General features: G+C 63.8%; 47 protein-coding genes, 1 tRNA gene and 2 pseudogenes. 30 read left to right on the top strand and 20 right to left on the bottom strand.

Annotated features, from left to right (window positions below; all coding sequences use genetic code 11):
• Nucleotides 1-143 precede the first annotated feature (143 nt).
• A tRNA-Met gene (locus tag LCM15_RS21620) sits at nucleotides 144-220 on the top strand.
• Here the strand turns inward: LCM15_RS21620 and LCM15_RS21615 are convergent.
• The 4 genes from LCM15_RS21615 to LCM15_RS21600 all read right to left on the bottom strand — a co-directional run bounded on the left by LCM15_RS21615 (nucleotide 177) and on the right by LCM15_RS21600 (nucleotide 6,530).
• On the bottom strand, nucleotides 177-1,877 hold the full coding sequence (locus LCM15_RS21615; protein WP_224859895.1) for a recombinase family protein: 1,701 nt from the start codon (nucleotides 1,875-1,877) through the stop codon (nucleotides 177-179). The two genes, LCM15_RS21620 and LCM15_RS21615, sit on opposite strands and share 44 nt — an antisense overlap.
• Before the next feature lie 766 nt (nucleotides 1,878-2,643).
• Nucleotides 2,644-4,830: an AAA family ATPase gene (locus LCM15_RS21610; protein ID WP_224859893.1), complete on the bottom strand. Its 2,187-nt coding sequence runs from the start codon at nucleotides 4,828-4,830 to the stop codon at nucleotides 2,644-2,646.
• 86 nt (nucleotides 4,831-4,916) lie between these two features.
• On the bottom strand, nucleotides 4,917-5,849 hold the full coding sequence (locus LCM15_RS21605) for a GIY-YIG nuclease family protein (protein ID WP_224859892.1): 933 nt from the start codon (nucleotides 5,847-5,849) through the stop codon (nucleotides 4,917-4,919).
• Between the two features lie 138 nt (nucleotides 5,850-5,987).
• Nucleotides 5,988-6,530 (bottom strand): hypothetical protein, encoded by a 543-nt coding sequence (locus LCM15_RS21600; RefSeq protein ID WP_224859891.1) that lies wholly within the window; start codon nucleotides 6,528-6,530, stop codon nucleotides 5,988-5,990.
• Between the two features lie 74 nt (nucleotides 6,531-6,604).
• On the opposite strand from LCM15_RS21600, the gene LCM15_RS21595 reads away from it, so the two are divergent.
• Nucleotides 6,605-6,823: a ribbon-helix-helix domain-containing protein gene (locus tag LCM15_RS21595; RefSeq protein ID WP_318246075.1), complete on the top strand. Its 219-nt coding sequence runs from the start codon at nucleotides 6,605-6,607 to the stop codon at nucleotides 6,821-6,823.
• Between the two features lie 359 nt (nucleotides 6,824-7,182).
• Nucleotides 7,183-8,817 carry a plasmid recombination protein gene (locus LCM15_RS21590; protein ID WP_224859890.1) on the top strand — a complete coding sequence of 545 codons (1,635 nt, stop codon included), beginning with the start codon at nucleotides 7,183-7,185 and terminating at the stop codon, nucleotides 8,815-8,817.
• 114 nt (nucleotides 8,818-8,931) lie between these two features.
• Here the strand turns inward: LCM15_RS21590 and LCM15_RS21585 are convergent, their stop codons facing one another.
• Complete coding sequence (locus LCM15_RS21585) at nucleotides 8,932-9,858, bottom strand: LysR substrate-binding domain-containing protein (RefSeq protein ID WP_224859889.1); 927 nt, start codon at nucleotides 9,856-9,858, stop codon at nucleotides 8,932-8,934.
• Nucleotides 9,859-9,934: 76 nt separating this feature from the next.
• On the opposite strand from LCM15_RS21585, the gene LCM15_RS21580 reads away from it, so the two are divergent.
• From LCM15_RS21580 to LCM15_RS21565, 4 genes and pseudogenes are all read left to right on the top strand, one after another.
• Nucleotides 9,935-10,393 (top strand): DMT family transporter, encoded by a 459-nt coding sequence (locus tag LCM15_RS21580; RefSeq protein ID WP_224859888.1) that lies wholly within the window; start codon nucleotides 9,935-9,937, stop codon nucleotides 10,391-10,393.
• A gap of 206 nt (nucleotides 10,394-10,599) precedes the next feature.
• Nucleotides 10,600-11,236, top strand: a pseudogene (locus LCM15_RS21575) (CatB-related O-acetyltransferase).
• A 244-nt stretch (nucleotides 11,237-11,480) separates the two neighbouring features.
• Nucleotides 11,481-11,633, top strand: a pseudogene (locus LCM15_RS22870) (transposase); the annotation flags it as partial.
• Entirely contained in the window at nucleotides 11,561-12,640 is a 1,080-nt protein-coding gene (locus LCM15_RS21565) for an IS3 family transposase (RefSeq protein ID WP_318246074.1), read from the top strand. The pseudogene LCM15_RS22870 and the gene LCM15_RS21565, both read left to right, overlap by 73 nt.
• Here the strand turns inward: LCM15_RS21565 and LCM15_RS21560 are convergent.
• Both LCM15_RS21560 and LCM15_RS21555 read right to left on the bottom strand, forming a co-directional pair.
• Nucleotides 12,635-13,216, bottom strand: coding sequence for a hypothetical protein (locus tag LCM15_RS21560; RefSeq protein ID WP_224859886.1), 582 nt, complete (start codon nucleotides 13,214-13,216; stop codon nucleotides 12,635-12,637). The genes LCM15_RS21565 and LCM15_RS21560 overlap by 6 nt on opposite strands.
• Nucleotides 13,217-13,297: 81 nt before the next feature.
• Nucleotides 13,298-14,176 carry a LysR substrate-binding domain-containing protein gene (locus LCM15_RS21555; RefSeq protein WP_224859885.1) on the bottom strand — a complete coding sequence of 293 codons (879 nt, stop codon included), beginning with the start codon at nucleotides 14,174-14,176 and terminating at the stop codon, nucleotides 13,298-13,300.
• 176 nt (nucleotides 14,177-14,352) lie between these two features.
• Between LCM15_RS21555 and LCM15_RS21550 the strand changes: the two genes are divergently transcribed.
• Both LCM15_RS21550 and LCM15_RS21545 read left to right on the top strand, forming a co-directional pair.
• Nucleotides 14,353-15,075, top strand: coding sequence for an AzlC family ABC transporter permease (locus LCM15_RS21550; protein WP_224859884.1), 723 nt, complete (start codon nucleotides 14,353-14,355; stop codon nucleotides 15,073-15,075).
• Nucleotides 15,068-15,379 carry an AzlD family protein gene (locus tag LCM15_RS21545; RefSeq protein WP_224859883.1) on the top strand — a complete coding sequence of 104 codons (312 nt, stop codon included), beginning with the start codon at nucleotides 15,068-15,070 and terminating at the stop codon, nucleotides 15,377-15,379. The genes LCM15_RS21550 and LCM15_RS21545 overlap by 8 nt, the downstream gene beginning before the upstream one ends.
• Before the next feature lie 418 nt (nucleotides 15,380-15,797).
• Here the strand turns inward: LCM15_RS21545 and LCM15_RS21540 are convergent, their stop codons facing one another.
• The 4 genes from LCM15_RS21540 to LCM15_RS21525 form a co-directional block, all read right to left on the bottom strand.
• Nucleotides 15,798-17,033, bottom strand: coding sequence for an MFS transporter (locus LCM15_RS21540; RefSeq protein WP_224859882.1), 1,236 nt, complete (start codon nucleotides 17,031-17,033; stop codon nucleotides 15,798-15,800).
• A 1-nt stretch (nucleotide 17,034) separates the two neighbouring features.
• Nucleotides 17,035-17,616, bottom strand: coding sequence for a hypothetical protein (locus tag LCM15_RS21535; protein ID WP_224859881.1), 582 nt, complete (start codon nucleotides 17,614-17,616; stop codon nucleotides 17,035-17,037).
• A 700-nt stretch (nucleotides 17,617-18,316) separates the two neighbouring features.
• Nucleotides 18,317-18,481 (bottom strand): hypothetical protein, encoded by a 165-nt coding sequence (locus tag LCM15_RS21530; RefSeq protein WP_224859880.1) that lies wholly within the window; start codon nucleotides 18,479-18,481, stop codon nucleotides 18,317-18,319.
• A gap of 75 nt (nucleotides 18,482-18,556) precedes the next feature.
• Nucleotides 18,557-18,736: a hypothetical protein gene (locus LCM15_RS21525; RefSeq protein ID WP_224859879.1), complete on the bottom strand. Its 180-nt coding sequence runs from the start codon at nucleotides 18,734-18,736 to the stop codon at nucleotides 18,557-18,559.
• Nucleotides 18,737-18,821: 85 nt separating this feature from the next.
• Here LCM15_RS21525 and LCM15_RS21520 point away from each other — a divergent pair, with 85 nt between their 5' ends.
• Both LCM15_RS21520 and LCM15_RS21515 read left to right on the top strand, forming a co-directional pair.
• Nucleotides 18,822-19,187 carry a hypothetical protein gene (locus LCM15_RS21520; RefSeq protein WP_224859878.1) on the top strand — a complete coding sequence of 122 codons (366 nt, stop codon included), beginning with the start codon at nucleotides 18,822-18,824 and terminating at the stop codon, nucleotides 19,185-19,187.
• A gap of 2 nt (nucleotides 19,188-19,189) precedes the next feature.
• On the top strand, nucleotides 19,190-19,597 hold the full coding sequence (locus LCM15_RS21515; RefSeq protein ID WP_224859877.1) for a hypothetical protein: 408 nt from the start codon (nucleotides 19,190-19,192) through the stop codon (nucleotides 19,595-19,597).
• Between the two features lie 552 nt (nucleotides 19,598-20,149).
• Here the strand turns inward: LCM15_RS21515 and LCM15_RS21510 are convergent.
• Both LCM15_RS21510 and LCM15_RS21505 read right to left on the bottom strand, forming a co-directional pair.
• The gene (locus LCM15_RS21510) at nucleotides 20,150-20,869 is read right to left on the bottom strand and encodes an HpcH/HpaI aldolase family protein (RefSeq protein ID WP_224859876.1); all 720 of its coding nucleotides are present in this window, start codon (nucleotides 20,867-20,869) and stop codon (nucleotides 20,150-20,152) included.
• A 2-nt stretch (nucleotides 20,870-20,871) separates the two neighbouring features.
• Nucleotides 20,872-21,684 carry a carbon-nitrogen hydrolase family protein gene (locus LCM15_RS21505; RefSeq protein WP_224859875.1) on the bottom strand — a complete coding sequence of 271 codons (813 nt, stop codon included), beginning with the start codon at nucleotides 21,682-21,684 and terminating at the stop codon, nucleotides 20,872-20,874.
• Between the two features lie 203 nt (nucleotides 21,685-21,887).
• Between LCM15_RS21505 and LCM15_RS21500 the strand changes: the two genes are divergently transcribed.
• Genes LCM15_RS21500 through LCM15_RS21460 form a run of 9 tightly spaced genes read left to right on the top strand, consistent with a single transcriptional unit; the run spans nucleotide 21,888 to nucleotide 31,603 of the window.
• Nucleotides 21,888-23,438, top strand: a complete 1,551-nt coding sequence (locus tag LCM15_RS21500) for an ABC transporter substrate-binding protein (RefSeq protein WP_224859874.1) — start codon at nucleotides 21,888-21,890, stop codon at nucleotides 23,436-23,438.
• Between the two features lie 33 nt (nucleotides 23,439-23,471).
• Complete coding sequence (locus LCM15_RS21495) at nucleotides 23,472-24,416, top strand: ABC transporter permease (RefSeq protein ID WP_224859873.1); 945 nt, start codon at nucleotides 23,472-23,474, stop codon at nucleotides 24,414-24,416.
• Nucleotides 24,413-25,228: an ABC transporter permease gene (locus LCM15_RS21490; RefSeq protein ID WP_224859872.1), complete on the top strand. Its 816-nt coding sequence runs from the start codon at nucleotides 24,413-24,415 to the stop codon at nucleotides 25,226-25,228. The genes LCM15_RS21495 and LCM15_RS21490 overlap by 4 nt, the downstream gene beginning before the upstream one ends.
• 17 nt (nucleotides 25,229-25,245) lie before the next feature.
• On the top strand, nucleotides 25,246-26,880 hold the full coding sequence (locus LCM15_RS21485) for a dipeptide ABC transporter ATP-binding protein (protein ID WP_224859871.1): 1,635 nt from the start codon (nucleotides 25,246-25,248) through the stop codon (nucleotides 26,878-26,880).
• Nucleotides 26,877-28,424 (top strand): serine hydrolase domain-containing protein, encoded by a 1,548-nt coding sequence (locus tag LCM15_RS21480; RefSeq protein WP_224859870.1) that lies wholly within the window; start codon nucleotides 26,877-26,879, stop codon nucleotides 28,422-28,424. Before LCM15_RS21485 ends, LCM15_RS21480 begins: the two co-directional genes overlap by 4 nt.
• Entirely contained in the window at nucleotides 28,421-29,221 is an 801-nt protein-coding gene (locus tag LCM15_RS21475; RefSeq protein WP_224859869.1) for a creatininase family protein, read from the top strand. The genes LCM15_RS21480 and LCM15_RS21475 overlap by 4 nt, the downstream gene beginning before the upstream one ends.
• Nucleotides 29,218-29,907 (top strand): RraA family protein, encoded by a 690-nt coding sequence (locus tag LCM15_RS21470; protein ID WP_224859868.1) that lies wholly within the window; start codon nucleotides 29,218-29,220, stop codon nucleotides 29,905-29,907. The genes LCM15_RS21475 and LCM15_RS21470 overlap by 4 nt, the downstream gene beginning before the upstream one ends.
• Nucleotides 29,904-30,788, top strand: a complete 885-nt coding sequence (locus LCM15_RS21465; protein WP_224859867.1) for an N-formylglutamate amidohydrolase — start codon at nucleotides 29,904-29,906, stop codon at nucleotides 30,786-30,788. The genes LCM15_RS21470 and LCM15_RS21465 overlap by 4 nt, the downstream gene beginning before the upstream one ends.
• A complete protein-coding gene (locus tag LCM15_RS21460) occupies nucleotides 30,788-31,603 on the top strand; it encodes an alpha/beta hydrolase (protein WP_224859866.1) in 816 nt (271 codons plus the stop codon). Before LCM15_RS21465 ends, LCM15_RS21460 begins: the two co-directional genes overlap by 1 nt.
• Here the strand turns inward: LCM15_RS21460 and LCM15_RS21455 are convergent.
• The 3 genes from LCM15_RS21455 to LCM15_RS21445 all read right to left on the bottom strand — a co-directional run bounded on the left by LCM15_RS21455 (nucleotide 31,600) and on the right by LCM15_RS21445 (nucleotide 35,604).
• Nucleotides 31,600-32,511, bottom strand: coding sequence for a GntR family transcriptional regulator (locus LCM15_RS21455; RefSeq protein ID WP_224859865.1), 912 nt, complete (start codon nucleotides 32,509-32,511; stop codon nucleotides 31,600-31,602). The genes LCM15_RS21460 and LCM15_RS21455 overlap by 4 nt on opposite strands.
• Before the next feature lie 540 nt (nucleotides 32,512-33,051).
• Entirely contained in the window at nucleotides 33,052-33,987 is a 936-nt protein-coding gene (locus LCM15_RS21450; protein ID WP_224859864.1) for an OmpA family protein, read from the bottom strand.
• Between the two features lie 675 nt (nucleotides 33,988-34,662).
• Nucleotides 34,663-35,604 carry a LysR family transcriptional regulator gene (locus LCM15_RS21445; protein ID WP_224859863.1) on the bottom strand — a complete coding sequence of 314 codons (942 nt, stop codon included), beginning with the start codon at nucleotides 35,602-35,604 and terminating at the stop codon, nucleotides 34,663-34,665.
• 95 nt (nucleotides 35,605-35,699) lie between these two features.
• Here LCM15_RS21445 and LCM15_RS21440 point away from each other — a divergent pair, with 95 nt between their 5' ends.
• The 3 genes from LCM15_RS21440 to LCM15_RS21430 are packed head-to-tail and all read left to right on the top strand — an operon-like array spanning nucleotide 35,700 to nucleotide 37,330.
• A complete protein-coding gene (locus LCM15_RS21440; RefSeq protein WP_224859862.1) occupies nucleotides 35,700-36,107 on the top strand; it encodes a DoxX family protein in 408 nt (135 codons plus the stop codon).
• Nucleotides 36,108-36,120: 13 nt separating this feature from the next.
• Nucleotides 36,121-36,981, top strand: coding sequence for a VOC family protein (locus LCM15_RS21435; protein WP_224859861.1), 861 nt, complete (start codon nucleotides 36,121-36,123; stop codon nucleotides 36,979-36,981).
• A gap of 28 nt (nucleotides 36,982-37,009) precedes the next feature.
• Complete coding sequence (locus tag LCM15_RS21430; protein WP_224859860.1) at nucleotides 37,010-37,330, top strand: DUF2218 domain-containing protein; 321 nt, start codon at nucleotides 37,010-37,012, stop codon at nucleotides 37,328-37,330.
• Nucleotides 37,331-38,386: 1,056 nt separating this feature from the next.
• On the opposite strand, the gene LCM15_RS21420 is transcribed toward LCM15_RS21430, so the two are convergent.
• On the bottom strand, nucleotides 38,387-38,707 hold the full coding sequence (locus LCM15_RS21420; protein WP_224859859.1) for a hypothetical protein: 321 nt from the start codon (nucleotides 38,705-38,707) through the stop codon (nucleotides 38,387-38,389).
• A 612-nt stretch (nucleotides 38,708-39,319) separates the two neighbouring features.
• Complete coding sequence (locus LCM15_RS21415; protein ID WP_224859858.1) at nucleotides 39,320-39,922, bottom strand: hypothetical protein; 603 nt, start codon at nucleotides 39,920-39,922, stop codon at nucleotides 39,320-39,322.
• Nucleotides 39,923-39,933: 11 nt separating this feature from the next.
• Between LCM15_RS21415 and LCM15_RS21410 the strand changes: the two genes are divergently transcribed.
• The 3 genes from LCM15_RS21410 (at nucleotide 39,934) to LCM15_RS21400 (ending at nucleotide 42,276) form a co-directional block, all read left to right on the top strand.
• On the top strand, nucleotides 39,934-40,563 hold the full coding sequence (locus LCM15_RS21410) for a hypothetical protein (RefSeq protein ID WP_224859857.1): 630 nt from the start codon (nucleotides 39,934-39,936) through the stop codon (nucleotides 40,561-40,563).
• Between the two features lie 363 nt (nucleotides 40,564-40,926).
• A complete protein-coding gene (locus tag LCM15_RS22930; RefSeq protein WP_224859856.1) occupies nucleotides 40,927-41,103 on the top strand; it encodes a transposase in 177 nt (58 codons plus the stop codon).
• Between the two features lie 510 nt (nucleotides 41,104-41,613).
• A complete protein-coding gene (locus LCM15_RS21400; protein WP_224859855.1) occupies nucleotides 41,614-42,276 on the top strand; it encodes a hypothetical protein in 663 nt (220 codons plus the stop codon).
• Between the two features lie 301 nt (nucleotides 42,277-42,577).
• Here LCM15_RS21400 and LCM15_RS21395 read toward each other — a convergent pair whose 3' ends face one another.
• Nucleotides 42,578-43,069, bottom strand: a complete 492-nt coding sequence (locus LCM15_RS21395; protein ID WP_224859854.1) for a hypothetical protein — start codon at nucleotides 43,067-43,069, stop codon at nucleotides 42,578-42,580.
• Between the two features lie 544 nt (nucleotides 43,070-43,613).
• On the opposite strand from LCM15_RS21395, the gene LCM15_RS21390 reads away from it, so the two are divergent.
• The 4 genes from LCM15_RS21390 (at nucleotide 43,614) to LCM15_RS21375 (ending at nucleotide 48,371) form a co-directional block, all read left to right on the top strand.
• Complete coding sequence (locus LCM15_RS21390) at nucleotides 43,614-45,722, top strand: TonB-dependent siderophore receptor (RefSeq protein ID WP_224859853.1); 2,109 nt, start codon at nucleotides 43,614-43,616, stop codon at nucleotides 45,720-45,722.
• Nucleotides 45,722-46,933, top strand: a complete 1,212-nt coding sequence (locus LCM15_RS21385; RefSeq protein WP_224859852.1) for an MFS transporter — start codon at nucleotides 45,722-45,724, stop codon at nucleotides 46,931-46,933. The genes LCM15_RS21390 and LCM15_RS21385 overlap by 1 nt, the downstream gene beginning before the upstream one ends.
• Complete coding sequence (locus LCM15_RS21380) at nucleotides 46,926-47,948, top strand: siderophore-interacting protein (protein WP_224859851.1); 1,023 nt, start codon at nucleotides 46,926-46,928, stop codon at nucleotides 47,946-47,948. The genes LCM15_RS21385 and LCM15_RS21380 overlap by 8 nt, the downstream gene beginning before the upstream one ends.
• 261 nt (nucleotides 47,949-48,209) lie before the next feature.
• Nucleotides 48,210-48,371 carry a 30S ribosomal protein S6 gene (locus LCM15_RS21375; RefSeq protein ID WP_224859850.1) on the top strand — a complete coding sequence of 54 codons (162 nt, stop codon included), beginning with the start codon at nucleotides 48,210-48,212 and terminating at the stop codon, nucleotides 48,369-48,371.
• Between the two features lie 123 nt (nucleotides 48,372-48,494).
• Here the strand turns inward: LCM15_RS21375 and LCM15_RS21370 are convergent.
• Nucleotides 48,495-48,677 (bottom strand): IS3 family transposase (locus LCM15_RS21370; RefSeq protein WP_224859849.1); only part of this gene is annotated, 183 nt, incomplete at its 5' end.

The raw sequence follows: 48,677 nt of genomic DNA, 5'->3' as shown, positions 1-48,677 counted from the left end.
CCCGGTCGTTAAGTGCCGTCGCGCCAATGGTACTGCGTCTCAAGACGTGGGAGAGTAGGTCACCGCCAAACCTAGAAAAGACCACAACCGTATCTCTCTAAACGATCCCACCCTGATCAACATAACAATCAGGGCAAAATCGCCGCGGGATGGAGCAGCCCGGTAGCTCGTCAGGCTCATAACCTGAAGGTCGTAGGTTCAAATCCTACTCCCGCAACCATCGTTTCCGACCAAGCCCTCGCCATAAGCGGGGGCTTGGTCGTATCCGCATTCCCCAACGCCAGAATACCCGCCAGATCACCGCTGAGTTCGATCCTGTGCCCATCGGGCGCGTCCGCTGCTGGCACCATCCGGATCTCGGAAATCAGACTGCGCATCGCCTCGGCAGCCTGGACCCGAACTGCTGGGTCTGAAAGGGCGTCGACCAGGTCGCCGATCTTCTGGCGATAGAGATCGCCGAGGCTCGGGTGCATCCGCAGGACGGCCGGCTCTGGGGCCGCCGCAACCAGGGTTGCGAGGCTCCGCTTTCGATCCTCGAGCCCCGCCAACTTCTCCTTCATCGAGGAGTGATACATGCCGTCCTCGACGGCCAAGAGGAGACCGTCGATCTTCTTCTCGACCTGGGCGAGTTCCCGCTTGGCCTTTGCGCGCGCTGCCTGCGTGTCGGCTTGTGCCGCGTTCCAGGCCGTGCGGTATTCCTCGATGAAGGTGTCGAGGAGGGCAGGGTGGAGCAGGCGTTCCCGAAGACCGGCCAGGACCCGCTCTTCGACGGCGTCGCGGCGGATGGTGGCTCGGTTGGTGCAGATGGCCGTTCCCTTGTTGCGTACCGCCGAGCACCCATACCGGGTCTTGTTGATGAGTGTGTAGGTTGCCCCGCAGCATCCGCATTTGATCAGTCCTGAGAGCAGGTAGGTCGGGCGGCGTGCCCGCTCGGGACGAAGTCCACCGTCTTGTACCCCTGCGGGGTTCATCTCCTCGCGGATCGCTCCCTGCCTCTCCTTCACCCGTTGCCAAAGATCGTCGTCGATGATCCGGAGATGCTCGACCTCCCGGATCACCCACTTCTCTGGCGGGTTCAGCCTCGCCTGCCGCTTGCCGGTCGCGGGATCCTTGACGAACCGCTGCCGGTTCCAGACCAGGAGACCGATATAGGCCTCGTTGTTGAGGATCCCGGTTCCGCGTTTCCAGTTGCCCGAGATAGTGGATGGGCCCCAGGTGTCGGCATTTTTGCCGTTTGCGGGGCTGCAGATGCCTTCCGCATTCAGCGCAGCGGCGAGCGCGCGGGCAGACAGGCCGGCGGCATAGCCCTCAAAGATGCGACGAACAGTGGCGGCCTCGTTCTCGACGATCTCGCGTTCTCCCGTGGTCACCGTGCCGTCGGTGCGAAGTGCTCTCACCGCGCGATAGCCATAGCTGATGCCGCCCGCCGACTTCCCATTACGGACGCGGCCTTCCAGACCGCGATGTGTCTTCTGGGCGAGTTGCTTGAGAAAGAGGGCCGACATCGTGCCGCCGAGGCCGATGTGCATCTCGTTGATCTCGCCCTCGGCCTTGGTCACGACCGACACATCGAGGAAGCTCATGCGCTTGTGCAGAGCTGCAATATGTTCTTGATCGCGCGACAGACGGTCAAGTGCCTCTGCGACGATGATGTCGAACTGGCCGTTCATCGCTGCCTGCTGCATCGTCTGGAAGCCAGGCCGCAGGTGCGAGGCGCCACTCATGGCTTCATCGGTGAAGACCTCGACCACCCGCCAGCCGCGATCGGCGCAGAGGGACCGGCACACGCGGACCTGATCCGTGATCGACGCGGCGGATTGCAGGTCACTGGAGTAGCGCGCGTAGATCGCCACGCGGGTGGGCGCATTTGGTGTCATGCATCACTCCTTCGGATCGGAAGCGGCGATCTCCTCGCGCACGGCCTGCTGTGCGAGCAGACGGACGAGATGGCGCAGCGCGGGATGGAACGGCTCTGGCGGTTGGCAAACGACGGGACGAGCCGACGCATGGTCCAGGGGCGCCGCCGCGGGCGGCGTCTCCTCTGGATTCGCGTGTCTTGTCCGCTCCCGTGCCACTGGCCGAGTTCTCCCGATCCCCCGCCCGTAAGTGCTGCGGGAGGTGCAAATTGGTGATGATCTGTCCGGGACATGCCCCGGCTGCTGCTGTCATCATCATATCGTGGCCGCACGGGCAGGGTCGCCTGCCAAGAGAAGGGGCCGAGGGGCGTTTGGTCGGGATTATGTGGAAAACTCAGGGGCGAGACATGCGGGGGCAGCGCGTTGGCGCGACGAGACGCCCCGGCAACATGCGGGCTCGGTTGGTCAAAATATTACCTGAAGGGAGTTCTCCATATTGCGGCAGGCACGGGCGGCTTTGATGCAGGATGGGGCGACCTTTGCCAGATGTTTGCGATTTGGTTTTGTGCCAACTGGACCTCGGTGCCCCTGCCATTGCGCATGTCCGTGGGCGATGATGGCCGCACGAGGCGAAGTTTGCGAATATCCTTTGTGCAAACCGAGGGCGCGCTCCGCGCCATCGCCGCAGTTTTGCAAATTCGTTTATGGCAAAACGGGGCTCCGGGCGACGTGATCGCTTCTGGAACATGGAAGCGCGTCAGGGGGACGCACTTCCATGTCCGTGCTCCTACTCGGAGGGACCTCCGTTCAGGTCTGTATCTGCGAGGTCCACCGGCTGCAGTCCCGAGAGCCAAGGACGAAGGTCGGCCTCCTGAAGTTCGCGGTGCTCGACGAGATGTGCGGCCAACGTCTCGAGCAGATCGCGATGCGGGGCGAGCAAGGCGCGGGCGCGGCGCTCGAACTGGTCGAGTTTGATGCGAAGGCGATTACAGTCCTCGGGAGAGAGCTGCTTCAGGTCAGGTGGTCCGATCCAGGCGTTGCCGTTGACGCCGAGCCCGAACTCACGGTCAAACTGCAACTGGAGGGCGGAGGCCTGGGCCAGATCGCTTTCGACACTGCCGCCGGCGCCCGCGCTGATCGCGCCGAGGCACAGGCGCTCGGCCGCGCGCGCGGCCAAGATGATAGTCAGCTCGTTCTCGACCTCGAGCGGAGTGCCCTGGTGAATTGCGGAGCCGCGGGACGTGGATCCGCCGTCTCGCGAGATCTGCATCCGGCGGACCGGTCCCGCGCCAAGCAGGGTCGCGACGATGGCATGTCCACTCTCATGGATCGCGATCCGGCGATCATAGCCTTCGGGTGCCGCCGGACGCGCTGCGATCAGCGTTGGGATGCTCAGGCGCTGGCCTGACCGCCGCGCCTGTGCCATCGCCGCGCGGAGAGTCGCATCGATTGTGGCTGGCGTCTCGCCAGAGAAAGTGCGTGTGAGCCTTGCAAGATCCGGTTCCGTCGCCTCAGGCAGGGCACGCCGCAGGATCTGCAGGATCTGGGCCTGCGTCGGACGCCCCAGACTATGGTGCAGGTCAAACCGGCCGGGCCTGAGAATGGCCGGATCCAGAGCTCCGCGGTGGTTCGTTGCACCGATCAACAACACGCCCTCGCTGCGCCGGAGCGCATCGATCTCTTGGAGAAACTGGTTGATGACCTGCCGACGATAATTAGCGGAGTGCGTGTCGTGACTGTCGCGCGATCCGGCTGCGTCTACCTCATCGATAAACAAGACGGCGGGCCGCTTCGCTGCTGCTGCAGCGAAAGTCCGGCGCATCTCGCGTAGCATGTCGCCAAGGTGGCCAGCAGCTTGCCACGATCCGAATGAGCCTTCGACGTGCGGGACGCCAGCCGAGGCGGCAATAGCGCGAGCCAGCATGGACTTACCGGTCCCGGGTTCGCCGTGGAGAAGAAGGGAAGAATTGATCTCGCTCCACTGCGCTTCGCCGCGGCGCCATGCGGTCAGGTCCGCCACGAGATCCCGCGCGGCCTGATGCGCGGGACTGTCGCCGCCGCTCTCCTCAAGCGTCATGTCGCCTGAGCCGGTGGCGTCGGGCATCTGAAACCTTGCCAGCGCTCGTGCCGCCGCCGTGGCATTGGGCTGCCGCAGGGCTGCGAACAGGCTGAGCGGGTCGAGATCTGCCAAGGCCGCGTCGCTCGGCAGGAGCGGACGGATATGCTGGCGGTCGATTTTGCCAGTGGAGGAGTGGGTCTGTGCGAAAAGACAAAGCAGCATCTCGCGGTCCAGAGAGGCGAAGCGGATCGCGGGTGGCAGGACCCGACTCAACCGCGCAGGCAGCCGGGCGCCTGCGGGAAGCAGGATCATGAGTGGATGCGGCAGGGCCAGCGCCGCCAGGATCTCGGCCTCAAGCTTGATGTAGGCTTGCTCGGGCACCATGCGGCTCGTGGGGTCGACGGGCCGGAGCAGTTGCAGGATCCCGCTGCGAGCTGCGCGCGGGGCGCGCATCTGCGCCGCCCAGCCTTCGGGTAGAAGCAGTCTACCGATCGAGGTTGCGGCACCCGCGAGCTGCTGCGGATCGATGCCATCGATCACCGTGACCTTGCGACGATGGAGGGTGTCGAGGAATGCGGGCTCCGTGCAGAAGGTGGCCGCGAGCTGCAGCGCGGTCAGGATCTTGCCCGGCTCGATGAACGGTTTGGGCGTATCGGCGCCGGTCTCGTCAAGCGTCCAGCCGTCGACGCCTGCCGCGCGCATCGCTTCAAGATCGCGGGAATCGTGCCGCTGGCTGTGCTCCAGCTCGTCGAAGAGCGCGACCGCGCTCTGGTTGGTCGGCCTCTCGGCCGGATCGATCCGGTCGCCCTCTGTTGCGAGGTCGAGATCGTAGCGGTCGTCGGCCTCCGCCGTGCGGAGGCGGCGCAGGATCGTTCGGGCAAAGGGGGCCCAATGGGCGCTTGTGGGCGTCGGCATGTCGCGGTGCTCCATGACAAGGGGAAGGGGGCCGGCTGACGCCGGTTCTTTCCGTGAGAAGGGGAAGGTGAGGGAAGAGGGCGGAATCAGGTCGCGCGCGAGGACAGGGCCAGATCGTCCAGCAACAGCAGAATCTTTGGCTCGAGGCGGGCGTGATAGATCTCGGAGCGGACGCGAAGATGATCCTGATAGATCGAATAGGGCAGGATCGCATGCGGATGCTGCTCCTCAAGGCACCGGTGGAGTCTCTTCTCGATGCGCTGCGCCTTGCGGCCTGTCGGGATCGCGACCTGGTCGAGGAGTGTGCCGTGGATGTCAGGACCACACATCAGTTGATGAAACAGTCTGCTCCTCGGATTGCGCGAGAAGCCGAGTTTGACGGCTTGGGTGCCGCACGGCAGGATGAAGCGCATGCAATAGATGAAGCTAGGCGCTGTCGCCCAGCTGACACCGCATCCGCCGCAGCAGACCCGTTCGGTTTGCATGTTGGCGCGCGCGACGTCTTGCTGGTGTCCGCAGCGGTGTCGATAGCGGCGATAGCTCGAGCCACGGTCTGGCGACGGACCGACCAGCTCCCAGCCGGCGGTGCGCGCTTCGGCTTCCTCTGTGAAGCGTTGGCAGGTCTCGCAGCGGAGCGCGCAGTTGCCTGCAACGATCCTCTTGATAAGCTCGAACTGACGCGCAACGACATGGCCGCAGCGCGCACGATACAGCCCACGCTTGCGGTGCTGCGGGTCGCGGCCAAGCCATTTGACACCAGCAGCGGTGGCATCCTCGCGCCAGCGATGCTCGACGCAATGGGGGCAGATCGGAGTGCTACCAAGAATGACGCTATGGCGCTTCTCGTGCGTGCGCTCACAGGTCTGGCACTTCAGTTCGACATAGGCGGGGTCTGCGCAGCGTTGCATGATCTCGAAACCATTTGCGTGGGCGGCGACCTGCCAGTTGTCATGGATCGGCAAGACGCTGACGGGTGGCTTGGCCCAGGAGTGTGGAAAAGATGGGGTCTGATGGGGCATGGGAGAAACCTCCGGATGCGGGGTCGCCAGCCCGCTGCCCGTGAGGGCGCGGTGGGCGCACGCGTCATCTGTGAATGGACACGGGGAATCCGTCCGGCGCGGGGCGCGCGCCGGGCTGTTAGCTACTGGAAGTGGGGATCAGATCGCGCAGGTCGCGATCAGCGCATCCGGCTCAGCATCTGTGGTCGGCTCTGCCCGGGCCGCGACCGGGTCATTGAATTCGCCAAGATCGGCAATGGCGTCGAGGTGGGAGTGGCAGGTCTCCAGCATCTGCTGCACGCGTGCCCCCACGGCGCCGGAAACGCAGCAGGCGAAGAGCGGCGCATAGCTGTCGAGCAAGCGATGGAGCGCGGTGAACTCGACCTCGTTGTCGCTCACGATCAGCGCCCGCGTGAGCAGGGCCGAACGCTTCAGAGGCCGGTCCTCAAGACGCTCGAGCGGTGACGCGGTGATTGCGTCCGTCGCGTGCAACACGTCTTTCCGCGCCATCTCGGCATCGGCGGTCCAAGCCTCGAACGCCAAGTCGAAGCAGTCAGCCGCCTCCAGATCCCGTTCGAACTCGATGTACTTCGAGAGCGCGATGTTCAACTGCGTGAACCGGCGCGAGATAGTGCTGTGCGAAAACAGGTCGCGCGATGCTTCCGTCACGTTGGGGAGCGTGGTAGAGATGAGAGTAGCCATGGATGATCTCCAGATGATCGTACAGGGTCAGGGCAGGGCGAGAGGGTAGGATCTCTTGCCTTTGCCCGTTCAATATGGGATCATGCCATTATGATGTCAACGTCAAAATGGTAAGATTAATGGCGCCTCCGAAGAAAGATACCGAAGCTCTCACGCTCCGACTGCCTCGAGAAATGATAGAAGCGATCGATGACCGGCGGCGCCGAGAGGCGGATGTACCAACTCGCCCCGAGATGATCAGAAGGGCGCTGGTGCAGTGGCTCTCCATGACCGATGATGCTGCGAAGCAGTAGTCGGTCAGGGTAGGGACACAGAGCAGGTCTACCGGATTTCCGAGCCGAGATCAGGGTTCACGGCACTAGGTCTCCTGAGCGAAAACCGAAAAGCGATATGAGATTCTAGCCCGGATAACCCGGGTCCAGCAGGCTGCTGGCCGCAGGGTGTTTGTCGAGGCGCAGGCCGAGAACAAACTGACGAGGAGGGGATCGAAGGGGGTATCCCCCTCGCGAACGGGTATGTTGAAGATGCGGGGGCGCCCCGGGGCTGCAATATACCTAGTGAGTAAGTTCGTTGAAAATCCGTATAATTTTGTGTCGGGATTTTCGCTGGGATCCCGGAGACTCGAGAGGTCAAGAGATCATCGAGGTTCAGAATGCCCGCAAATACAGAGATTGCCAAGCCCGTTCCGTCCTCCGGAGAGCAGGTCACCGCGGCTTACCCCATCGTGCTGCGCTTCAAGGGAATGGCGCCTGACCTGATGCATAGGTTCGTCTTGCATGACGGCAGGAGCGGCGGCGATCTCTCGCATGTCGATCTCGCGGCCACACGGGAAAATCACGTTCTGCATGGACGCCCGGATTGGCATGAAAAGGTGAAGCAGCGCATTCACCTTGTTCGCCATGCCAACCACCGCGAAGAGATCCGCGCACAGCTTGCGAAACACCGGATCAAGGAGGCGAAGCGAATTCGTCTGGAGGGGCCTTCCGATCCCTGGCGGCCAAGCAAGGAGGGGCCCATGCGCGAAGGCATCCTGACCGTTCACAAATCCTTCTTCGGGGGTGTCGGTCGGCTGGAGTGGGATGTGAAAAAGGTTGAGGCCTTTCGGCAGCGCGCGCTCGAGTTTCTGAAAGAGCACTTCCCGGGTGACCAACTGTTGTATGTTGTCGCACACGCAGACGAGGAGGCCTACCACCTTCATTTCGTAGTCGCGGTCTGGGACGAGAAGCACAGTGTCAACCGCGGGCGCCAGATGGTGCTGCAGCCCTCGGCCAACCCGCTGCTCGCGAACTACGAGCATGCACAGGATCTTGCGGGGATGGCCTTCACCGATCTCGGAATCTGCCGCGGTGAGCGGCGGGCCGAAGCGCGCAGGGAGGCACGGCGCAAACAGGAGGTCGTTCCGCCGCCACGCCGCCATGTGCCGCCTTCGCAGTGGCGCACCGAGCAGATCGTCAAGGGGAACGCCACGGCGAACCGGATGCTTGAAGATGCAAGGGCGGCTGCCGGGGCGGTGACAGCGGGCGCGCGCCCGGAAGCCGAGAAGATGGTTCGTAAATGTCGCAAGCGCGCGATAAAGGACGCGCGCCGTAGGAACGCCGTGATGCAGAAGGCCGAAAGGGCCGTGCAACGCCAGATCGCCGAGGCACAAAGCGCGCTGGTGGAAACGCAGAGCGCATTGGTGGAAACGCGGAGCGAAGTCTCCGCCCAGCAGGTGCAGATTGACAGGCTGGTGAAGAAACAAGGCGAGATACACATCAAGGCGCTGTCGGTAATCGCGGAGAAGAAGGCAGAGTTCGACAGCCTACGCACGCGTGTGCGCGAGATGAAGCAGGAGGTCGTCGAGCTTTCCAGCGAGGCAGAGGCGGAGCGGACACAGGTCACGGTGCTGCGCGCGCAGGTGCAGGCTGAAGGCGCTCGGGTCGAGGCGGCGAAAGCGCGGTACCAGGCGCTGGCGTTGGGCTTGCGGTTGTTCGAGAGCCATCAGATCGGCTGGGAATCACTGCGCCCTGATGAGCCGCGGCAGCTCGTCTGGGTGCAGGCCGGCCGGAAACCCACGCCCTTGCCCAAAATTGTCGACGACCGCTTGGCTCCGGCTAAGTCGCTGCTTGAACTGATCATCGAGCTCATCTGCCAGATCCTGGAGGCGCTGTTCGCTTCACGCGAACTGGCCGTGGTCCAGGATGTCGAAATCATCCAGCAGGCGCGTGTGGAGCTGGGGTTGGAGCCCAACATGACGATCGAGGACGTCCTGGTGCGCAGGGCAGGAGAGGCGAGGCCGACGCTTTGAGTGCCGAGGTGTACGGCATGGGCAGCTTCGCTCGCATGCGTGCCAGCCCTGCCGCCTTTCTGTGTCTGTCGCCGAACGCCCGGTGACCCTGAGGCTCTCTCGTTGGTGCCGCTTCTATTCCGATCGAGGCTCAGGCCGCGCCCCGCTCACCTGCCGAACCTGCCCGATCAGCCAGCGCAGCGCAGGATCGGTGCGCCGACGTCTGGCGGAGATCGCGGCGAAGGGAATCGCGGGCAACGCGATGGGCGGAGCGGCGATCATGAGGTCGGGGCCGACAGTATCCAGACACCGGCGTGCGACCGTCAGGATCAGGTCGGTGCCGCGAACGACATGCGGCGCCACGTTCCAGTGAGGCAGAACCAAGGCGACGTGCCGATGCTTGTGATGCGATCGAAGGTGGAGGTCGAGCTCCGTCGCCGCCTCGCCATGGACCGCCGTAAGGATATGGGGCGCTGCCCGGTAGCGTGCTTCGGTCAGGCCGTGATAGGGCTGCGGCTGGGCTAGGGGATCGAGAAGACAGGCATATTCGTCTTCGAACAGGGTCTCTGCCACGCAGCGTGAGGGCAGATCGGGAAAGACCCCAAAGGCCATGTCGATCTCGCCGTCGACCACCGCGCCGATCATCCCTTCGCGGCTTTTCTGCGTGACCACGAGGTCAATGCTCGGCGCCTCCGCGCGCAGGCGCTGCATGAGGTCTGGAAGCAGGAGTGCAGTGCCATAGTCAGACATGGCAAGGCGGAAGACATGGCGTTCGGTCGGGTCGAAGCCCTCGGGCGCCAGCACGGTGCGGATCTGCGACAGCGCCTCGGCCAGTGGTGTCGACAGCTCCAGTGCCCGCAATGTCGGCTCCATCTCGCGTCTGCGGCGGTGAAACAGGGGATCATCCAGCAGGATCCGCAGGCGTGCAAGCGCATGGCTGACCGCGGGCTGGCTCATGTTCAGTCGCTCGGCCGCGCGCGACAGATGTCGCTCGGCCAGAAGCGCGTCGAGCACGACGAGAAGGTTGAGGTCGATGGCACGCAGATTATTCATGCGCTGCATATTGCTGTGTCCAAGTCGAATTTCAAATGCGCTTTGCATTGGGTCACACGAGAGGGACATCGTAAGGGAGCGTGTCATGCCGTTACTTCCCCTCTTCATCATCGCTGCCCTCGCCGGAGCCGCAGTGCCTTTTCAGGGGGGTGCCAATGCGGCCCTGGGGCGCGCGCTTGGCCATCCGCTCTGGGCAACGCTTGCGTCGCTTGCGGTCAGTGCGCTGTGCATCCTGCCCGTCCTGATGATCTTGCGCGTTCCGCTGCCGACACTTGGCGGCCTGACGGGGCAACCGAAATGGATCTGGATCGGGGGGATTGCCGGGGTGATCTACGTGACCGCCGCGATCCTGCTGATGCCGAAGCTGGGGGCGGCCAGTTTCATGATCGCCGTGATCGCGGGGCAGGTGATGGGGGCGCTGCTGATCGACTGGACGGGCGGCGTCGGGCTGCCCGAACGGCCGGTGGATGCGACGCGGCTGGCCGGGACAGCGATGGTCCTCCTGGGCGCGATCATCGTCCAGTGGTCCGTGCTGTCGCGGTGAACGCCGGTGCTTTACGTCCGCTCCGCGATCCGGGATACAGGGCGGGCACCTGTCTCGGTGCCCCGGAGGAGCACATATGAAGTCAGTAGACCGAACATCCTGAATTCGGTCCCGGGTTGTGTCCCGGGGCTGTCTCGCATCGCCACAGGCGACTGCGCCGGGTTCGCGCGTCTGCGCCTATGTCACATGCCTTCAGAGACCATCTCATGGAAAACCACTTCGAAAGCCGCGTTTCGCGGGGTGACGCTCGATCAGCAGGTCACCAATCCCAACATCACGGTCGGTCGCTTCAGCTACTATTCGGGCTATTATCACGGCCACAGCTTTGACGATTTCGCCCGCTACCTCGTGGCCGAGGACGGAGCCGACCGCCTTTTCATTGGCAGCTTCTGCTCCATCGGCTCGGGGGGGGCCTTCATCATGGCTGGCAATCAAGGCCACAGGGCCGATTGGATCAGCACCTTTCCGTTCTACTGGATGTCTGAAATTCCGGCTTTTGAGGGAGCGCAGAACGGGTATCGGCCCGCGGGCGACACGGTGATCGGCAACGATGTCTGGATCGGCTCCGAGGCGATCATCATGCCCGGGGCCATCGTCGGCGACGGCGCGGTGATCGGTACGCGGGCCGTGGTGACGCGCGACGTTCCGCCCTACGCCATCGTGGCCGGCAACCCCGCGTGCGTCATCCGCAGGCGCTTCGAGGACGCGCAGATCGCGCTCCTGCTCGAGCTGCGGTGGTGGGACTGGACCGAGCTTCAACTGCGCCTCGCGATGCGGCTGCTGACTAGCGACGATATCAAGGCGCTCCACGAGCATTGGTTGCGGGAGATCCGCGTCGACTGAAGGTCGTGGACGCACCTCGTGTCATTCGGGCAGCGTCTTGGCGGCATGGGGCTCGAAGCGAGATTGCGATGAAGTGGCGTGCCATGCAGTCGGGCGGGTCGTTGTGCCTGGCGATGGACCAAGGACTCTGTGGACATGTCACGCTGCGGCGGGAGGGGCTGCCTACTAAGCAAGTCATGACCTGCCCCCCGCGAAATCCCTCACCGTGATGTAGAGTCTGCGCCAACTCTGAAGGAGCAGACACATGCGAAAGAGCCGTTTCACCGAGGCACAGATTATTGGGATGATCAAAGAGCAAGAGGCCGGCATGCCGACTGCGGAGGTGTGCCGCAGACACGGTCTGAGCACGGCGACATTTTACAAGCTGAAGGCCAAGTATGGCGGGATGGAAGTGTCCGAGGCGGCCAGGCTGAAGGCGCTCGAAGACGAGAACGCCAAGCTCAAACGCCTGCTGGCCGATACCATGCTCGACAACGTCGTGCTGAAAGACTTGCTGGGAAAGAGCTGACGACATTGACGAAGCGGCGAGACGCGGCGCTCCGGGTGATGCGGGATCATGACATCTCGCAGCGCAGAGCCTGCAAGTTGGTTGGTGTCGATCCAAAGACAGTCCGGCGAGAACGCCGGCCGGACTGTGCCGAGATCCGCAAGGAGATGCAGGAGATCGCCGGCAAGCGACGTCGGTTCGGCTATCGCCGGATTGGCGTCCTGCTGGAACGCAAGGGCATGATCATGAACCACAAGAAACTTTACCGGATTTACCGGGAAGAGGGACTGTCAGTGAAGCGACGACGTGGCCGGAAGCGCGCGCGCGGAACAAGGACGCCGATGCCTTCAGCGGCATGCGTCAACGCGCGCTGGTCCTTGGACTTCGTGTCCGACAGGTTCGGCGCCTCGCGGAAGTTCCGGATTCTGGCGGTGATCGACGACTGCACCCGGGAATGCCTGTGCCTTGTCGCAGACACCAGCCTCTCCGGCGCACGGGTTGCTCGGGAACTGAGCGCCCTGATCAGGGTCTACGGCATGCCCGGCTGCATTGTCAGCGACAATGGAACCGAGTTCACCAGTCGTGCCATCTTGAAATGGGCCGACGAGAACGAGGTGCCGTGGCACTACATCGATCCGGGTAAGCCCCAGCAGAATGCGTTCATCGAAAGCTTCAATGGCAGCCTGCGAGACGAGCTGCTGAACGAGGAACTCTTCGACAGTCTGGGCGATGCGCGGCGGAAGCTGGCCCTGTGGCGCTACGACTACAACGCGGTCAGACCGCACTCTTCGCTGGGCAACCAGACCCCGCAACAAGCGCGCCGAGCGCTTGAGCAATTTGAGGGCTCCGCGCCCGCCGCGCTTGCGTCCGACGAGGCGCACGAATACCAAAGTCCAACCAGCAGACCCTCGTTATGAATGAGGGACCCGCAGGGGGCAGGTCAGCTCTGGCAGAATTACGACAGGAACGCTTGGGCCATGGCGATCCAACTCTGCGATGATGCGAGGCGAGACCTTTTTCTCGAACGTCCAGATGTATGAAAGAAACTCTCGGTCGGGCAATTGCTCTGGACAGCCTGTAGCCATGTCGAAGCGCACCGATCCGTAGTTTGAATAGACGCGGTGAGCGACACCCATAAGACATATCCGGCGTGGTACACGGAGCCACACCACCAAGTCAGTCCGTGGCAGGCGAATGTTGAGTGTTGACGGGGTGTTGCCGTCCATCACCCATCGCTCGCGACTGACGAGAGACAAAACGCGAGCGCGCTGCTCGGCGCGGTTCCGAACCTGCCAACCGGGAAGCCAGCGCACGTCTCTGTCATAGGATTGATACTCAAGTCCGTATTGTTCGGCGATCCTGAGCGACAAGGTGCTCTTGCCAGCACCCGAACAGCCAATCACGAGGACGCGATTGGCTTTCGCTAAACGTTCAGCAGCGTGGGGTATAGAAATGAAATTTGGCAAGGCAATCCGTTCCTCGATCACATACATCGATAAATGCTGTGTTCTCGAAGGGACTGCTTTGAAAGGCAATAGATCACGGATGGAAGCCGCGTCGTCGGATCGTCAATTTCATTGCCCGACAATATCTCTCGATACGGTGCCTGCGAGCTTCGACAAAAGGTAGTCGGCGACGAGAGAGACATGCGCCTCGCTCTTTGTCGGTCGATGAACCGAAATCGCCACATCGGGCAGTGAGGGGAACCCCTCCCTTCCGTCGATGATCTTAAGTCTGGCGGGGATGGTTGAAACCTCCATCACCGACACACTGGCGTTTTCGAGAATGGCTTTCTCCACCAGCCCTATACTGCGGGTGGAATAGGCCACGCGCCAAGGTCGGTCGATGCGCCGCAAGGCGTCAAGGGCAATGTCGCGGCAGACACATCCCGTTGGAAACAGCACCAGCGACAGCGGTGCCGCCGGGTCGTCCAGATAGTCCGGCGCAGCGACCCAGTGAATCGGTTCGTATCGGGCGATCTCGCCAGCGACGGCATTCGTCGGGTGGGTTGCGACGACGACATCGAGGGCTCGTCTGTCAAGCTGAAGGAGCAGATCGCCGGCATTGTCGCACGTGACTTCCAGCTGTAGCCTAGGATAATCTTTGCTGATGGCAGCGAGGATCGGCGGCAACAGGAACGTGGCGTAGTCGTCTGGTGCTCCAATCTTAACCAGCCCCGCCGCTTCGGGCCGCTGGATGTGTGAGAGCGCGGCGTCGTTCGCAGCGAGGATGCGATTGGCATAAACCAGCAGGGTTTCGCCCGCATGTGTGACCGCTACAGATTGACGGCTTCGGTCGAAAAGGCTCCTTCCGACGATCTCTTCGAGCCGCTTCACTTGAAGGCTCACCGCCGACTGGGAGCGACCGACCGCGTGCGCTGCGTGCGTGAAATTGAGATGGGCCGCTACGGCCACAAAGGACCGCAGGAGGTCGATTTCGAGGTCGCGCTTCATGGCTAGATGATACGCTATGCTCATCACCCTTAGCAAACCTATTCATTTCAGAAATCGAGAAAGCTATCCTATTTTCCTCTCGGAGGTGATCGAGATGATGAGAACTCTTGCCCAGAGCATGTTCGTGGCAACAGGCACGTCACGCTTGGCAACCGTATACGGCCCGCTCTAAAGATATGGATACCTGTACCAAAGCCGATTTACCCAGGCCTGTCCTCACCGTCGCAGGATTGCAGCGAGGGTTCAGACGCCTGCTTCCGGTATCCATCTTAATAGTACCCTTTGGTATTGCCTTCGGTGTTGCTGCCTCGAAAGCGGGGCTAACGCCCGCACAGGCCATCGCCATGAGTGCGCTCGCCTTCTCGGGCGCGGCGCAGTTCGCCGCCCTGGACTTCTGGCCGGGACCCATTGCCTTCGCATCATTCACCCTTGTGGCGCTTGCGATCAACGCGCGCCATGTTGTGATGGGAGCCGCGCTGTCCCCTTGGGTGAACCGCCTTTCCCCCGGACGTCGGCTCCTATCGGTCGTGCTGCTCACTGACGCGAACTTTGCCGACACGCAGCCCGCGCTCCGGCAGGGGGAGCGCGATCTGGGCATTCTCGTTGGTGGAGGTTTCATCGTCTGGCTGACTTGGGTGGCGGGCACCGCGCTCGGCACCCTCGGGGGCGCGGTTATCGGAGAGCCCGCGACCTACGGCATCGATGTGGTGATGGCTTGCTTCTTCGCTGCGGTTGTCGTTGGCATGACCGCGGGTCAAACGGATCGGATCGGCGCGCTGATTCCCGTTGGAGCGGCAGTCGTGGCGTCGGTCGGCACACTGACTGTTCTTCCCGTGGGCTGGAATGTGATCGCCGGAGCGCTTGTAGGCGGCGCCGTCGCGGTGGTGCGTCATGGGTGACCCCGTCAGCAGCACTTGGGTCGCGATCAGCCTCTTGGTCGCCGTGACGCTGGCGACCCGGCTAGCCGGGCCTTTGGCTATGGCCCGCATCGGGGCGTCCCCGCGGGTCGAGCGGTTTCTCGAAGGGGTTTCGGTCTCGGTCCTCGCGGCCCTCGTCGCTTCCATCGTGGCCCAGGGCGGCACGCGAGAAGCAGTGGCAGTCGGCCTAGCGGGCGTCGTGATGCTGGCGACGCAGAGTGCGGTCTGGGCCATGATCGCGGGAATGGTTCTGGCGGCAGGCTGGACGGCGATCATAGCGATATAAGAGTGCCAGCTGGGTGCGCCATATCGGAGCGCCCGAGTAGAACCGAACTACTGTTACGATAGCCTCTATAGTGAACCACCGGCCACGCAGTCTAAACCCAGATCGCACATGATGCTACATTCCCAGCCCGATCTGTCAAAGCCAGCCTTCGTACACTCTGTCGCATTTAGAAAATTGGGCTCGTAGCAGACCTGCGGCGGCTCGCCGGGACGCATGGCCAGATTGGCGGCGCTGCGTGTTGCTTACGGCCCAGACCTGCCGTTCCGTCCCTGGCCGAATGCCGCTGTGCAGCTTCACCACACCGGCCATTCGTCCTTCGCGCAGCATTTTCAGATGATGAAGGTCGGCAGGGCGTACCAAGCGGGCTTTCGCTGCGGATGCGCCAACGGCTACTTTTTCTACTCTTCATCAAAAAATCTCATGACTGCGCATCGGCGTGGTCCTCATGCCGCACCTCTTTCATCGCCAGCCCCATGGCCGCGCTCACCAGCAGGCAGGCCGGGATGGTGAGCAGGGCTGTCGCGAATGCGTCGCCGCTCATATCGATCAACAAACCAACAAGCGGCTGAAAAATGAGCGCACCGCCTATGCCGATCATGTTGACGAACGCGACGACCGTGCCGCTGATATGTTTTGAGTGACCTTCCTTGGCGGCTGCGAAGGTAAGCATCTGCGCGCCCCCGAACAAACCGCCCATAAACAGCATGGCCGAGAAAAAGAGCACGGAGGTGCTGTCCGAGTAGATCGCCGCGCTGTAGAACGCTGCTGCCAAGGCCGCGTTCGACACAATGATCCATTTTCGATGGCCGATGCGATCTGAGACCCAGCCGGCCGCGACTGAGCCGAACGCCATCCCCCAGAAGATCATGGAAATTGCGGTCTCCGCGTTCACCGCTGTGAGCCCGTGGTCGGCCGTCAGCTCTGCCTTACCCCAGAGGCCGCCGAAGACATTGACCGGCATGTAGTAGAGCGCGCCCAGGATGGCGATCCACCAGATGCGCCCCTCGCGGGCAACTAGGCGAAGCGGCGCGAGAAGCGGCTGCGTTTCCGCAGCCAGGTCTTTCGGGTCGCGCAAAGTGAACAAAGCCACGACGAACAGCGCCGTCCCGGCTGCGGCCGTTCCGAAGAAGACAGGGCGCCACCCGGCCTGTTCTATCATGCCGGTCAGGGCCACGGCCCCGATAGCAGTGCCCAGCATACCGATGGCATTGACCGCCCCTGACAGGACCGCAAATCGGGACGGCGCGAACCAGTGATTGACGATATAGAGACCGCCGACGAAGCCGAAGGACGCGCCCAGTCCGGTCAGGAACCGGCCGACCGCGGCAAGGAGCGGACTGGATGTAAACGCAAAGAGCGCCACCCCGGCCGAAAGGGTCAGGATCGCTGGCACGACGAAACGCCGTGGCCCGTAGCGGTCGAGAACGAGCCCGACGACAAGCTGCATTGGCGCATAGATCCAGAAGAAGACGCTCGACAGCGTGCCGAAGCCGCCGCTGCCAAGGCCGAACCACGCCGCGATGTCATCGGCGGCGAGGGACGGCTCGATCCGCGCGACGAACTCGAACAGGAAGAAGAGCGCTAAGACGCAAAACGCGATCCATGCGCCGGGCCGGGCGGTGGCGTTGTCGTTCGATAAGGACGCAGGAGCCATGTCAGGTACCAGGAACCTGGACACCCAGCTCCTCAAGCAGGTTATAGTAGGCGATGATGGTGAGCACTCCGAGCGAGATCGCCGCGATGATCTTAAATTGGAAACCATGGCTGTGATGCTTCTGGCGGTCGCGGTGCGCGGTTACGTCGATCATTTCGTCTCCAAACCAGATGGAAAGACCGGTTCCGATGGCCGACAGCGCGAGCATCGACCAGTTGGGCCATGGCACTGTCAGAAGCGTCTTGAGTAGCCGGGTGAGAACGCTGTCGTCGTAGGCCTCCGGAACGAGCGAGAGTACGATGAGATTTAAGGCAACGGCCATGCCCCAGACGCCCACTTGCGTCCAGAGCATCCGCACCCCGAAAAGCATCCGCAGCGGGAAAGCGATGATGAATCCCCCATCCGCAACGGGCGTGCAGAGGACAAAGAAACTCCAAGAGAGTGCTGCCAGCCATGCGCCGGTGGTCGCGTCGAACTTCCAGCTCAAGTAGCCGAAATAGGCTATCAGGATGGCAAGCAGCAGCAGAAAGCGCCAAAGGCTTTCACGATGCGTTGGGTGCTGGATTGAGAAAGGAAGATGCATATCGAGAAAGTTGCCTAAAAATTGCAGCTCGGGCGGCCATTTTCACGGTGGCCTTGCCATCAATGCTATCGACCACGAGCAGTTTTCACAGGTTTGATACATAACCGCTTTTGCTTGATGGCCGCTCGCTCGGCTAGATTTTATAAAACTGGAGCGAAGTCATGCGTTTTGCAGTTTTGACAGCCCTTTCGACAGCTTTGGTGGCGTGTACCGAGGCCGAGTTCGATGCGGCCTTTCCGATCCATCCGCCTTCTCCTGCCGTGAGCGCGGGGCGGCCTTGCTGAGCGTGTCCTTTGACGACACCTCGTCTCAGGCGATCTGGACAGATATTTTTGGTACGCAGACCTATACCGTTCTGGCCGATGGTCAGTCGTTCCGCTGCTCGGTCCGTGACGGCAACATTGTAGGGTTTTCCCGGATTTAACCTGCAAAAGACAATTGGCACACCGACACGAAAAAGTCGAAGACCCTAGCCTTGCAGCACTTCCATCTGTCGCAGCTCCGGGACGTTGGCCTCGAGTTTATCACGCTCCTCAGCCATTCTCTGGTCCTTTCCAAGTGGCATCATTGTATCTCAATGGGCGAGTACTTCAGAGCGGTCATTTCACCTACCAACAGCCTCTTGCCTCGACGCACGCGCGCTGGCAGGGTTCGAACTACAGCGACCGCACGGGACTTTGCCACCACTGTAGACCTCAACTTACTGGCAAGCAGGGTAATTCGCGCGGTCGGCTTCGGAGACATCGACCGGGCACTCGGTGTTGATATTTGCCTCGGAGATGTCGTTCTCGGTGACGAAATTGTCGTCTTCGACGCAGGCCGCCAGAAGGGCCAGCAAGAATGTTGCGGTAAGTATCCGGGTCATGGTGAAGTCCTTTGTTGGGTAACTTAAATACTAGTCAGCGACTGCAATGGGGAGTTGCTCGCCGAGCGCAGCCGGTCATGGCCCGGCGGGCCAGAGCATGTTGAACACGAACATGACCGCGAAGACCGCGACAAACACGCGCCAGTCGAACGATCTATTGCCCTCTGCTGTTGTGATTTTCATTTTTCGTAGCACGAGCAGCGTTCCAAGGATCAGCACCGCAGCGATAACCGCATGGATAAGATCAATGTGCATGTGCTTTTCCTGTGAACCTTGCGAAGTCACGAATGTCAGCTAAGCTTTTTCATGTCTAAATTGAGGTTATATGAGAGGATCATCCATGGGTAGACAAATTTTCAGTTTTGCAGCCGCGTTTTCGCTATCGGCAACGGCCATTGCAGCACAAGTCAGCGACGATGAATCGGTGACGGGCACGTGTGTGCTCAGCTACCTTGGCAAGATCTATGCAAACGGGGCCTGCGAGGGGACCATCTCTGACGATGCCCTGACTGATCTCAGCGGAACGGCCGATGGTTCGGGGGCTTCGTGGCAGCTTGTCATCGACAGCGCTGCAGGCTCCGGGGTACTGATCGGAGCTGACACCTTTGTACTTGCGGATGGCGAAATCCTGTCGAACCAAGGTGGCGCGAGCTATGCTTGGCAGAACGGATATGCTCTTGATTTCATGATGGACGGAGAGAATTGACCATGCACGCTCATCTTGTCTTCGGTCTGATGGTGGCGTTGGCCACCGGGAGCCCGGCCTTGGCCCAAATGTCGGCCGATGTCCGGTTTGAACCGGGTAACTTTGGAACCAATGTCAGTGGCACGATCATCGGCGATGATTATATGGATTATCGCCTGGGGGCGCGTGCCGGCCAAGAGTTGTTTGCGGAGTTGACCGTCATCGACTCGAACGGGAACGGCACGATCTACTTCAACGTCCTGCCCCCGGGCAGCGAAGGCGTCGCAATCTACAATGGCTCGATGGACGGCAACACCGCCACGGTTGATCTTCCCGAACACGGCACATACACGATCCGCGTCTACCAGATGGGCAACGATGCCGACAGCGGCGCGACGACCGGGTTCAGGCTCGACCTGTCAATCCAGTGACGTTCGTCTCAGCTGGCACAGACAGTCTTTAGTGTTTCTCAGCAAGAGTATGCTGGGTTTCGATTCGAATGACACATCCCTCAAAATCAATCCGCTCCGGCTAGGTGCTGATTTTGTCTGGTTTTTGCTCGATGACCGAAGAGCGGACTTTGGTGTGCAATGCGACATTCGGTAGTTTGGGTTCGGTGCAGCCGTACGGCGATACAGAACAAGCCTCGACCTTGGTCCACTCCGAATGTCGGCTTCCACCTTTTGTGGGTGAACGGATCTTCGCCGCAGCGAATGTCGGCTCACCGCCCTTTGTGCCAGTGTCTAGCGTCATATCGCGGGGATTATGAATGCCGTGGGTAGGCTGAGAGTGAACTTTCGTTGCGTGGTACGAGGACGCACTCGCTGACGAGCCTTACCCCCCGGGGGTACCCTGAAAATCTGGGCAAAATCCTCCTGACCGGTGAGGGGACCGTCGTTTTCGTGCGCGGCTAATAGGAGAAAAAAGCCCACTTGTGAGGTTGGTAGCGTGCAGGCAGGAAGCTTGCCTGCGCCACCTTTTTGTCAGTCTTCCAAGGTTTGCAGCACTTGCTTGAGCCCCAGCGACAAGAGCTGGTGCTCCGCGGCGACGACACGCACAGATGCAGCGTGATTGCGAGCGAAGGCCTGTTCCGCGGGCCGCCACGTCGGCATCCACCAGGGCTTGCCGGCGGCCTGTGCCAGCCCCGCGAGCCGGGCGATGTCGGCCCGGTCATCATCGCCGAACCCATAAGTCGCGCGGCCACGGGTCAGCGCCAGGTCGAAGGGGCCGACGAAGATCCCGTCGACCAGCGGACTGGCGAGCAGCGCTTCGGCGTCGTCGAAGGCCTCGGCCGTCTCGATCATCGGCAGGCAGAGAACCTCGCGGTTCTGTCGGGCGAAGTAGTCGGGATCGGGCGCTTGGAACCGGGCCGAGCGGCCAGCGGCGTAGCTGCGGGTGCCAAGGGGCGGGAACTTGCACGTGGCCAGTGCCGCCTCCGCCTCCGCCAGCCGGCCCACGTGGGGCAGGATCACCGCGTCGACGCCAAGGTCCACGACGCGCTGCACCCAGACCGGCTCCGGCGCCTCGATCTTGGCGCAGACCGCCAGTCCCAGAGCGCGGGCTGCGACCACCAGCGCTTCGCGCCGGTCGGCGTCGAAGCCGTTGTGTTCGATATCCAGCACCACGCGGCGGAAGCCGGCATCGGCGGCCATTTCCAGCAGGTCTAGGTTCGGGGTGCTCATCCAGAAGGCAAAGCTGTTCATAATCAGGCCATCACATGGTGGGTATTGGAAGGCAGGGTGCTGCGCACCCGATCAAGATAGTCAAAGTCCAGTTCGGCAAAGGTGACGCCGGGCTGGGCCGAAGCCCGGGCGATGACGGCGCCCCATGGGTCGATCACCATGGAGTTGCCGTAGCAGGCGCGTTCGCCCGCCGGTTCCGCGTGAGCACCTACCTGTGCCGGGGCAATCACGTAGCACTGCGTTTCGATCGCGCGGGTGCGCAACATGCATTCCCAGTGGTCCTTGCCGGTCTCCATGTTGAAGGCTGCGGGCAGGACGATCAGGTCACAGCCGGCGCGCATGTGGGCCAAGAACAGCTCGGCGAAGCGCAGGTCATAGCAGATGGCAGAGCCCGCGCGGCGGCCAGCCAGGCTGTAGCTGGTGACGGTGTCGCCGCGGTCGATGACGTCGGATTCGCTGAACACGTGGCCCGAGGGGGTCTCCACGTCGAAGAGGTGGATCTTGCGGTAACGCGCGATCTCGGTCCCGTCGGGACCAAAGGTGACGCTCGTGTTGTAATAGCGCCCACCCGCAGCCTCCAGCATCGAACCGGCGTGGAAGGTAGTGCGATAGCTGCGCGCCAGGGACTGCAGCGCGCGGTAGGCCTCGCCGTCGGGTAGGATCTCGGCTGCGGCCCATTGGGCCTCCCTGCTGCCGCCGAGGAAGGTGGCATATTCGGGGGCTACCACCAGGTCGACCTCGCCTGGGGTGATATGGGTGCGGAACAGCGCCTCGATGGTGTCGAGATTGCGCAGCTTGTTGTCCCGCGAGTTCATCTGAAGCATCGCGATCTTCATGGGAATCCTTGTCTCTGAGCGGGGCCTTCGCCCCTGTTTCCTGCTATGCCCCGGGGTTACCGCCCATGGGGGACCGACGGTCCGTTTTGGCCAAGGCTCTGAAAAGCGTTGGAAACTTTTCGTTTGACCCCGAGGTCGATTCCCATGTTGTATTATGGGAAGACAAAAAACAATGTAGAGACATCCTGACAGGGAGTGACAGAATGAGACTTGGAAACCGCATCGGCGCTTCGGCCCTTGGCATCATGGCAGCTCTGGCCGCAGGCGGGGCCACAGCGCAGACCCTGAACGTGCAGCTGTCTTCGGACATCCGTAGTTCCCGTCCCGGCGTGAACCGCGATGCGCTGTCGGACATGGTGGCGCTGAACGTGGCCGAAGGTCTGTTCGCCGTGGGTGAGCGGGGGGATATCGTGCCCATGCTGGCCAAAAGCTGGACGGTGTCCGAGGATGGTACGACCTACACCTTCGCTTTGCGGGAAGGACGGGTGTTCCACAACGGCGCGCCAGTCACCGCCGACCTGGTGAAGCAAAGCTGGGAGGCCATGCTGGCGGCGCCCGACTTCAACTGCACCGGTTTCTTCGACGGCAGCCGCGGTTCAGCGGTCACCGGGATCGAGGCGCCTAATGCGCAGACCGTGGTAATCACCCTGGCAGAACCCGACGCGATGTTTCTGAAATACGCCGCGCAGTCCCAGTGCGGCGGCATGGGAGTCACGCACCCCGACAGCTTCGCCGAGGATGGCACTTGGGATCACCCCATCGGCACCGGGCCCTTCGTCTTTGCTGACTGGCGGCGCGGCCAGAACGTCACGCTGGAGAAGTTCTCTGACTACCAGCCGCTGGCGGGTGAGATCGACGGGTTCGCCGGTCACAAGGAGGCCCTCGTCGAGACGGTCAACCTTGTGGTCACCCCTGACCGCGCCACCGCCGTGGCGGCGCTGCGCAGCGGTGACCTGGACGTGGTGCCCTACCTCTCGACCGCTGAGTCGGCCGAGCTGCAGGAAGAAGACGGTTTCGTGGTGAAATCCGCTCCCCACGGCGGCATGATCACCCTGCTGATGCAGACCGAGGATCCGGTGCTGTCTTCGACCGAGATGCGCATGGCCGTGGCCAAGGCGCTGGACGTCGCGCAGCTGGTGGATGTGGCGACCAACGGACTGGGCACGCCCAATGCCTCGCTGGTGCCGATCAGCTCTCTCTACCACAGCGCGGTGCATGACCGGGGCGTGGGCTATGCCCCGGGCGAGGTGCCCGCGATGCTGGAGGCCGCGGGCTATGACGGGCAGGAGCTGGTGATCCAGACCAACCGCCGCAACCCGATCAACGAAAACGTTGCGGTGCTGGCCCAGGCGATGCTGCAGATGGCCGGCATCAACGCCCGGATCGAGGTTCTGGAATGGGCCACCCAGCTGGATCGCTTCCGCTCCGGCAGCTTCCAGATGTCGGCCTTCAACTACTCCAACCGAGCCGACCCTGTTCTGGCCTACAGCGCCGTCGTCGACAGCAAGGAGGACCGCGGCAGCTCCATCTGGGACGACCCCCGCGCCATCGAGCTGGTAGACGAGACGCTCCAGACCCCCGACGGCGAGGCGCGCCAGGCGCTCTTCGACGAGCTGCATGAACTTTACCTCGAACAGATGCCCTTCGTGATGCTGGCCAACAACCTGACCGTTTCGGTGAACGCCGACTACGTGCAGGGCTACAGCACCTGGAACGGCTTTGCGCGCCTCTGGGGCGTCAGCGTCGAGAAGTAACTGACCGATCCGACAGGACCTTCGGGGACCAAAATGACCAGATTTGTACTGTCGCGGCTCGTCTCCGCGATACCCACCCTTTTCCTCGTATCGCTGGCGGTGTTCACGCTGATCCGGCTGATCCCCGGGGATCCCGTAAGCCTGATGCTCGGCGACAATGTCGACGATGCGGCTTACGCGGCCATGAGCCATGAGCTGGGGCTGGACCGCCCGATCGCGGTCCAGTTCCTGATGTGGCTGCAAGGGGCGTTCCAGGGCGACCTGGGCCGCTCCATCACCACCGGTGAGGCGGTGCTGCCGCTGGTGCTGCAACGCTTTGCCATCACCGCGCAGCTGGTGCTGGTGGCAGTCGCGCTAGCGACAGTGCTGGCGGTGCCGCTCGGCATGCTGGCGGCCTGGCGGCAGAACTCGGCCTTCGACCTGGGCGTGGTCGTGGGCGCCACGGCGCTGATGTCGATCCCGACCTTCTGGATGGGGCTGATGTTGCTGCTGCTCTTCGGCCTGAACCTCGGCTGGTTGCCGGTGCTGGGCTATGTCTCGCCCTTCGACGACTTTGGGGCAGGGGCGCTCTACCTAGTGATGCCGGTCGCCGCCCTGGTGCTGCATGAATGCGGGATCCTGGTGCGGATGTCGCGGGCCTCGACGCTCGACGTGCTGCGGCTGGACTATGTGACCCACGCCCGCGCCAAGGGCCTGACCGAGGGGCAGGTGCTGCGCCGGCACGTCTTCCGCAATGCCTTCGGGCCGACTTGGACCCTGCTGGGGCTGATCCTGGGCAACCTGCTGGGCGGCGTGGCCGTTGTCGAGACGGTCTTCACCATCCCGGGCCTGGGCCGGCTGATCGTGGAGTCGATCTATGGCCGGGACTACCCGGTGCTGCAGGGCTGCCTGCTGTTTGTTGCCTTCACCTACGTCGTCGTGAACCTGATCGTCGACCTTTGCTATCCGCTCTTCGATCCGAGGGTGAAGACCACATGAACCTTGGCCGTACCAACAAGTATCTCGGTGGTCTGCTGATCGCCTTCTTCCTTCTCTCCGCCCTGCTTGGCTGGCTCTGGACGCCCTATGATCCGCTGGCGCTGGACCTGCGCGCGCGCCTTCAGGCGCCCGGTGCGGCGCACTGGCTGGGCACCGACGAATACGGGCGTGACGTGCTGTCTCGCCTAATGGCGGCGGCACGGACCTCCGTCACCATTTCGGCGCTGACCGTCAGTTTCGCGGTGACCTTCGGCATCGTGCTGGGCGCGCTTTCGGGCTATGCGCGCGGCTGGATCGACCGCGCTGTCATGCTGCTGACCGATACGCTGCTGGCCTTTCCCTCGATCCTGCTGGCGCTGGCGCTGCTGTCGATCCTCGGCGCCAACATCTGGGGCGTGATCCTGGCGCTGGGGCTGGCCTACATGCCCACCGTGACCCGCGTGGTGCGCGGCGCGGTCATGTCCCTGCGGGAGCAGGAGTTCATCGAGGCCTCGCGCCTGATGGGCCATCCCGTCGGCTATACCCTGCGGGCCCACGTGATCCCCAACTGCCTGGCGCCGGTGATCGTCATCGCGACGTCGATGTTCGGCTCGGTCCTGCTGACGGAAAGCGCGCTGTCCTTCCTTGGTCTGGGTGTGCCGCCGCCGGCGCCCACCTGGGGGAACATGCTGGCCGGCGCACGCCCCTACATGTCCCAGGCGTCCTGGCTGGGGATTTTCCCGGGGCTCTGCATCGCGCTGACCCTGCTCGGCATCAACCTCTTCGGGGACTACGTCCGCGACCGTTTCGATCCGCGCATGAAAGGCCTGTGATGACCGATCAAGACACATTGCTGAGCGTCGAGGCGCTTGAATTGGGGATCGCCAGCCTGCCCGAGAATCGCATCGTGCGCGGCGTCAGCTTCGACATCCGCCCGGGTGAGATGGTGGGACTTGTCGGGGAATCCGGCTCGGGCAAGACCATGCTGGGCCGCGCCGTCATCGGCTTGCAGCCCGGCGGCATCGTCGGGCGCGGCGGCATCATCCGCCTGCGCGGGCGGGATATTACGCAGATGTCCCCGCGGGAGCGACGCAAGATGCGGGGGGAGGATGTGGCCATCGTCTTCCAGGAACCGATGACCTCGCTCAACCCGTCGATGACCATCGGGCGGCAGCTGGACGAACCGCTGCGGACCCACACGAAGCTGGGCACGGCAGAGCGGCGCGCCCGCATTCTGCAGATGATGGAGCGCGTTGGCATCCCGTCTCCCGCCGACCGGTTGCACGACTACCCGCACGAGTTCTCGGGCGGGATGCGGCAACGGATCATGCTGGCCTCGGCCATGCTGCTGAAACCCGCGCTTCTGATCGCGGATGAACCGACGACGGCGCTGGACGCGCTGGTACAGCGCGAGGTGCTGGAACTGATGGTGGAGATGACGCGCGAAAACGGCACGGCGCTGATCCTGATCAGTCACGACCTGCCCATGGTCGCCCGCTACTGCGAACGAGTCATGGTGATGCGGCAGGGCGAACTGGTGGAGCAGGGCGAGACGCGCCGGATCCTAACGCAGCCGGCCCATGACTACACCCGCAAGCTACTGGCGGCGATGCCCGAACGCGGGCCCCTGCGCACCTTCGTGGAAGACGAGACCCCGCTGGTGGAACTTCGCGACCTGAAGGTCGAGTATGTCTCTCGCGGGGGGCTGCTGTCGCGAGCCAATCGCAAGCTGGCCCTGAAAGGCGCCAGCCTGTCGGTGCGGCGGGGCGAGGTGGTTGCGGTGGTCGGCGCCTCCGGTTCCGGCAAGACGACACTGGGGCGCGCGCTGGCGCACCTGATCCCCTACAGCGGCGGCGAAATCCTGTTTCGCGGCAAGCCGGTCGCCCGGGGCAGCGAGGGGTGGATGGATTTCCGCGTGAACTGCCAGATGATCTTCCAGGACCCCTTCGGCTCTCTTGATCCGCGCTTCACCATCCGGCGTGCGCTGGCCGAGGCCCTCTATCACGTGGACATCGGCGCGCAGGAAAAGGACGAGCGCATCCGCCGTATCGTGGCAGAGGTGGGGCTGGAGGAGAAGCACCTGGACCGCCTGCCGCACGAGATGTCGGGCGGCCAGCGGCAACGGGTGGCCATCGCCCGCGCGATCATATCCGAGCCCGATTTCGTTATCGCGGACGAGGCGGTTTCCGCGCTCGACGTGACGGTACGGGCGCAGGTGCTGGACCTGCTGGCGGACCTGCAGAAACGCCACGGCTTCTCCTGCCTCTTCATCAGCCACGACCTGGGCGTGGTCGAACAGCTTGCAGACCGTGTGGTCGTCATGCGTGACGGCGAGATCGTCGAGGAGGGACCGCGAAACCGGATCTTCGACGCGCCCGAGAGCGGCTATACCCGCGCGCTGCTCTCGGCGATCCCGACCCTGAAACGCAGTGGCGAGGGCGTGGAGCTAAGTTGGCGGTTCGCCGCGCCGGAGGCGGGCGCATGAGTGGACAGCGTATACTGCCGAACTGCGCGCCCGAGGCCCATGGCACCGATCCGGAGGTGCTGCTGCGCTTGCTGGATCGGATCGCCGCCGAGGGGTTGGAGGTGCATAGCCTGCTGGTCTGGCATGACGGTGCCCTGATCCAGGAGGCCTACTGGGACCCTTACGGCCGCGACCGGCTGCACATGATGCACTCGGTCACCAAGAGCTTTACCGCCATGGCCGTCGGGCTGGCCTGGGACGACGGTCTGCTGGATCTGGACGCCCCGGCGATCGACTTCTTCCCCGAGCATCGCGCGGTGGCGCCCAAGGGGATCGAGGCGATGACCCTGCGCCACCTGCTCACCATGACCAGCGGCCACGGGCGCGGCATCTCGGGCGGGGCCTGGCGTAAGCTGGAAACGAGCTGGGTCGCGGATTTCCTGCGTCAGCCGCTGGAGCATGCGCCCGGTGAGGTCTTCGTCTATGACAGCGCCTGCAGCTACGTCCTGTCGGCCATCGTGCAGAAGGTGACGGGGCAAATCTGTCACGATCTGCTGCGGCGGCGGGTCTTCGACCCTCTGGGCCTGACAGCCGGTATTCGCTGGGATCTCAGCCCGGAAGGGATTAACACCGGCGGCAACGGGCTGTGGTGTACCAGCCGCGACCTGCTGTCGCTGGGCATCCTGCACCTGCAGGACGGGCGATGGCAGGGCCGACAGGTGCTGTCGCGCGACTGGGTGCGCGCCGCCACGGGGATGCAGCTGCGCGACGTGTCGCTGGGCGTGCTGACCGGGGAGGCCTACCTCGGCCCTGGCGAAAGCCACGAAGGTGCCGAGGCTGAGCGCCGCGAAGGTTACGGGTTCCAGTGGTGGCGCGGGCCCCATGACAGCTACTCGGCCAACGGGCTTTTCGGGCAGAACTGCTTCGTCTTTCCCAACGAACGCGCGGTGGTGGCCGTCACCGCCGGCATGGACGACGAGGACAGCCGCCTGAAACGCCTGATCCAGGAACAGCTGCGCCCCGCGCTTGGCCAGTGGCGCGGCGCGGAGCTGGCTCCGCGTCTGGCCGGGCTGGACCTTCTGCCGCCGCCCCTGGGCAACGCCGCAACAGCTCCAGCGGGCTGGGAAGGGCGCTACCTCGCGCAGGACAACGCGCAGGGGGTGACGGGCCTGCAGCTGGCCCTGGATGGCGTGTCGGTCCGCCTCGGAGTCGAGGACGCGCGCGGCCGCCACGAGGTGCGCGCGGGGCTGGGCCACCGGCAGGAGGGGCTGACGACGCTCAGCGGCGCGGGCCTGCACCACGCCTACGAGTTCGAAGCACCCGGCGCCTGTGTCGCCGCCTGGGCGGCCTGGTCCGCCCCCGATGCCGAGGGCTGGAGCTGCCTGATCCTCGATTGTGCCTACGTAGAAACGGCCTTCCGGGACACGCTCCGGCTGTGGCTGCGCGGGGCCGAGTTGCGGCTGGAGCGGGAGGTGAACGTCAACTCCTCTTTCCGGCGGCTGCCGCAATTGTGTGCCACCCGCGTGTCGCAGGACTGTCCGAAGGCGCAGGAGACGACGCCATGAACGCCCCGATCCATCTGGGCCGGATGACCCAGGCCGAAGCGGCACGGCGGCTGACCGACAACCCCGTGATCCTGTTGCCTCTCGGCTCTCAGGAAGGGCAGGGGCCGCATGTACCCATGGGCGACTACCGCCTGTCCGAGGTGCTGGCCGAACGGATCGCGACCCGAAGTGGCGCGCTGATAGCCCCGGTGCTGCCCTTCGGCTACGCCGATTTCTTCCGCGATTACCCAGGCGGCGTACAGGTCCGAGCGGAGACCTTCACCGCGGTGCTAACTGACATGCTGACCAGCTTTTTAGACCACGGGCTGACGCGGCTCCTGATCCTCAACGGTCATACGACCAACGCCCCGCTGATCGCGCAGGTGACCCGCGCCCTGCGGCGGGAGCGGGGGGCGGTGATCGCATCGGTCGACCTCTGGCCCTCGGTTTCGGGGGCGGTGATGGCGGAGCAGTTCGGCGCGGCCCCGGTGAAGGGCCACGGGGGCGAGCCGATCACCTCGGTCGCCCTGCACCTGCTGGCAGGGGAGGCGCGACCGCTGGAGGTTCCGCCGCAGGACCGGCGCGGGGCGCTGCTGAACATGGCCCTGCGCGGCGTGTCGGGGGCGGATTTCGAAGGGCTGCGGGTGAACCTGCCGGTCACCGCGTCCGAGATCGCGCCCGACGGCCTGCTGGGCGGCGATGCCTCCCACGCCACGGCAGAGGCCGGCGCGGCCATCACCGAGGATCTGGTGGCGCGCCTCGCCGCGCTTGTCACCCATCTTCAAGAGGCCCCGGCCACAGGAAAGGACCTCGCATGAGCCGCTACCGTATCGACCCGATGCCCTCCCCGGCGGATTCCGCCCTGCTGGGCGCGCTGGAGCAGATCGAGACCGCGACCTTGGGCCATGTGCGCCTGACCGGCATGGTGGATCGCGGCTTACGTGCGCTTGATCCGCATCAGCCCGCGCGCGCGGGCATCGCGGTCACGCTGGCGCTGCCGCCGATGTGTTCCACCCTGATGCACCACGCGGTCAGCCTGCTGCGCCCCGGCGACATGCTGGTGGTCGACCGGCTGGGCGATGACCGTTTCGCCTGCCTGGGCGGGGCGGTGGCGCGGGCGGCGAAGAGGGCCGGCGCGGCGGGGGTGATCCTCGACGGCCCCGTGACCGACGTGGCCGAGATCCTGGCGGAGGGCCTGCCGGTCTGGTCGCGCGGCCCCGCGCAGCTGACCACCCGGCGGCTGGAGCTGGGCGGCACCCTGAACCGGCCCGTCAGCTGTGGCGGCGTGCCGGTGCTGCCGGGCGACATCGTGCTGGGCGATGCCTCCGGCGTGGTGGTGATGCCCGCCGATGAGGCCGCGGCCGAGGCAGAGGCGGGCATCGCGCGCGAGGGCCGGGTGGCCCGCACCATGGACCGCCTCGCGGCGGGCGAACGACTGGGTGATATCACCGGGGTCAATGCCCGGATCGCCGACTTGAATGATCCGAAGGATGCGAAGAGATGACACAAGACCTGCTGGTGCCCATGCCTGCCTCGGTGGCGGATGTGCTGACCGTGACTGCGCCCCGCGCGCCGTTGATCCCGCTGGTGCTGGACAGTCCGCACAGTGGCACCGTTCTGCCTGCCGAATTTCAGCCGGCGGTCGACCCAGCCATGGTGCGGATCTCGGCCGATACCCATGTCGATGACATCTTCGCTGCCGCCCCCGATCACGGCGCGCCGCTGTTGGCGGCGCTGTTCCCGCGCAGTTTCCTCGATACCAACCGGTCCTTGTCGGACATGGACCGGCTGATGGTTGCCGGCCCCTGGCCGCACCTCACGCGCGACAGCAACACCGCCCGCCGCGGCATGGGCCTGATCTGGCGCAAGGCCTGGGGTGAGACGCCGATGTACGACGCGCCGCTGTCGGTGGCCGAGGCGGAGGCGCGCATCCGCCGCTACTGGCTGCCCTACCATGACGCCCTGCGTCAGCTGCTGGACGGGGCCTTTGCCCAGTACCGCCGGGTCTGGCACATCAATTGCCACTCGATGACGGACGCGGGCCACGCCATGTCCTCCGACGGGCTGGGCACGACCCGCGCCGACATCTGCATTGGAGACATGCTTGGCACCTCAGCGGGGGCCGAGTTCACCGGGCTTCTGCGGGAAATCCTGATGGAGGAGGGGTTCAGCGTGGCCATGAATAAGCCTTTCAAGGGGGCCGAGCTGACGGAGGCCTATGCCAACCCTGCCATCGGGCGCCACTCCGTCCAGTTCGAGATCAACCGCCGCCTCTACATGGATGAGGCGACGCGGGAGCGCAGCGGTGATTACCCGGCCTTCAAGGCGGCGATGACCCGGCTGGTGGCGCGCGTCGCCGACTACGTGAAGGCGGAGGTGGCCTGATGGCACGCATGAATTTCTACCGTCTGCCGGCCAGCGCCATGTTTGCGGCCCGCTGCGATCCGCGGTTCCATTACTGCACCTACGTGCCCGAGAGCTACGATCCGGAGGGAGCGAAGACCTACCCGCTGGCGGTGCTGATCCACCACAGCAAACGCGATGCCCAGGCCCTGCGCGACCACTACATCGCCTTCGCCGAGGCGCATCACTGTGCGCTGCTGGCGCCGCTGTTCCCCTGCGGGATCACCGGCCCGGACGATTTTAACAACTACAAGCTGATGCGCCACGGCGGCGTGGCCTATGACGAAGTGCTGCTGGGCATGGTCGAGGAGATCGCCGAGGTCTTTCGCCTGCAGACCAACCGCTTCCTGCTGTCGGGCTTCTCGGGGGGCGGGCAGTTCGCGCATCGCTTCCTGCTGCGTCACCCGGACCGGCTGCGCGGCGTCTCCATAGCGGCGCCGGGGACGGTGACCCTGCCGGGCGATCCGCGCGGCTGGTGGGTGGGAACCGGCGACATGGCGACCTCCACCGGGGCGGCCTTCGACGCGGTCGCAGTCGCCCGGGTGCCGATCCAGCTGCTGGTCGGGGCGGACGACACAGCCGAGGGCATGACGATCAAGCCCGGTTCGGATTTCTGGTGCGAGGACGGTGCCAATGACGCCGGGGCAACCCGGGTGGCGCGGCTTTCTGCGCTGGAGGCGGCGCTACGCGGGATAGGCGCAGCGCCCGAACGCCGTGACCTGCTGGGCGTTGGCCATGATGCCTCGGCCCTTCAGCCGCCGGTGGAGGACTTCTTCGCCCGCCTGCTGGCCGGTTAGTCCAGCTTCGCCGCGTCGCCCGGATCGCGGCTGAGGTGACGATCGAGGATCTGCGCGGCAGTTTCTGGATCGCCGTCCTCGATCGCGTCGAGGATGGCCAGGTGGTCGCGCGCAGCCTTGCGGATATGATCCGCGCTCAGCTCTGTGAACTCCACCACCTCGGTCATGCGGCGCAGGCTGTTCTGGCGTCGGATCGCCTCGGTCAGGAAGCGGTTGTGGGCCCAGCTGACGACGGTGGCGTGAAAGTTGGCGTTGGCCTCGAACCATTCCGAGCCGGCAATCCGGTCCACTGGCGTGTCATGTAGGCGCTGCTGCTGCGCGCGCAGTTCGGCCAGTTGCGCCAGATCGGGGCGGAAGCCCGCATCGCGCAATGCGCCACATTCGATGATGACCCGGAAGCCATAGCTGGCGTGGATAGCCTGCGGATTGTCTAGGGTTTCGGCAAACCGCCAGCCGTGGCCGGTGCGACGTTCGGCTAGGCCGGCATTGGCGAACCGCATCAGCACCAGTCGGATCATGCCGCGGGTGGTGCCGAAATGCTCTGCCAGTTCCGCCTCCGACACCTCGGGGGCGATCGCGCCCGAGGCGCGGGCGGTCATCACCTGATCGTAGAGCGTTTCGGTCTCCGATTTCGGCAACAGTGCGGAAAGGTTGTCGTTCTCCGCCGGCAGCCCCTGAAAGCGGAAGCCAATGTTCGGGATCTTGCTAAATAGGCCCCGTTCTTCCAGGTGCATGAGGACACGGCGAACCGGGGTCCTCGACGTGCCCAGAAACTTCGCCAGCGGCGTCTCCGAGACGTGCTCTCCCTCTTTCCAGTGCCCGTCCTTCGCAAGGGTAAGGATCTTCTGGGCGATCTCGGCCTGGAGATTGCTCAGACCGTCGGCTGATGTGATTGAACTGGCACTCATGTCTGCGTCTCGGGGTCATGCAATTTCACTTCACCTTGGCTGGTGAGTAGCGAGGTAGCCGAAGGGCTGTCCCGTAATACGACATATTTCGCAACAAGAGAACCTGAGCGCGATAACCTGGCTTCAAACGACGGCGAGTGCATTCCGTAGGAGGAGGGTAACGTATAGCTGCAGAGGGTTCCTTAGCGCGCCGGTATAACCGGCAAACACCGACAATCGCGACCTTAGCTCGAGCCCTCGGATTTCCGTTTTGCGCAGCAAGCGGACACGCCTCGCGACCTGGCTGCGGCCGCGCCCCGGGCACTTCCCGGCCCAAACCTGCCATTCGCCTGGGTCACCAACGGCGCGGCGCGGCCTCCCCAAACCGGCCATCAGTGGCACCGCGCAGCATAGTCCAGGGCCCCAAGGTCCGCAGAGCGGACGAAGCTGCCGTTCGCCAAGGCCGCCGCCGCAGGATCGCTTCAGTCGGCCAAGGATTCGAGAGGGTAATTGCGAAATGTCCAAACGGTAAAGTCGAGCACTATCAGGAGACAGCGGCCGCTACTCCGCCAACATCTCCACCAGCTCCACCCGGCGATTCAACTGGCGCCCCGCTTCGTTTTCGTTTGAGGCGAGCGGGGCGAGCGGGCCTACGCCACCGGCCTGAAGACGTCCCGCGCCTATTCCATAGTCCCGGACCAAGGCCGAAACGATGGCTACCGCTCGGTTGGCCGAGAGGGCCATGTTAAGCTCGAATCCCCCGGTGTCATCCGTGTGGCCAACGACATAAAAGCGACCATTGCGCTGCATAAGCACCTCGGCGATCGCCTCGAGCGACGCGGCCGATGAGGGCCGGATCACCGCGCTGCCGGTGTCAAACTGGACGCCGTAGAGGATCGCCTTTCCCGCTTCTTCGATTTCAGCAGTCAGGGCCTTGGCACTGACATCCACCGTGCCCTCCTCCATCCCGGCGGACGTGACTTCCTCGGTCATGTAGATGCGTCGGTTGCTGCTGATGGTCAGTGTGAAGACGGTCGTCTGCCCCGCCTCGGTCCGCTTCGCCGAGATGTAATGCCCCGGAAACACGGTCACCTGTTGCCCGGCGATGCTGAAGCCGCGCTGACCGATCCGGTTGGTTTCCTGCAGGGACTTGATAGCGCTCTGCTCATCGGAGAACTCTGGCAGGCCGGTATCGACGAGGATATCGAAGCCGGCCGCGTCGAGGGCGGTTTCGAAGCTGCGCTCGATCTCGATCGGAGCTTTGCCCTCGGGCCAGGAATAGAGGCCGGACCGAAGCTGCCCCTCGATTTCGGCAGTCTCAGCCACGTCGCCGTCGAGCGCCGTGAAGTATCCCAGAACATCAAAGTCGACGGCGTATTGGGGCCGGGCCAATTCCGACCCCGCGAAGGGCTGGACGATGACAGGTTCCTGAGCGGCGGCCGGGAGCGCGAGACCGGTAGCAAAAAATGCGATAGCAAAGTAGGTCCGGAACGACATCTTCGGTATCCTTTCATTTTCGCGACGTTACTGCGGCTTAGATCGATGAATGACACGGACCGTCAGCATCGCGACGTCACGCCTCAAACAAGCGACACCCGCTGGGGGTCCGGAACGAGACGACGTGTGGGGGACAGAGGAACTTCAAGCCATATCCGAGCTGTCGACATAGCCGCAGGCCCTAAAGTGATTAAGCCTTAGCGAACCGGTCCTTCGCAACACATAAATCGCTCCCAAAGGTCCCCGTCCAAAATCCGGACCAAGGAAATCGGTGCAACCTAAATCACATGAAACGCTTGAAGCGCCGGTTTCATCCAAGCGGCAAATCATGCGCAGGGTGAGTTACTCAGGGCTCGAACCGGCCATGCTGCGGCGCGGCAGGCCACTTGCCTTGGCGCGCCGAGCCTGCGGACGCTGACGGCCCTGACCTGCCGTTCAGTCCCTTGCCGATCGCCGCGGTGCAGCTTCACTAGACCGGCCATTCGTCCATCGCGCAGCATCATCGGAGGATGAAGGTCGGCAGGGCGGACGAAACGGGCTTTCGCTGCGCGATGCACCGAGGTCTTCATGGCCGCCGCGGCCCATTCGCCCGACCTGCGCGCGCCCATCCGCGATTTCTATGCTCGCCACGTCGGCCCCCTTGCGCGGACGGACGCAAACGCATCGTCGAGGGCATTACGTGACCGGCGCACGGGGCAGGTCGAGATCCCGGTCCCAGGGCGGGACCGTTCCGAACCGCTCCACCAGGAAATCCACGAAGGCCCGCACCTTGGCGGGCGGGCGCCGCGGGGCGGGATAGACGGCGTAGACCCCCGGCATCTCGGAGGGCGGGTGGTCGAGCGGGACAATCCGTAGTCGCCCCGCCCGGATGTGGTCGCCTACGAGGAAGGTCGGTTCGTAGATCAGCCCCTGCCCGGCCAGCGCGATAGCCACCAGCATGTCGCCGTTATCCGCCTGCAGGTTCCCCGTGGCCGGGGCCGCAACCTTGCCCTCCGGGCCGAAGGGCCACCGGCCGGGACCGACATCGTGGGACAAGGTGTAGCTCAGGCAATTGTGCGAGGCGAGATCGGCGACCGTTTCCGGCGTACCGTGCCGCTCAAGGTAGTCCGGCGCCGCACTAACTACCGTGCGACAATGGGCAAGCTTGCGTGCGATGGTGGTCTCGTTGGGGTTCTGCCCGATCCGCACCGCCACATCCCAACCACCGGCGATCATGTCCACCTTGCGATCGTCGACGCCGAGGTCGACGCGCAGCCGCGGATAGAGGCGCATGAACTCCGGCAGGAGCGGCGCCACCTGCCGGATGCCGAAGGAGACCGGCAGAGCGATACGCAGTTGTCCCGTCACCTCGACCCGCTCGGCCGCTGCTTCGGCCTCTGCCTCGGCCACGTCCGAGAGCACCCGCTCCACGTGATCGAGGTAGCGCCGTCCCGTATCCGTCAGCGCGACACGGCGCGTGGTACGATGGACAAGCTTCACCCCCAGCCGTTCCTCGAGCGCGTTGACGTGCTTCGTTGCCATCGTAGGAGAGATCCCCACGGCCCGCGCCGCACCCGACAGGCTGCCCTGCCGGGCGACCTCGGCGAAAACCTCCATGCCGGTCAGTCGATCGAGCATCTCGCACCCACAGTTCAGAAATCCTGTCATACAAAGTGTATTATCACACGGGAAGGTCAAGGGCATATGGGGGCAACAGCACACAGGAGTTCCCGATGATCGACACCCGCACCGCCCCCTACGCCGCGCTGACGCTCCGCGTGGCCCTCGGCATCCTCTTTCTCGCCCATGCCGGGCTGAAGATCTTCGTCTTCGGCCCCAGCGGCACCGCCGGCTTCTTCCAGAGCCTCGGCCTGCCCGGCGCGCTGGCCTACCTCACCATCCTCGTCGAGACGCTCGGCGGCATTGCCCTGATCGCGGGCATCTATACCCGCATCGTCGCCGTCGCGCTGATCCCGGTCCTCTTGGGCGCGATTTTCATGGTCCACGGCGCCGCCGGCTTCTTCTTCGACAACGAGGGCGGTGGTTGGGAATACCCCGCCTTCTGGATCGTCGCGCTTATCGTGCAGGCGCTTCTGGGCGACGGCGCCCATTCCCTGCGGCCCACCCGCACAACCCGCTGAGATGGAGGGAACCATGACTACGCGAGCCAACCTGTCACCCGCCGGGATCACCTCGGCCAGCGCCCCCCTCCGCATCGGTACCGTAGCGCTCACCGTGCGCGATCTGAGCCAGATGACCGAATTCTACCGCGACGCCATCGGGCTCGAGCTGGTCGAGGCCCGTCCCGGCCTCTCCCGCCTCGGCACCGGTGGCGAGGCTCTGCTGGAGCTGATCCACAACCCCGCCGCGCGCCTTGCGGACCGGACCGAGACCGGCCTCTTCCATGTGGCCTTCCTGCTTCAGGACCGCGCGTCCCTCGGCCACTGGCTGCGCCATGCCGCCGAGACGGGCGTCCGACTGCTGGGCGCAAGCGACCACCTCGTGAGCGAGGCGCTATACTTGGCAGACCCCGAGGGCAACGGGATTGAGATCTACCGCGACCGCCCGAGCGAGGATTGGTCCTGGGCCGATGATGAGGTCGACATGGCGACGATCCGGCTCGACCTCGACGCGCTCGCGGCAGACGCACCCGATGAGCCTTGGGGCGGCATGCAGGCGGGCACCGTCGTTGGCCACGTCCATCTGCAGGTTGGCGACGTGAAGAAAGCCGACGAGTTCTACACCGGCCTCCTCGGTCTCGACGTGACGAGCCGGGTGCGCGGCGCGGCCTTCTATTCCGCCGGCGGCTACCACCACCACATCGCAGCGAACACCTGGAATAGCGCCGGCGCTGGACCGAGGCCGACGGGCATGACGGGCCTGCATTCGGTCGAGATCGTCGCCGCCGATCCGGAGCTTCACGCGCGCCTCGCGGCACGCGCCGGGGAACAGCCCGGCGACTCGTCTCTCTTCACCGATCCCTGGGGCACAGTCCTGCGCCTGCGCGCGGCCTGATCCGGCCCTTCAGACAAGGAGACCCACCATGTACGAAACGACCGCCCACATCACCACGCGGAACGCCAGCCGCTACCTCCAGCAGCTCTGCAAGCACTGGACGCACAAGTTCGAGGTCGCGTTCGACCAACTGCACGGCACCATCGATTTCGGCGGCGGCGAGCGCACCGATCTGATCGCCGACGAGACCGGCCTGCGCGCCCTGGTCTACGCAGACACGCCCGAGGCGGCGGACAAGCTTGCGCAGGTGGTTGAGAACCACCTCACCCGCTTCGCCTTCCGCGAGGACATCAGCTTCGACTGGAGCCCGGCCGCGGAAACGGACTCCGTCGCGCGAAAGGTAAGCTGAGACGCCGCATGGCCACGTCCGGGGAATCCGGCGCTGCCGGCAGCAACCGCGTCGCCTGACCGGGGCATTTGCCCCGCAATGGGCAACCGAACCCGACGACCAAACAGGAAACACGATGTTCCCCGACGGCTTCTCCATTGCCAAGCGTTGGCCCGCCCAGAACCCCGTCGTAATCCAGTTATACTCATATTCCACGCCCAATGGCGTGAAGGTCTCCACGATGCTCGACCGGGCTTAACTAAGAGACCCACTTCGTCTCGCTTTCTGACGAGGACGTGCGTAGCCCCCGGTCACGAAGGCCAGGCACATACCGCACGTCCCGGACTAGCGCCGTTGGCCAATAATGGGCGGCAGAAGAAGGCCACCGCCCGGACCTGCACGACATCGGAGACCATTTTTTATCAAAATCGATCTCGAGGGAAAACGCGCCATCGTCACCGGCTCCACCGCCTGCATCGGCCTCGCCGTCGCTGACGGGGCCAGCCGCGGCCGGAGTAAATGTCAAGGTGACCTAACGTAAAAAGAAGACCGTCGACGCCGCCGTCGCGTCGATCTAGGACGGCGTGGAGGGCGCCGGCGTGGCAGGCATCGTCACGGCTCCCGCCTCCGCCGTCGGCCGTTTGCTGTATCCGCAACGACCGGCGGACTGCCGTTCTCGGATCGATAACCCGGAGCTGAGAGCGGACGGCACTGAACACCCCCCCGTTGGGGACCCGTACGCGCTTTACGAAGACCTCAAACGACGCAAAGCTTTACGCGGCAGGATACCCGAAACCGACATTCGATCATGCCGCAGCACTAGTTAATTTGGGCTCGTTCCCGACCTTCGCTGCGCCGCAGGGCCAAGCGCTTGGTCGGGCCTCGCGCGTCGACGCTCGCGGCCCAAACCCGACATTCGCCAGCCAAGCCGACGCTGAGCCGCAGCTTCCGAAAAGCGGACCTTCCGGGTGGCAGGCAGTATCATAGACCTGATGGTCGGCTTTGGGAGCTTCACAGAACACTGATCGACGTCAACTTTAGCGATTCCCGACGACTGTCTTTCTAGCTTGGCGGATGCTAACGATCCTTTTTATCAGCCAACGCACGTTCTACGTCCTCTCGCTGATGCCTGAGCCAGAATAGGGTGGATGGGAAAAATAATGCCGCAATGCTATAGATTGAAAACGCGGCTGGAACGGTGATCATTCCCCATTTCACCAGCGGCGCCATGGAGGCGACAAACTCCGGATCATTGAGCATCAACACGACGATCCCGCCAGACAAAAGCGCTGTGGCGCCGGCCTTATATCCTTCACAGACACGTCTGCCGTACCATTCCTTCACATAAAGATTGAACATTCTCGGGTTCAGCAAGGCCCTCTTTAGATCGACCTTCATCGGTCTCCCACGCCGATACTGAGAGCGCATCCATTGCGAATTACGCCGCATGATTACACCGGTCACTTGCCGTTTCCAAAATCGAGAACTTGCATAGTGGCTCGGGCGAACGTGTCATCAGGCATCTCCAGGGTGTTTACGTGGGGGAGTATGTCGAGGCTCGTGAAAGCTGACAATCTTCCACCATGCGGGCGGCAGCAACATGCTGATGCAGGCGGAAGTTGACCATCGATCACTGCAACGAAACGCGCCGCAGTAGCGCCATGGCCATATCGCCCCACTGGTGCCGGTTCATACCGTTTCTCTAACAGCCGGCATCCGTTTCGAAACGAAGAGCTTGTAGTATTGACCTCACTACCGCCCGCCGCTGCCCTGCAGGGCCAAACGCCTGATTGCCCCTTACGCCGCCGCTTTCGGCCCTGAGCAGCCGTTCGCCAGAGTGGCCATCGCCGTAGTGCGGCTTCCTCATTCCTGACCTTCGTGGCACCTGCAGCATCGTTCAGGGCTTCAAGGTCAGCAGTGCGGACAAAGTGAGCTTTCGCTGCGGTTGCGCAAATGTCTGCTTCAGAAAATGCGCGTGAGAAAAGGCGCAGTTCCAACTCGTACTGAAGATCACCTGCGAATGCCGATGGTGCGAAGGAGCCGATTACGAGATCCATCTGGGATAGCTACCAGAATGAAGACGGCGGATAGCAGCGCGGCAAGTACGAATGCCCAGGCGACAACCCAAACCGGCCCCTCAGCCACCAACCCTACCGCTGAGGCGAAAACGAATGCCACGATGCTAGAGACTGACGCAATTATCGAAGAAGCAAGCCCTGCTAAATCCCCGAGTGGACGCATGGCGAAGGCATTGAGATTGCCGAATAAAAAGCCGAGAGCGAAGAATCCAACCCACGCTAGACCGATCAACGCCGCCAACGGGGGATGACCATCAGTGAGTGCCGCAGCCGCAAGGAGACCCATTCCTGACGCGCCTAGCAGAAGCAGGCCGGAAACTATCGGGACCTCCATGCCAGTGCGCCCAAGGAGGCGAACATTCAAGAGGAGCGCCGCGCCCATTCCTGTCGCAAGGAGCGCCAATAGCGCAGGCATCAACTCTGGAAGCCCGTACAGTACGCCGAAGAGATCCGCAGCCACTGCAAAATAGGTAAGCTGCGCCCCAAAAACGAAACCCGTGGCGATCACCACAGGCATGACGTCGAGGCGGTTCACAAAGCGCGCTGGTGGAAACGCAGAGCGCATTGGTGGAAACGCGGAGCGAAGTCTCCGCCCAGCAGGTGCAGATTGACAGGCTGGTGAAGAAACAAGGCGAGATACACATCAAGGCGCTGTCGGTAATCGCGGAGAAGAAGGCAGAGTTCGACAGCCTACGCACGCGTGTGCGCGAGATGAAGCAGGAGGTCGTCGAGCTTTCCAGCGAGGCAGAGGCGGAGCGGACACAGGTCACGGTGCTGCGCGCGCAGGTGCAGGCTGAAGGCGCTCGGGTCGAGGCGGCGAAAGCGCGGTACCAGGCGCTGGCGTTGGGCTTGCGGTTGTTCGAGAGCCATCAGATCGGCTGGGAATCACTGCGCCCTGATGAGCCGCGGCAGCTCGTCTGGGTGCAGGCCGGCCGGAAACCCACGCCCTTGCCCAAAATTGTCGACGACCGCTTGGCTCCGGCTAAGTCGCTGCTTGAACTGATCATCGAGCTCATCTGCCAGATCCTGGAGGCGCTGTTCGCTTCACGCGAACTGGCCGTGGTCCAGGATGTCGCAATCATCCAGCAGGCGCGTGTGGAGCTGGGGCTGGAGCCCGACATGACGATCGAAAACGTCCTGGTTCGCAGATCTGGGGAGGTGGGTTCAACGCTTTGACCAGCGCCTGAATCGGCATGTGCCTGCCGCGTTCTTGCTTTCTAGGGAAGCGTCAGTTGCCTTTGAACGGCGTCTAGTTGTACAGAGACGAGTGCGGCCTGATAGCGTTGTAATCTTACCGCCAGGGCGCCAGCTTGCGCCGGGCGTCGTTCAGTGCTTCGAAAATGTCATTCAGGATCTAGTCGCGCAAGCTGCCATCTTGCTTAGGACGTCTGCGCGTTTGCCGCTGTCGACCTCCTCCTACTTGCGCAGTCATTAAGCGTGTTCGCCGAACGTCCGTGAGCGGTGTCTGCGCCCCACGTTGTAGAGGGGCTCTGACGCTGCGAGGTGATACCCATCTCATGATGGGGAGTGCCTTTCGCAATGCGCGCGACAAATCCGCTTCTCAAATCTCTGGGCGTCGAGATCTACGCATCGGGTCACCGGCGCTGGCGGGACGATGCGAAGGCTCGCGCTGTGGCGGAGACCTTGGAGCCGGGTGCGACAGTGTTTGCTGTGGCCGGGCGGTATGGCATCCGCGCGAACCAACTCTTGGCCTGACGGCGCTTGGCACAGCACGGACAGTTGGTTCTCCCCACCGAGGAGATCAGCGAGCCGGTCTTCACGCCGCTGGTCGTTTGCGATCCAGCTGACAGGAACGAGCCGGCGAGCGCGACGCCCGAGCATAGTATCCGGATTATCAGGAGAGCGATGCGGTGAGCTACGCCCGATTTCTCGTTCACTAAACCAGCGCCGGCGCGTGCTGAGTGCGACCGCCGTTAGTTGGCGTTGAGGTGATTGACGGTGTCTTCGTCGAGACCGCTCTCCGAACACGTCTGATCGTTCATCTAATGTTGGCACTTTCCGTCTGACCTACATTTCGACTCAGCGCCAGGTCGACAGCTACAGTCTCAGTATGAATGCGATGCGTCCGTGCCATCTCGATGCCTTGCATCGCCTTTCGGCATGTGTGGGCTGGCCGCACCGTCGGTCCGACTGGGCGACGAACCTCGAGACTGGTCTTGGGATTGTTGCAGTTGACGAAATGGAGCGCGTTCATGGCTCAGCAATGTGCTTCCCTACGGCAAAGACGCCGCAGCGGTTGGAATGGTCATAGCAAATCCAAATCTCCGCTCATCGGGCCTTACCGACATGTTGGCAAGGGAGGCCGTCGAACGTAGCGGCGGGCCAAGGGCCTTCCTCAACGCCTGCCAAGACGATGTTTTGTTCTATCGCGGGCTCGGCGCGCAACGTGGTCAGCCGGTCTTCAAATACGAAGGCGTGCTGCAGCTCAACTTGATGGCCTTTGCTCAGATCCGGAATTTCGACCCGGGAGATTTTCTCAAAGTGCTGGAGCTCGACCAGACGTCCTACGACGCCGATCGATCTGTGGTTTTGTCGGGGCTGCTGGAAAAATCGGATACTCGGGTGATCGAGCGCGCGGGGCAAGCTGTTGGCTTCGCAATGCGGCGAAGGTTCGGACGAGGCTACGTCATCGGGCCGATCACGGCGGAGCTCGGAAGCGATGCAGTCGCGCTCGCGACGTCCCTGCTGGCCGATCTCAAAGGCCAGTTCGTCCGGATTGATACGCGCCAAACGGGCGGTGTGTTCCAGCAATTTCTTGAATCCTTGGGGCTTCGGTGCAAACCGGATGTGGTGACAATGAAATTTGGCCGAAGCTCTCGGATCGGATCCCCGATGGGCTACGCTCTTTCGAGCCATTCGACAGGGTAGAGAAGAGACTTGCGCAGCGCAGACTTTGCTCACCCGTTCAGAATGAATATCGAGATTGAATTCCGGTCGGTCGAGTATGCTGCCCATCCAAGTTGAACGACCGCAGCTCTGTCACGCGGTGCGGACCAACACGGTTTGCGGACGCACCCGTATTCAAGCCGCTGCGCCGGAGACGGTATCCCTCTCTCGCAGGCGTTCGCGATGTCTTGGTCTCCGGCCTGACCGCTCAGACCCTTGGGGCCAGGGCCCGGGCCCTGTCGCGGGAACCGGGCCCTAAGATGAGTGAGCTCGCCTTGCCGCCCTACTGGTCAATGACCGCCGGGCGAAGCGACCGCAGGCCCATTGCCAGCGATGAGACCTCTGTAAGGAAGGCACTGGTATCATTGCCTTCGCACAGCAACATGGCGTGGGCCTCGGCATCCTGCGGTCGCCCGCACATCATGGCGCGCAGGATGTTCAGAAGCAGGCGCTCATGGCCGCTGATCCGCGCCGCGCAACGGCGGCAGCCCGGGTTCGAGAACTTGAAGACGCTCTTCCGGGCGAGCCGCATTTCCTGCACGGCGCGCTGGACCCCGCAGACGAGCCCCGGCGCAACCTCGCGCCCGAATAGCCGGTCGGCATGGGGCAGCGCGCACGTCCAGCTTTCGCTTTCGGGCGTGGCAAAGCTCTGGAACTGAAGCCGCGCGATGGTCAGAACACAATGTAGAACCGGATCGAGCGTCGCGGCTCCACGCAGATCGTGCTGCGGGCGGATCGGTTCGCGGCGGCGGCTCGGGCGTTCGGGGAATATCATGGCAACCCTTTCACATGCGGGATCGGACGGCCCCCACGCTGTGCGAAAAGGCGGAAGGCCGGCCGATCCGGCCTCCCGCAAGTCGATACACATGAGGTCAGGCTTGCATGGCGGGAACCGGCTGGCGCTTCACGAATTTCTGACAAAAGAACTTGGGAATGGCAAGCCCGCCTCCGCCCCCCCCTGCGCGTCACCTGTCCCAAGTCATGAATCTGATGGCGCATTATCATGTCGAGAGCCTTCGGCGGTTCGGTCACGGCGCTACGTCGGATGCCAAGACGCGCTTCGAAGACATTAGCGCGTTTGGGTGTCGTCCGCGCCTGCCGGCAGTTCGGCGCCCCGCTCCCGATCGCGCCGCTTGGAAAACGGAACGGCAGGCCAAAGCACGCCTGCCATGGACCTGTTGCCACAAAGATACAAACACCATGTCTCAATAGGTCGTCATCTGGGCAGGTGGATTGAAGTTATCCGACAAAAACTGTCAAGAGGCGAGAAAGGATGCCTCAGCCATGAAACAGCCAGGGCCACCAGGATGGAGGCTCCCATGCTTGTTTCTCGAATTGCCCTGCTCGCCGGTCTTGCAGCGGCGTCGACCACAATGTTCGCCACGAGCGCCGTGGCGCAGGATGGCGCCGGGTTTGATCTCGGGACCCTCGTGTTTGAGGCGGAAAGCGACGACACGCTGGTTCAGAACGGCTATGTCGCCGAGAGCGGGCGGCAGGCAACGCGCACCGATACGGCGATCCGCGACATCCCGCAGAGCATCAGCACGGTGACGCAGGACCAGATCGAGGATCAGGAGCCGCGCACTCTACTCGATGCGCTCGGCTATACCTCCGGCGCCAGCACCACCAATTTCGGCTTCGACAGCCGCTACGACGCAATCTACCTGCGCGGCTTCTCGTCCTACTACACCGGCCTGTTCCGCGACGGGTTGCGGCAGGTCAACGGCCCCTCGGCGTGGTACCAGAACCACCCCTACAGCTTCGAGGCGGTCTCGGTGCTCAAGGGGCCGTCCTCGTCGATGTATGGCGTCAGCGGCTCCGGCGGCATCGTCAACATCGTGTCCAAGCGGCCCAAGCAGGACCCGTTCCGCGAGGTGCAGCTGACTTTCGGCACCGACGAGCATCAGGAGCTCAAGTTCGACCTGACCGGGCCGGTCGGGGAGGGCCGGCTCAGCTACCGGCTGACCGGGGTGCTTCGCGACGCGGAAACGCCGCTCGATGGCTACCGCGACGACCTTGCCATGATCGCGCCCGCGGTGACCTACGATCTGACCGACCGCACCACCGTGACCCTGCTCGGGGAATACGCCAAGTCCACCCGCGGCGGCACGGCCTCCTATTACAACCCGTCCTACGGCGAGGCCTCCGACCGCTATGTCGGAGATCCCGACTACAACGATTTCGACACCGAGCAGTGGCGCCTCGGCTACGAGATCGAACACGCGCTGACCGACAGCGTGACCCTGCGCCAGAACCTGCGTTACTCTGAGGTCGACGTGGATCTCGAGTACAGCGGGCTTTACGCCGCGGACCCCGGCCTTGGCCGCTACTGGGGGCACTATCTCGAGGACTCCGAGACCTTTGCCGTCGACACGAGCGTCGAGGCGTTCTTCACGACGGGCGCCCTGAACCACACGCTGGTGACCGGGCTCGACTACAGCGATGCCTCCTATGACGCCTATTCCGGCGGCGTGGGCTATGTCTCGGCGGACGCGACCGACGCGATCGACCAGCCCTATTCCGGTGGCCAAGAGAGCGAACAGCTCGGCGTCTACCTGCACGACCAGATCAAGAGCGGCGACTGGACGGTCTTCCTCAGCGGGCGCTACGACTGGGTCGAGACCACCACTTTTGATGCTGCGAAGACCGGCACCGACAAGTCCGACGAGGGCTTCTCGGGCCGGATCGGCGTCAGCTATGCCGTCAACGACGACCTGTCGCTCTTTGCCAACCTGTCGAGCAGCTTCGTGCCGACGACCGGGCTGGTCTTCGACGGGCCCAATGCGCCGAACAGCGGACGCTCGGGCGATCCGACCCGCGGATTGCAGAAGGAGATCGGCTTCAAGTACCAGCTGCCCAACACCGAAAGCCTGATCACCGCCTCGCTCTTCGACATCCAGCAGGAAGACGGCGTGGTGTTCCAGACCGTCGATCGGGAGGCGTTCGGCGGACTCGCCCAGGTGCAGGTGCCCTATGACCTGCGCTCGCGCGGGCTCGAGATCGAGGGCCAGTTCAACCTCGCCGACGATCTGCGGATGACCGCTGCCTACACCTATCTCGATATGGAAATCGAACGCGGTGCCTCGGGTACCGAGGGCAACCAACTCTCTGCAACCCCCGAACACACCGCCTCGCTCTGGGCCTTCTACGAGCCGCGCGAAGGCGCGCTCGAGGGTTGGGGCTTCGGCGGCGGTCTGCGCTATGTCGGCGAAAGCTGGGGCGACGATACCAACACCTTCCGCAACGACGACCTGTTCTTCGCCGATCTGTCACTGTCGTATGATTTTGCCCAGATCGGATTTGACGGGCTCGGCCTTCAGGTGAACGTGAAGAACGTGTTCGACAACACCGACCAGACCTGCAGCGCGGGCAACTGCTACCGCATCGAGGGCCGCACCGCGACCGCCAGCATCGCCTACCGGTTCTGATGTCCGGACAAGCGGGACACTGGGGCGTCATCGGGGCCATCGGTGGCGTCTACGTGGCGCAGAGCGTCATCGGTGGCGTGACCTGGACTGGGCTGCCCGGTGTGCTGCGGGCGCGCGAGCTGCCGCTGGACCAGATCGGGCTGGTGTCGCTTCTGGTCCTGCCCTGGGCGCTCAAGTTCCTCTGGGCGCCTCCAGTGGAACGGTTCCGCCTGCCAGATGGCGGGCGCGACCGCTCGGCGGTAATCGTGCTGGGCGGCGCCGCGGTGGTGACCGCCGCGCTGCTGGTGGTCGGGCTCATCGGCCCGTTCCCGGTGCTGCCGGTGCTGGCCGTCCTCATGATGGCGGCCTTCGCGACCGCCACCGTCGACATCGCCTGCGACGGTTATGCCGTCGCGGCGTTGAAGGACACGCGCTACGGCTGGGGCAACGCCGCGCAGGTTGGCGGCGCCTATCTCGGCGCGGCCATCGGCGGCGGCGTCTTTCTCATCCTCGTGGATCGGGCCGGATGGCTCAGCGCAAGCTGGGCCATGGCGCTGGTCATTGCGGTGCTCTGCCTGCCCTTCGTGCGGCTCGCCCGCAGCGCACGGCCCCAGCCCCGTCCCCACACGCCCAGCCTGAGGGCCGCGCTCGAGCGCCCGGAGGTCCGCAAGGGGCTCCTGATCGCCGCGCTTTACGTGGTGGCGCAGAAGACCGCGATGGGCATGTTCGGCCCGTTCTTCATTGATGCCGACTACGATCTGGCACAGCTCGGCCTCCTGAGCGGCGTCGGCAGCCTGACGCTGGGCTTTCTCGGGGCGATGACCGGCGGCGCCTGCGTGCGCCGCTTCGGCGCGCGCAGCGTTCTGGTCGGCGCGGTGGCGCTGCAATCGGCGATCCTCGCGGTCGTGGCGCTGTCCGCCAATGATGCCGTACTGCCGGCGGCGATGGTGGCCCCGCCCGCGATGGTGGCAAGCGCTTCCGTGATGGCGTTCGGCTTCGTTGCGCTCTACGGCCAGTTCATGCGCTGGTCCGACCCCCGTCAGGGCGGCGTCGACTTCACCCTGTTTCAATGCATGGATGCGGCGATCTCGATGGTGGCCGGGACCGCCGCGGGCTATCTCGCCGAGCATCTCGGTTATGGCGTGTTCTTCGGGCTGGCCTGCGCGCTCTCGCTCGCCGCGCTGCCGATGATCTGGCGCGTTGCGGGGCAGAAGGCGCCGAGCCATGCCTGAGATCACCGCCCGCACCGCCTCGCTTGGGCTTCGCTTCAATCCGCTCCGCCGGGCGGCGCGCGCGCAGGCGCGGGAGTATGACCTGCCGCTGCTGCGGGACGACGCGGAGGGGCTGGTGCTCGAGAGCTATTATGGCCGCATCGCCTTTCTGAGCCGCGGCGAGGGGGTCGAGGTCGCGCTTCACGCCCCTCATGCGGAGTATCTGCAGGTCCTCAAGGACGCGCTGGTGGCGCAGCTCGGGGCCGCCGCGCCCGGCGTGGCAGACGCGATCCGCTGGAGCGATGCGCCGCCCGAGGGGCGTCTGCCCGCGAATGCGGCGCTCATGAGGGTGCTCGGCGTCGCGCCCCTCGCGGGCGGCTTCCTGAGGATCACGCTGCAGGGCGACGTCACTCGCTTCACCGACGCGGCGATCCACTTCCGCCTCGGCCTCCCGCCCGAAGGGCGCGCGGCCCGGTGGCCGACGGTGGCGCCGAACGGCGCGACCAAGTGGCCAGAGGGCGCCGACCGGCTTCATTTGCCGGTCTACACCGCGCGCACGGTCGACCCGGCCCGGGGGCAGCTCTGCTTCGATCTCTTCGAGCACGCCGGAGGCCGCGCGACGCAGTGGGCCCGGACGGCGCAACCCGGGCAGGAAGTGCTGGTCATGGCCCCGGGCGGCGGCGGATGCCTGATTTCGGGCGAGTTGCGCGGCTTTGCGGACGAAACCGCCTTCCCGGCAATCGCGCGCATCCTCGAGGCCAACCCCGACGCGACCGGGCGCATAACGCTCTACACCGACGCCGCCGGCGCGGCCTATCCTCTGCCCGATCATTCCTGGCTGCAGATCGATTACGCCGAGCCGGAACGTCGTGAGGATATGGGACGGGACGCGAAGGCCGCGATTGCCGAGGAGCAGGATATCTTCCTCTGGTTCGCAGGAGAGCGGGAGCTGGCCACATCGGTTCGCTCCGCCTGGCGCGCCTTAGGCCGGCGTCCGAAAGACGCCTATGTTTCGGCCTTCTGGCAGAAGACATGAAAGCCCGCTGAGCTACCCCCGGAATTCGCACACTGACATGAGCTACGATTTGCAGTCTGCTGATCTTCGACGAGAAGGAGATCAGAGATCTCGAAACGGAAGCAGCACGCTCCTGAGTTCAAAACCAAGGTCGCGCTGGAGGCCCTGAAAGGCGAGGGCTGGAGGGACCGCCGCGCCGGTGGCGCGGCGTAAGCCCGAACAACGCTGCCGAGCTGGCAAGCCGGTTCGGGGTGCATCCGACGATGATCCATCAATGGAAGCGTGGCCTGCTCGAAGGCGCCTCCGGTGTGTTCGAGCGCGGGAGGCGGCAAGAAGCCCGAGATTGACGAGGAGCAGGTGAAGGAGCTTCACGCCAAGATCGGTGAGCTGGCGCTGGCCAACTCTTTTTTGGAACGAAAGCTGAAGACCTGGGGCGGGAAGTGAGGCGCGGCATGATCGAGCCGGACCACCTGGACCTGTCGATCGGCCAGCAGTGCAAGCTGCTGTCGATCGCGCGCTCGTCTTTCTACTATACTCCCAAGGTCGATGTGAATAGCCCCGCGTTTCTTAGACGCCTTCGTATCTCAGTTTTTGCTGCCGCTCGAAGTCGACCGGCGACAGCATTCCGTTTCGGGCGTGTTTGCGCTTCGGGTTGTAGAACATCTCGATGTAGTCGAACACATCCTGCCTGGCCTCTTCGCGTGTTCGGTAGGTCCGTCGCCTGACCCGCTCTCGCTTCAGCAGGTTGAA

It is taken from the genome of Salipiger bermudensis (assembly GCF_020171625.1).
In the GTDB taxonomy this organism is placed as follows: Bacteria; Pseudomonadota; Alphaproteobacteria; order Rhodobacterales; family Rhodobacteraceae; genus Salipiger; species Salipiger bermudensis_B.
The sequence above is the reverse complement of the archived record's forward strand: the minus strand, read 5'-3'. Positions and strand labels throughout refer to the sequence as shown.

Coding starts and splice junctions, on each gene's coding strand:
- LCM15_RS21615 (WP_224859895.1), bottom strand. CDS start 1,877: ATGACACCAAATGCGCCCACCCGCGTGGCGATCTACGCGCGCTACTCC.
- LCM15_RS21610 (WP_224859893.1), bottom strand. CDS start 4,830: ATGCCGACGCCCACAAGCGCCCATTGGGCCCCCTTTGCCCGAACGATC.
- LCM15_RS21605 (WP_224859892.1), bottom strand. CDS start 5,849: ATGCCCCATCAGACCCCATCTTTTCCACACTCCTGGGCCAAGCCACCC.
- LCM15_RS21600 (WP_224859891.1), bottom strand. CDS start 6,530: ATGGCTACTCTCATCTCTACCACGCTCCCCAACGTGACGGAAGCATCG.
- LCM15_RS21595 (WP_318246075.1), top strand. CDS start 6,605: ATGGGATCATGCCATTATGATGTCAACGTCAAAATGGTAAGATTAATG.
- LCM15_RS21590 (WP_224859890.1), top strand. CDS start 7,183: ATGCCCGCAAATACAGAGATTGCCAAGCCCGTTCCGTCCTCCGGAGAG.
- LCM15_RS21585 (WP_224859889.1), bottom strand. CDS start 9,858: ATGCAGCGCATGAATAATCTGCGTGCCATCGACCTCAACCTTCTCGTC.
- LCM15_RS21580 (WP_224859888.1), top strand. CDS start 9,935: ATGCCGTTACTTCCCCTCTTCATCATCGCTGCCCTCGCCGGAGCCGCA.
- LCM15_RS21560 (WP_224859886.1), bottom strand. CDS start 13,216: ATGTATGTGATCGAGGAACGGATTGCCTTGCCAAATTTCATTTCTATA.
- LCM15_RS21555 (WP_224859885.1), bottom strand. CDS start 14,176: ATGAAGCGCGACCTCGAAATCGACCTCCTGCGGTCCTTTGTGGCCGTA.
- LCM15_RS21550 (WP_224859884.1), top strand. CDS start 14,353: ATGGATACCTGTACCAAAGCCGATTTACCCAGGCCTGTCCTCACCGTC.
- LCM15_RS21545 (WP_224859883.1), top strand. CDS start 15,068: ATGGGTGACCCCGTCAGCAGCACTTGGGTCGCGATCAGCCTCTTGGTC.
- LCM15_RS21540 (WP_224859882.1), bottom strand. CDS start 17,033: ATGGCTCCTGCGTCCTTATCGAACGACAACGCCACCGCCCGGCCCGGC.
- LCM15_RS21535 (WP_224859881.1), bottom strand. CDS start 17,616: ATGCATCTTCCTTTCTCAATCCAGCACCCAACGCATCGTGAAAGCCTT.
- LCM15_RS21530 (WP_224859880.1), bottom strand. CDS start 18,481: ATGACCCGGATACTTACCGCAACATTCTTGCTGGCCCTTCTGGCGGCC.
- LCM15_RS21525 (WP_224859879.1), bottom strand. CDS start 18,736: ATGCACATTGATCTTATCCATGCGGTTATCGCTGCGGTGCTGATCCTT.
- LCM15_RS21520 (WP_224859878.1), top strand. CDS start 18,822: ATGGGTAGACAAATTTTCAGTTTTGCAGCCGCGTTTTCGCTATCGGCA.
- LCM15_RS21515 (WP_224859877.1), top strand. CDS start 19,190: ATGCACGCTCATCTTGTCTTCGGTCTGATGGTGGCGTTGGCCACCGGG.
- LCM15_RS21510 (WP_224859876.1), bottom strand. CDS start 20,869: ATGAACAGCTTTGCCTTCTGGATGAGCACCCCGAACCTAGACCTGCTG.
- LCM15_RS21505 (WP_224859875.1), bottom strand. CDS start 21,684: ATGAAGATCGCGATGCTTCAGATGAACTCGCGGGACAACAAGCTGCGC.
- LCM15_RS21500 (WP_224859874.1), top strand. CDS start 21,888: ATGAGACTTGGAAACCGCATCGGCGCTTCGGCCCTTGGCATCATGGCA.
- LCM15_RS21495 (WP_224859873.1), top strand. CDS start 23,472: ATGACCAGATTTGTACTGTCGCGGCTCGTCTCCGCGATACCCACCCTT.
- LCM15_RS21490 (WP_224859872.1), top strand. CDS start 24,413: ATGAACCTTGGCCGTACCAACAAGTATCTCGGTGGTCTGCTGATCGCC.
- LCM15_RS21480 (WP_224859870.1), top strand. CDS start 26,877: ATGAGTGGACAGCGTATACTGCCGAACTGCGCGCCCGAGGCCCATGGC.
- LCM15_RS21475 (WP_224859869.1), top strand. CDS start 28,421: ATGAACGCCCCGATCCATCTGGGCCGGATGACCCAGGCCGAAGCGGCA.
- LCM15_RS21470 (WP_224859868.1), top strand. CDS start 29,218: ATGAGCCGCTACCGTATCGACCCGATGCCCTCCCCGGCGGATTCCGCC.
- LCM15_RS21465 (WP_224859867.1), top strand. CDS start 29,904: ATGACACAAGACCTGCTGGTGCCCATGCCTGCCTCGGTGGCGGATGTG.
- LCM15_RS21460 (WP_224859866.1), top strand. CDS start 30,788: ATGGCACGCATGAATTTCTACCGTCTGCCGGCCAGCGCCATGTTTGCG.
- LCM15_RS21455 (WP_224859865.1), bottom strand. CDS start 32,511: ATGAGTGCCAGTTCAATCACATCAGCCGACGGTCTGAGCAATCTCCAG.
- LCM15_RS21450 (WP_224859864.1), bottom strand. CDS start 33,987: ATGTCGTTCCGGACCTACTTTGCTATCGCATTTTTTGCTACCGGTCTC.
- LCM15_RS21445 (WP_224859863.1), bottom strand. CDS start 35,604: ATGCTCGATCGACTGACCGGCATGGAGGTTTTCGCCGAGGTCGCCCGG.
- LCM15_RS21440 (WP_224859862.1), top strand. CDS start 35,700: ATGATCGACACCCGCACCGCCCCCTACGCCGCGCTGACGCTCCGCGTG.
- LCM15_RS21435 (WP_224859861.1), top strand. CDS start 36,121: ATGACTACGCGAGCCAACCTGTCACCCGCCGGGATCACCTCGGCCAGC.
- LCM15_RS21430 (WP_224859860.1), top strand. CDS start 37,010: ATGTACGAAACGACCGCCCACATCACCACGCGGAACGCCAGCCGCTAC.
- LCM15_RS21420 (WP_224859859.1), bottom strand. CDS start 38,707: ATGAAGGTCGATCTAAAGAGGGCCTTGCTGAACCCGAGAATGTTCAAT.
- LCM15_RS22930 (WP_224859856.1), top strand. CDS start 40,927: ATGCGCGCGACAAATCCGCTTCTCAAATCTCTGGGCGTCGAGATCTAC.
- LCM15_RS21395 (WP_224859854.1), bottom strand. CDS start 43,069: ATGATATTCCCCGAACGCCCGAGCCGCCGCCGCGAACCGATCCGCCCG.
- LCM15_RS21390 (WP_224859853.1), top strand. CDS start 43,614: ATGCTTGTTTCTCGAATTGCCCTGCTCGCCGGTCTTGCAGCGGCGTCG.
- LCM15_RS21385 (WP_224859852.1), top strand. CDS start 45,722: ATGTCCGGACAAGCGGGACACTGGGGCGTCATCGGGGCCATCGGTGGC.
- LCM15_RS21380 (WP_224859851.1), top strand. CDS start 46,926: ATGCCTGAGATCACCGCCCGCACCGCCTCGCTTGGGCTTCGCTTCAAT.